Here is a 57,284-nt window from a genome sequence, read left to right as displayed (position 1 = left end):
TCGCGAGCGTCATCGATGAGGCACGCGAGTTACGGCGCGATCGCGACACGCTCGCGCAGCAGGTCGCTTCGCTGCAAGGGCAGCTCAAGGGCCGCCCCCAGTCGGCCGGCGCACGGCAAGGCAAGGCGAAACCCTGATCCTCCCGGCGCGCGTTCAGGAACAAAGAATCTCATGGCCGCCTCGCACCGCCTCTCGATCCTTACCCGCGCCGAAATCGATGAACTGTATGCGTTGCCGCGCTTTACCGACGAAGACCGGCATACCTACTTCGAACTCGGCAACGCCGAGCAGCAGCTCGTCCGGGCACGCACGCTCCCGGTCGCGCTCCATCTTGTCCTGCAACTCGGTTACTTCAAGGCCAGATTCCAGTTCTTTACCTGCGATCCACCGGCCATAGCCGATGATCTGCGCTACATCCCCGCGCGGCATTTCCCCGACGCGGACCGGACCACCGTGGCAATACCATCGGCACCCACGCGCCGCGCGTTACAGCAAAGCATCCTCGATCTGTTCGGTTTCAGGATGTGCGAGGGCACCGCGAAGGCCGATCTTGAAAAGCGGGCGCAGCGCCTCGCGAGGCTTTCGACGCAGCCCGGTTTCATCCTGCGCGAATGCCTGCAGTATCGGAAGCACGAACGCATCGTCGCACCGGCCTACTCGTATCTGCAGGACATGACCGGCCGGGTGGTCGCCGCGGAGCGCCAGCGCGTCTCGGCGCTACTTGAACGCACCCTCATAAAATCCATCGCGCAGCAGCTCGACGCCGACGACTCGATGTATCAGGTCACGCTTCTGAAGCACGAACCGAAGGACTTCAGCTACAGGGAACTAAACAGGAATCCGGACGTCGAATCTTCTTCGCACCGCTCTACGTCTTCGCGAGTCGATTTCTCGAGACGGCCGGGATCTCTGCAGACAGCATCCGCTACTACGCTTCGCTCGTCACGTTCTACACGGTCTACAAACTGCGCCGCATGAATTCCGGCGTCGCGCGTCTGTACCTGCTGTGCTTCGCTTTCCACCGTTTCCGTCAGGTCAACGACCGCCTGATCGAGGCCTTCATCCGTCTCGTCAACGACTACGAGCAGACTGCCAGGCAGGCGGCCAGCGAGGCAGCGCAAAACGCGCTCACCGAAGCAGGCACGCACGTGAAGGCCGCAGGCGAAGTCCTCCATCTGTTTGTCGACGGGACGATCCCGTACTACACGCCCTTCGCCAGTGTGCGCACGAGCGCTTTCGCGATGCTCGCTCCCGAACTCATCGAGACCGTTTCGCAGTACATGCGCAACATCACCTTCGACAGGGCAGGCTTCGAGTGGTCGCACTATACGGCGCTCTCACATGCGATCAAACGCAATCTGCGGCATCTGTTTGCCGGGCTGACCGTAGCCGGCCGCGTCGAAGACACACCACTGCTCGACGCGGTCGCCTTCCTGCAGGCGTGCCTGCGAAGGGGCACGCCGCTTCGGCAGCGCAACCCCTCGTCCTTTCCGACGGCGTTCATACCGAAAGCGCTGAAATCTCATCTCTATCGCCCCGGGCCCGGCAAGGCGAAGCAACTCGACATCGACCGCTACGAATTTCTCGTCTACCGCCTGGTACGCAACGCCCTTGAAGCAGGCGACGTCTTCTGCCACGATAGCAACGAATTTCGTCGCCTCGAAGACGACCTGATAAGCGATGCGCGCTAGCAGCACAAGGACGCCATTCTCGGGGAGCTCAACCTGCCGGTCCTGTTCGCGCCCGTCGAGCAGACGCTTGCCGGGCTGCACGATGAAATCGAATGTCTCCTCGAGCGCGTGAACCACCACATCGACGAAGGCGACGATCCCTGTATCAAGGTGCGGCACCGGGGCGGCAAGCCGCGCCTGAACCTGGTCTATCCGGAACCCGACGAAAACATCAATCACGCCTTCTACGGCCAGATTCCCTGCATCGACATCGCGCGGCTGCTCTGGTTTGTCGCCAGCCGCACTGGCTTTCTCAAGGCATTCACGCATGTGCTTGACCGGTATGTCAGGCATGAGGCCGATCGACGCGAGCTCCTCGCCTGCATCATCGCAATGGGCACCCACATGGGTCTGCGCAAGATGGCCGAAATCTCGGGGCTGAGCTACGCTTCGCTTGTGAGTTGCTCACGCAACTATCTTCGCGTTGAAACGGTGCACTCGGCCAATGACGCGATCAGCAATGCGACTGCGGGGCTGCCCGCCTTTTACCTCTTCAACATCGGCGACCAGATTCATTCAAGCAGTGATGGCCAGCGCTTCGAGACCCAGTTCGATACCTTCCAGGCTCGCCATTCACGCCGTAACGAGCGCGAAGTGCGGCCCTGAATGCCGCACGCCGCGGGCCACTGCCAATCGGTCTCGACGGCGCAACCGGTCAAGGAGGCGCAGCCGTTCTCGGTGAGTACGACTTGCTGCTCGAGCTTGACGCCACCGCCTTCTGTACCGACATAACTTTCGAGGCACCGAATCAATCGTCGTGCTCGAAATAAACCGTTCGATCCGAACGGTGGGTTCTCTCTTGCGATTCAGTCTGCAGCTTCGATTCGTACAGGCACCGCGCTCATTACTGGCATGGCGTTGATCGGATCAAGGCCAACCGCCGTGCTGAGCAACTGGTTTGGATTGGCGCCGGCGTAGGTTTCGGGCTCCTCGTCGGGCATCGGTCCCCAGCCGTGCGGAATGGACACGACGCCTCGACGCAGTGCGGGGTCGGCTTTGACGATAGCGCGAATGCGGCCGTGCGGCGAAACAATGGCCACGCACTGTCCTTCGGTCAGTCCGTGAGCAGCCAGCTCATCGGGATGCACAAAGGCCGGATTGAACTGCATGCGTCGGCGTATGGCGGGCAGGTGGTGGTACATGGTGTTCTGCACGTCGCGCACGCGCCGCACCGCCAGGCGATGCGTGAACCCCGGTGGCGCCCCCGCTTCGTTCAGTATGCCCCCCAGTTCGCGCTCGACGTCGTCCGGCATCACGTCAAAGCGCGCGGTATTAGCTGGCCCGCCGGGCTGCACGATCATCGGTTCGACCTCGTAGATTTTCCCATGTGGGTTTAGCTTCAGTTCGTCAAATGAAATCGAGCCGTGGCGAACCAGGGTCGCAAGCAGCTCGTCGGTGGTCGGAGCTGCGCGCATATCGAGCGGAACGTCGTCGAATATGACGGTCTTGCCCAGGCGCCGCGCCAGATCCCAGAACACGAACCAGTCGTCCACGACTTCGGATCCCTCCGGCGGCATCGCTACGGCGGCCGAGTATTGTGCGTAAGGCTGCAACATGATGTAGGACTCGTAGTCGCGCGAATGCAGGTCGGCGCGCTCGAACATCAGCTTCGGTGGAATCACATAATGCGCGAGCCGCGCAGTGTTAGTCATGAATGGCTCGATGCATACCAGTAGTTGCAATTGACGCAGCGCATCGGCGATGCGACGCTGGTCAGGCACGGCATCGACTGGATTGCCGCCGTCGACCAACAACGCACGGATCTGGCCGGCGCCAGGCGTAGTGATTTCCTGGGCCAGCGTGCCGCTCATCTTCTCGCCGAACAGGATGCCATGACCGCCGACACGGCTCTTCCAGCCGGATTCCCAGGAACGGCGTGGCGGAATCACTTCGGCGCGGCGCTGGTAGCGCGGGGCGACCACGCCGGGATTCGGTACAGGGTCGCCGGGGCGAGCGAAGCGGCCACACACGACGTTGAGGCATTCGACCAGATGTTCGGCCAGATTGGAGTGCGGCGCCATATTGGGCCCGGTTCCCGACGCGGCCGAGCCACGCTTGCGGCGCAGGCCGCCGGCCGCCCGGACGGGTTCCGCGAAGGCTGCAGCGGCGGCTTCTAGCCCTTCGACGCTTACGCCGGCGCGCTGGGCGACGTATTCGGGCGTAAACAGCTCGACCGCGCGCGCCAGTCGTCGCAGATCCTTGACGTAGCGCGCGCAGAATTCAGCATCGTGCCAGCCCCGACACAGAATGATGCGCAGCAGGCCAGCGAGGACGGTCGGGTCCTCGCCCGGCAACACCTGCAGGAAGACATCGGCATGGCGGGCGGTCTCTGTCTCTCGTGGATCGATCACCACCAGCTTCAGGCCGCGCTCCTTCGCTTCGTGGAGCTGCTTGACCGGATTCTGCAATGCAAAGTTGAATGTGGATAGCGACACCAGCGGATTGGTGCCGACGAACAATAGCGCGTCGGCGAGCGCGTACGGATCTTTGCCGGCAGCCCAGCCGCCCAGTCGCTCAAATGCCACCCATTTGGCCGACTGGTCGATGGTCATTGTAGAGAAAAACGAATTCGAACCGAGCGCCGCCAGGAAGGCGGGCAACATATGATTGGCGGCGAGGTTAGAGTAGTTCATGGTGCCGCGAAAGGCTGCGACCGCATCGGCGCCGTGGCGCTCGATCAGTGCCTCAAGTTGCGCCGCGATCTCGGCCAGCATCGCGTCAAGCGGCATCTGCACGAAGCTGCCATCGCGCTGCCGTTTCAGCGGGTGCAGGAGCCGCTCCGCGCTGTTATGCGCCTCATGCAGATACGCGCCCTTTATGCAGGCGTAGCCGCGCGTGAGCGGATTGTCGCGGTCGCCGCGCGCAGCAACGACGCGTCCGACGTCGTCGAGGGTCAAGCGCAGTGAACAGTTGCCGGCGCAGATGCGGCAGGCGGTGACAGCTTCCCGTGGCACGGCGAGCTCCTCCTGTACTGTGGCCCTACACCTTGTCACCACACAGCTTTTGGCGCAAAGGCTATAGCCGAGCCGGATACCTGTGAGATGACAGAGTACCTGCAAATGACTATGCGTTACATCGCCGCCAGACTGTCACCGCGCATTCGCGATGATAAACGACGTTCATATTTGTGGCAAATAGCTTGACGACTTGTTGCGAGCGCCGTTGCCCGCAAGTCCGGCACGCCGCGCCCCGGCGGGGACATCGGGCCTCGCGACGGCCCGTCCCACGACCCGACGGGTCTCTATTAGCGCTCATAACGCGCCCGCTCCCCCAGCCATGCAAATTTGATCGAATGCGCGTCGGTCAAATGACCGTTTGCGGCGCCTAACGCGACACCTGTCGATAAAGTGCGAGCAGCGCTTCATGGCCGACGGCTGCCCGACAGGGCCGCCGACGCTGCTCCAGGCGCAGTGCCAGCTAAATACGCCATGGATCCTTGCTGCCGTCGCCATGTGCATCGTGGAGGCTGCGCCATCATGCTGCAGCCGACGCCGCTATCCTCAACGAGCGGTGGCGCAAATACACGTTGTTCATGAATAGCGCGACGGCAGTCAATGTTGCCCCCCCGATCTGGATCGACATCGGTACTACTCCAGTCAGCGCGGACACGACGAATGCGGTGATCGGTACCACATCCATGAACAGCACGCCGTTCATCGGACCGAGGATCCGGTTTCCGGAGACCCGACAGGCGTCGCGTGATAGCCATGCTCCCAAAAGATGCGCGCAGCGGCGTCGATCGCCTGATCGACACTATGGCGGATGACAAGGCAATTTAGCGCTACCGCCTCCACCGCCTATCTGGCTCCCGCGGGAGGCGAGCCGACGCAGAAGGCGCTCCGCCAACAACCCCTGGCGATTCATGCGAGCGCTACGGCAGGTCGCAGCCCCGGATGTCCTTTTGCGCTGCGTCCGGGGCGGCGAGCTGTCGGTCATGTCTGAACGAACTCGCGAGCGAGTTTGACGACTGCGCAGACGACGTCCAATGAGAAACGCGAGAATATTTATTCCGCTTCTTACGTTCTGAGCGATTCTTGGTTCCCTATCTCGGTTGTGTTTCCTATGCTGGCAGGCTCGACGCGTCTGCTGCATCCTACAAACGCCCCCGCTGCCGCGAGGACCCCGCCGACTCGCCTGCGCCGTGTGCTGCTTGATCGCGCGGAAGGTGCCGTGAGCTGGCCGCGGGGAATCCGGCGAACGCAGTTGCTTTTGGAGGTAGATTTCCCCATGCCCGAGGAATATCGCTTCAACGTTTTTGGCCGGACTATCGCAGTCGCACGCAATGCCGAGGTATGGACCGTCTTTGATATTGGCGAGGAAGGCAAGCGCCGCCGAGCCGACATCCAGATCCCAGCCTTCGTCGCGGCGGATGAATTGTTGCAATACCTCGACGACATCTTTCACGAAAGCGCGAGCCCAGCGCGACCGTGTGTAAGGGTGCTCCTTGACGGCCGACGGGATCTGCCGCCCTCCGCGGAGTGAAGTCGTCGCCGCCGCCATAACTTCCATTCGTCCACGCGCCACGGAGCCTTACACCTGGTCAATCCAATTCGCAGTGAAATCGATCTCGAAGCGCAAGGCCGTCATGTCGGCTATCTGCGACTTCCGCATTCCGTTCATCGCTCGGCGTATGGCTGGATTCCGATACCCATCGGTTCCGTGCGCAACGGCACCGGCCCGGTCGTGCTGCTCATGGCCGGCAATCATGGCGACGAGTACGAAGGGCAAATCCTCGTTTCGCAATTGCTCCGTGAAATCGAGCCGCAATGGGTGCGCGGACAGATCATCTATTTGCCGATGGCAAACTTCCCCGCAGCCGAAGCGGGACTGCGCACGTCGCCCCTTGACGGGGGCAATCTGAACCGCAGCTTTCCTGGCAACCCGCAAGGCACACCGACCGAAATCATCGCTGACTACATCGAGCACATGAATTGATAACTCGGGACACTAGCCGAACGAACCGCGGCTTCGGTCGCGGGCGTCACGTCCGTAGACATCAGGTGGCTCGCCCATGGACGGTGAGATCAATTGCGACGGTCAGAAAAATAAACCATTGTTTGGCCTCTCACAGCCGGGATGGGATGACTCTTTGGTCTCTCGGCCCGGCCTCTCCCCGCCTCCTCATACGTTCTCTCGTCAAAGGCCGCCGCTGCACCTCGCGTGCGTCAGGTAAACCCCGCATGGCAACCTTGAAGTCCGGTGTTTAACATCCCACTACGTTACCGGTAACGTAGCATGGTACGCAAACATGCTTTCTGGCCAGGCACACCACTATAAGGAGACGGGAATGCGTCCATCTGGGATCGCCGTGCGTGCACTGTACGCAGGCGTCACATTGCTCATGATTGCGTCGATCTCAGGTTGCGCGCACAACCAAACGGCTGCCACCCGCGATGGATTGCCGCTCGCAGCCGCTCCCACGCAGGCAGTGCCGCAACTGAAAAGCGTGATGGCCGCGCATTTCAAGGTAGGCGCGGCAATTGAACCCGATTCCATCGACAGTCCCGCCGACGCCGCGCTGCTGGCCGTCCAGTTCTCGAGCCTTACCGCCGAGAACAAAATGAAACCGGGCACGATAGGCGCGGCCGCAGGTGAGTACAACTTCGCGCCGGCCGACCAGATCGTGGCGTTCGCGCAGGCGCATGGCCTAGCCGTGCGTGGGCACACGCTGGTGTGGCATTACAGGAGCGGCGAATGGACCGAGGCGCCGGACTGGTTCTTTACAGGCGACGCCAAAGATCCGCATTACCACGATATCGTCGCGGCACGGCTCCAACGCTATGTGACCGATGTCGTCACGCATTTTCGCGGCAAGGTTTATGCATGGGACGTCGTGAACGAAGTCATCAGCGACGACCCGCATCAGGTCTATCGCGAAGACAGCCCGTGGTATCGCGCGCTCGGCAAGGACTACATTGCAATTGCGTTCCGCGCCGCGCGTGCGGCCGACCCTGACGTCAAGCTCTATATCAACGAGTACAGCACGGACGACGCGGCCAAGCGCGCGAAGCTGCTCTCCGTGATACGCGATTTGCGTGCTCAGGGCGTGCCGATCGATGGCGTCGGGCATCAAATGCATATCAGCATCAACTGGCCGCCGCTGCAACATATGAAGCAGGCTTTCGACGACGTCGCCGCCCTCGGACTCGAAAACCAGGTGACGGAATTCGATGTCAGTCTCTACAGCGACCCGGGTACATGCTGGAGCCATCCGCCTGCATGTTTGCCCGATCTCGGCCAGCCGGTGCCGAACGACGTGATGCGTGCGCAGGCGCAGCGGTATCGCGCGGTGTTCGATCTGTTCGAGCACGAGCCAAGCATCAAGGCCGTCACCTTCTGGGGCTATTCGGACAAGCACACGTGGCTGAGCTCGATACCGGTGCCGCGTACCAATCTGCCGCTGCTATTCGACGCGAACCTGAAACCGAAAGCCGCGTTCTGGGCAATAGCCGATTCGTCGTGGCAGCCGTAAGGCTATTCATCACGCCTTGACGCGATCCGCTTGAGCCAGCCGCCGCGCCCGAAGTCGGTCTGCGGGGTGTGCCTTTGATTTTCGCGCATGTTTCCGGTTAGGCGCATCCAGGTCTAGCGCGGGCCCGTCTTGTGGCCCTGCATAAGTTGCCTTTCAAATCAAACACCTGCTGACATCGCTTTGCGAACCGACATTTGCGCGTCAGACCGTAAGAGGCCAATGGTTCAATCATTGACCTCTGCGCTGTACGATCGCGTCATGCATCATGCCAAGACCGTCGTGATCGAAGGCAGGAGCTATCGCATGAAAGACCAGTGCGACCCCGAACTCTCCGCTTGATGCTGCTTAGTGCCGTGAGTTTCAAACCGCCCGTTTCGCGTGAAATTGTGACCGCCGCTCACAACATCGAGTTTGGCGGGATTACTTCCCTAGAAGCAGGCGCAACCGCACGGACCTACCTGGCAGTGAGCACAGCGAGACAAGCGATAGGGGCACTCGTGGCGGTCAGGTGCCGACGGCATTGCGCAGGATCCCTTAATGCAGAGGATCTTCAGCGTGAAGTCGAGCGAATTCGCGAGTACCGAGACCCGCTATGTATTTTCACTTGCTTGCCCTGTATCTGAACCTTTTTTCAGCGCACCGCTTATCCATCGCTCCTCGGAAGCCTTGAGATGAGCACGCATCGCTGTCTGCGCCGCGATAGGATCGCCAGCCTGCAAGGCCCTCAGGACCTCTTCATGTTCACGTACCGCTTCGGTCCAGGTTTGAGGGCTTTCTGTGTGACCGCGCATGGCGGCCGCGATTGGATCGTGGCGGCTGTCGAACAACTCGCCCACAAAGCGACTGAGCACGGAGTTCCCCGCAGCCTCCGCGATCAGCATGTGGAATTGCCGGTCCGCTTCGACAGGAGATTTGCCCGCAGCCGAAAGTTTGCGCATCCGCTCGATTGAGCGGCGCAGGCGATCGAGTGTGGCCGCGGTCATGCGCGCTGCGGCGAGCACCGTTACGCTGCCTTCGATTGCAGCGCGCGCCTGCATGAGTTCGGACGGACTATCGCCAAGTGATCCCACCGCGCTCTCATCATCGATACCTGTCTCACGCACATAGACGCCGGATCCGACACGGATCTCGACCTTGCCACCGATCTCCAGTGCAATAAGCGCCTCACGTAACGAGGGCCGCGAGACGCCGAGCTTGATGGCTAGTTCCCGCTCTGGTGGTAGACGCCCCCCCGCCGGGAATTCACCCTGGCGAATCAATGTGAGGATCTGGGTAGCGATGGATTGGTAAAGCCGCTTGGGTTCTGTTGATTTCACGATGAGGTTCGGTGCCTGCCAGCTGCCGACAAGTTGAACGGCCTATAGAGTCTAGCATTTCGGCTGAAGTACCGTGGGGCAAGCGATTGCGCCCGTCCCAGGGTTTTCCTTATGGGTAAGACCAGTTAACGAAAATCATATTGGCTTGACCGATAACTGAGTTTACCGTCTAATCCGTCTCAATTGGACTGACCAGCGCGAAGCCAGGTCGGCCATTTCAAAGGAGACGAGATGAGCGTGCCCAACGGGCTGCCCAGCCTGGATGCAGAACTCCATAAGCCACCAAACGAGGAGATCCTTCGCCTCGAAGGTATCGGAAAGCGCTTCCCGGGCGTGATCGCACTCGATGGCATCAACCTCGATCTGCGCTGCGGAGAGGTCCACGCCATTTGCGGCGAAAACGGGGCGGGCAAGTCCACGCTGATGAAGATCATCAGCGGGCAATACGGTCCGGACGTCGGTGTGATCCGCTATCGCGGCGAGGCCGTGCAGTTCCTCTCGACTTCCGAAGCGCAGACCGCAGGCATCGCGATCATCCATCAGGAACTGAACCTGGTGCCGCATCTGAGCGTGGCGGAAAACCTCTATCTGGCACGCGAGCCCAAACGCGGACCCTTCGTCGATACGCGCAGGCTTAACGCGGATGCAACGCGTTGTCTTGCACGCATCGGGCTGGATGTGGCGCCCACGACGCTGGTCGGGACGCTCTCGATCGCGCAGCAGCAGATGGTCGAAATCGCGAAGGCGCTTTCGCTCGACGCTCAGGTACTGATCATGGACGAGCCGACGTCGTCCCTCACGGAATCGGAAACGGTCCAGCTATTCAGGATCATCAAGGAACTACGCGCTGCGGGCGTGGCGATTCTCTACATCTCGCACCGGCTCGACGAGATGGCGCACATTGTCGATCGCGTGACGATTCTGCGCGATGGCCGCCACATCTCGACCGATGACTTCGCTGCGCTGAGCGTCAACGATATCGTTGCGCGCATGGTCGGTCGCTCGCTTGAGGACGCCTATCCGGCCAGACAATCGTCTCCTTCTGAAGAGGTGCTGCTGAGCGTGAAGGATCTGCACCGCAACGGTGTCTTCGGCCCGGTCTCATTCGAGCTGCGCAGAGGCGAGATTCTCGGATTTGCCGGCCTCATGGGCGCTGGCCGCACCGAGGTTGCGCGCGCAATCTTCGGCGCTGACAGGCTGGATAGCGGAACGATCACGCTTCATGGGCAGCCGGTGAGCATCCGCTCACCGAGAGAGGCCATCCGGCACGGGCTCGCCTATCTGTCCGAAGACCGGAAGAGGGAGGGCCTCGCCCTGATGATGCCGGTTGCCGCGAACATCACGCTGGCAAATGTGCGCGCCATTGCATCACGCACGGGTTTCCTGCGCTTTCGGGAGGAGCAACAGATCGCCGAGCGATACGTCAAGGAGCTGGCGATCCGGACGCCATCGGTCAATCAGATCGTACGCAATCTTTCCGGCGGCAACCAGCAAAAGGTCGTGATCGGCAAGTGGCTCTATCGTGGCTCAAAGATCCTCTTTTTCGACGAGCCGACACGCGGTATCGACGTTGGGGCGAAGTTCGCCATTTACGGGTTGATGGACCGGCTCGCCGCCGAGGGCGTCGGGGTCGTGCTGATCAGTTCCGAGTTGCCCGAACTGCTCGGCATGACAGACCGCATCGCCGTCTTCCACGAGGGCCGCATGACTGCGGTTCTCGAAACCGCACATACCAGTCAGGAGGAAATCATGCACTACGCTTCGGGGCGCACCCATGCTTGAAATGACATCAGATTCGACCCAGGCCGCGAGGCAGACGGCCCAGCAACGGCGCCGCGACCTTATCCAGAAGTTTGCTGCATTGGGCAGCCTGGTCGTGCTCCTGGCGGCATTTTCTGTGACGAGTTCGGCCTTCTTCTCGGTCGGCAACCTGATGACCGTCTGCCTGCAGGTGACGTCCATCGCCTACCTGGGCGTAGCGGCTACGTGTGTCATCATAACCGGCGGCATCGACCTCTCGGTCGGCTCCGTTCTTGCACTCGCGGGAGTTTCCGCAGCACTACTGACAAAGGCTGGCGCGCCCGTGCCGGTCGCGATGCTGTGTGGGGTGCTGGTCGGCGCGCTGTGCGGGACCGTCAACGGAATCTGCGTGACGCGTATGGGGTTGCCGCCGTTCATTGCGACACTGGGCATGATGCTCGTCGCGCGGGGTCTGGCGCTGCAGATCACCGGCGCGCGTCCGGTTTCAGATCTGGGTGACGCGTTTGGAGCACTCGGAAACGGGGCGTTGCTTCGCGTCTCCCATATTGGCGCGGACGGATTTCCGGACACAACGTTTCCGGGTATCCCCTATCCGGTCGTCATCATGATCTTCCTGTTCGTCGCAGTCTCCGTGTTGCTGTCAAAGACCTCGCTTGGCCGCCACATCTACGCGGTGGGCTCGAACGCGGAAGCAGCGCGGCTTTCCGGCGTAAACGTTCAGGGAGTGACGCTTTTCACGTACGTCCTCTCCGGCGCCATGGCTGGAGTGACGGGCTGTGTGTTGATGTCCCGACTCGTCACCGGGCAGCCCAACGAGGGTGTCATGTACGAGCTCGACGCGATCGCCAGCTCGGTCATCGGCGGCACTTCGCTGATGGGCGGTGTGGGGACGATCTCGGGAACAGCAATCGGGTCGTTCGTCATCGGCGTCCTGCGCAACGGGCTCAACATGAACGGCGTATCGAGTTTCATCCAGCAGATCATCATCGGCGTCGTCATTCTCGGCACCGTCTGGATCGACCAGTTGCGAAATCGCAAGCGGTAATCACACGTAGTTCAACCACCACACGAAGTTCAACCACAAGAGAGGAGCGAGACATGCGAAAGCTATCCCTGCTGACGGTATCGGCGATGTTGTGTGCAGCGTTCAGTACCGGCGTCTATGCTGCAGGCGGCGAGATCGCCGTGATCGTCAAGACGGTAAATTCGAACTACTGGCAGAACGTCCAGAAGGGCGCGAACGCGGCGCTTGCAGAAACGAAGGGCTATACGATGACCTTCCAGGGGCCGGCCGCCGAGTCGGACATCGCCGACGAGGTGAACATGGTCGAGAACGCGGTCAATCGGCACGTGGCAGGTATCGTGCTGGCGCCTTCCGATCCTGACGCTCTCGTGCCTGCCATCAAGAAAGCCTGGGAAGCACATATCCCGGTGGTGCTGATCGACTCGGCAATCTCGGACTTGGGCAAACCGTATTACCAGTCGTTCCTCTCGACCGACAACGAGAAGGCGGGCGAACTGTGTGCCCAGGCACTGATCGCTCGCGTAGGACAGACGGGCAAAATTGCAGTCATGTCGTACGTGCCCGGCGCCGGGTCGGAAGTTGGCCGGGTAGGCGGCTTCCGTAAATACATCGCGGCCCATTCGAAGCTGCAGATTGTCGGACCTTACTACTCGCAGTCGCAGATGGCGACAGCGCTGAACCAGACAACCGATGTGCTGTCCGCGAATCCGGATCTGAAAGGCATCTTCGGCGCGAACGAACCGACCGCGGTTGGCATGGGACGCGCGCTCAAGCAGGCGGGCAAGGCTGGCAAGCTGGTGGCGGTCGGTTTCGATGGCAATGAGGATCTGCAAGGCTTCGTTCGCGACGGCACCATCCAGGCGATCGCCGTTCAGGGGTCGTGGAAGATGGGGAACAAGGGAATCCAGACGGTGGTCGGCGTCATCGAACACAAGCCCGTCGCGAAGCTGGTCGATACCGGTGTAGTCATGGTCGACAAACCGAACCTCGACTCCCAGGAAGCGAAGAACGTCCTCTACTGATGGTGGCCGATCTGCGACGAAGCCATCTGGCTCGTCGCAGGGAGCCTTCACGGTATTCCCCTGACACCTGCCTCCCCGGTTTATGAATGCTTCCGAAAAACGCGCCTTACCGCGCAGTGGCCTCGAGCTGACCAGGCTTGGCCTTGGCTGCTCCCAGCTCGGCGGCCTCTACCGTGCCATGTCGGCCACCGATGCCTGCGCATTGCTCGACGCAGCCTGGTCCGCAGGCGTGCGCTATTTCGATACCGCGCCGTATTACGGCTATACGCTCTCTGAGCGGCGCGTCGGGCAGGCACTCGCGGCGCGCCAGTGCAACGCTTTCACGCTGAGCACGAAAGTAGGTCGTTTGATGCGCCCCGATGTCGGCGTCCAGCCCGGTGAGGATGGATGGGCTGAACCGTTGCCGTTTCGCCCTGTGTTTGACTACAGCTACGAGGGCATCATGCGCTCGTACGAAGACAGCCGGCAGCGCCTCGGCCTCGCGCGCATCGATGTCCTGTATGTCCATGACATCGGCAGCCTGACCCACGGTGATCGACATACGCACTACTGGAGCCAGCTCACGGCCGGCGGTGGGTTTCGCGCGCTCGAAGAGCTACGCGCGGGCGGCGAAGTACGCGCCGTCGGTCTTGGCGTCAACGAGTGGGAAGTCGCCGTTGACGCATTGAACGAAGCGTCGCTCGACGTCATTCTGCTGGCCGGCCGGTACACCTTGCTCGAACAGGGTGCGCTGGAGCCGCTGCTCGATCGCTGCACCCGCTTTGGCACAGGCGTCGTCGTGGGCGGGGTATTCAATTCCGGCATACTCGCTGGCAACGGCAAGTTCAACTATTCGGAAGCGCCAGCCGAAGTCGTCGGTAAGGTGCGTCGCCTTTCTGCTCTATGTGAGCGCTTCAATGTTCCACTTCCTGCAGCGGCGCTGCAGTTTCCATTCGCGCATGACGCTGTCGTTTCCTGCGTGATCGGTGCGCGTAGCGTTTCCCAGCTGCAGCAGAACATCACGTGGCTCGAACAACCCGTGCCGGCGGACTTCTGGGGCGCGCTTGGCCAGGAAGGACTGATCGCCGCAGATGCGCCCGTCCCTGGGAGTCGTCAATGACCCCGCGCATCGACGCACACCAGCACTACTGGCGCATCGGAGCACGAGCCGGTCACTGGCCTCCACGCGAACTGGTCACGATCTATCGGGACTTCGGCCCCGAAGATCTTGCGCCGGAACTCGACGCAGGCCGTATCGACGGAACCGTGCTTGTGCAAGCATTGCCTGTCGAGGAAGACACGCAATATCTGCTTGACCTTGCCGGGCAGACTGAGTCTGTGCGGGCTGTCGTCGGCTGGGTCGACCTCAAGGCGGTGGATGCGGCGGGCCGTGTCGCGCGATTTGCGGCCCACCCAAAGGCTCGCGGCCTGCGCCCAATGCTTCAGGACCTGTCTGACGACGCGTGGATCGACGATCCCGCACTGGATGTCGCGGTTGAGGCGATGCTGGCGCACCAGCTTCGCTTCGATGCCCTGGTGATGCCGCGTCATCTCGATTCGCTGCATGCATTTGCGCTGCGTTATCCCGATCTGCCGATCGTCATAGACCATGGGGCAAAGCCGAATATTGCGATGGACGAACTGGAGTCATGGCTGCCAAAGATGGTTCGGCTCGCGAGCCTGCCAAATGTGCATTGCAAGCTATCCGGTCTGTGGACCGAGGCAGGCGCGTTGGTTGATGGTAACGCGTTCCGCGAGCGTAGCCGGCCTTATGTCCGTGTCCTCGCGGATTTGTTCGGTCAACAACGATTGATGTGGGGTAGCGACTGGCCCGTGCTTCGTCTTGCTACCGGTTGCACAAGCTACAGCGAGTGGCTGGCCGAATGCGAGGCAGACTGCGAGAGCTGGTTTGGATCTGCTGCGCTCGCCGACATTTTTGGTGGTAACGCGAGCCGTTTTTACCGGATTGGCACACCGAGTCACCATACCTGACCTGATCGAAAGGATATCAACATGCTTAGCGTGATCTGCGAATCACCCGGGGTACTGCGCGCTGAGGAGCGTGAATTACCCGCGCGGGGTGACGGCGAGGTACTGATGCGGGTCAGCCGTGTCGGGATTTGCGGTACCGATCTGCATATTTTTACCGGCAGTCAACCCTACCTCCAATACCCGCGCGTAATGGGTCATGAACTGTCCGCAGTGGTCGTCGAGGCGGATCCTGACTCGGGGTTCGCGGCTGGCGACGGCGTCTACGTCATGCCCTATCTGTCGTGTGGACACTGCGTCGCATGCCGTCAAGGCAAGACGAACTGCTGCGTCAACATCCAGGTGCTGGGTGTGCATCGCGATGGCGCACTGACCGAGTATCTCAGCGTGCCTGCGCAGTTCGTGCACAAGGCGCAAGGGGTGTCGCTCGATCAAGCGGCCATGCTCGAATTTCTTGCCATCGGCGCACATGCCGTGCGGCGTGCCGATGTGTCGCCCGGGCAACGGGTGCTGGTGGTTGGGGCTGGCCCGATTGGCATGGCTGCGATGATCTTTGCCAGGCTGCGCGGTGCCACGGTCGTTTGTCTGGACACGCGCGCGGACCGCCTTGAATTCTGCAAGTTGCATATTGGCGTCGATGCAACGGTCGCGGTGGGCCCGGACGACGTGGCGCAACTCGCATCGCTCACGCATTGCGAGTTTTTTGACGCGGTCTTTGACGCGACCGGCAACATCGACGCGATGAACCGCGGCTTTGCCTTCGTCGCGCATGGCGGCAAATACACCCTCATCTCGATCGTGCCGGGTCAGGTGACATTCTCCGATCCGGAATTTCATAAGCGCGAGACCACGTTGCTTGCAAGCCGCAACGCTACCGCCGCCGACTTCGAAACCGTGCTGGAGGCGATGCGTTCGGGCCGCATTCCTGACCAGGCGTTGAATACGCACCGCATGCGCCTTGACGAGGTGCCCGAAGCATTTCCGCGATTGCTGGAACCCGGGCAGACCGTTGTCAAGGCGTTGGTCGAATGTTGAATTACATGGCGAAGCAATCAGGACAGGCAGCATGAGCACACCCATTCTTCAGTTCGGCACCAGCCGGTTTCTCCTGGCCCATGTCGCCTTTTTCGTATCGCAGGCTCTCGAGCGCGGCGACGCGATTGGCGGAATCGGCGTTGTGCAGACCACGGGCAATCCGTCGAGCCGGGCGCGTATTGCCGCGCTCGCGAATGCGGGCAGTTATCCGGTCCGCATTCGGGGCAGGGAAGGCAGTATGGCGGTCGATCGCGTCGTCGATTGCCGCGCCGTCCAGAAGGCATGGGTCGCCGATCTCGACTGGGCGGACATTCGCCACGTGACGATCGAAGAGGTGCGGGTCATTGTCTCGAACACGGGCGATGCCGGTTACCGGCTTGACGACCGGGATTCGGCGGACATGCTTGTCGGAGACGAACAGGTGCCGCACAGCTTTCCGGTGAAGCTGCTGGTTCTCCTGCATGCACGTTGGCAGGTGCGTCCCGATGATGGTGTGTCGATCTTTCCCTGCGAACTTGTCGAAGACAATGGCAACACGCTTCGCGATATCGTGCTTGGTGTGGCACGGCGATGGGGAATGCCGGCGACGTTCATCGGGTATTTGCTGCACAGCTGCGTCTGGGTGAACTCACTCGTCGACCGGATCGTGTCCGAGCCGATCGACCCGGTCGGCGCGATCGCGGAACCGTATGCGCTATGGGCCATCGAGCGGCGTACGGGCATGGAGTTGCCATGTGTGCACGAGCAGATTGTCGTGACAGACGACCTGCGTACCCATGAGCGTCTGAAGCTCTTCTTTCTCAATCTCGGCCACAGCTGGCTCGCTGATCGGTGGATCAACGAGCGCCGCCCGTCGAACGAAACGGTGCTGGTGGCAATGAGCGATCCCCGGCTTCGGGACGGTATCGAGGGAATCTGGCACGAGGAGGTCTTGCCGGTGTTCGACGCATTGGGCCTGCGCAGCACCGCGGAGCGCTACATCGAAAATGTGCGCGACCGGCTGCTCAATCCCTGGCTGGCTCATCGTATCGCGGACATCGCAACCAATCACGGAGAAAAGGTCAGACGGCGAATACAGCCGCTGATCGAACTCGCGGACTCGATGTCGCTTGCCGCCACACAGCCGCGCTTGCGAAGCATGCTGGCCGCGCAGAACCGCCTGGACGCGGTAGAAGGGAGGCATGCATCATGATCGTGGAGACGGTTCTGGTGCTTCACCGTGAAGACAGCGTTGCAGTTGCGCTTCGCGCGCTGGATGCAGGCACGCAGATCGATACGAATGGGCAGCAGGTTCAGGTCCTGACGCCCGTGCCAGCCGGTCACAAGGTGGCGATACGGAACATCGCCCGCGGCGCGTCCGTGACAAAGTATCAGCAGACGATTGGCGTTGCGCTATGCGACATCGCTGCGGGCGAACACGTTCACGTACACAACGTCGACATGCCTGAACGTCACGGGAGTGGGCAGTCGGGCCACGAAACGGCGCTTCGGGCTGCAGAGATCGACCGTTCCGACACGTTTCAGGGATTCGTGCGGCCGGACGGTCAGGTCGGAACGCGCAATTACACCGGCGTTATCGCGAGCGTCAACTGCTCGGCCAGTGTTTGTCATGCGATAGCGGATGCGTTCCGGGGGGCAGCCATGGAGGCCTTCAGAAACGTGGACGGTGTTGTCGCGATCACGCACCAGAGCGGATGCGGGATGTCGGCCTCCGGTGACGGAATCGCGCTATTGCGCCGGACACTTGCCGGTTATGCGCGCAATCCCAATTTTGCGGCCGTGCTGTTTGTCGGACTGGGTTGCGAGGTCAATCAGGTCGAGGATCTCGCGGCATCGTTGCGAGCGCGCCATGACGGGTCGATCAGAACGCTCGTCATCCAGGACGCAGGCGGTTTCCGCGAGGCGGTGACGCGGGGAGCCGCGATCGTACACGAACTGCTCGAAGTGGCAGATCGGGCCGTGCGCACAACAGTACCTGTGGCGCGGCTGAAAATCGGGCTGCAGTGCGGCGGCTCGGACGGGTACTCGGGAATCACCGCCAATCCCGCGCTCGGCGTGGCGGTCGACCTGATCGCACGCAATGGCGGCACCGCAATCCTGTCGGAGACGCCGGAGATTTACGGGGCAGAACATCTGCTGACGGCTCGGGCAGCGTCGGATGACGTCGCCGAGCGTCTACTCGCGAAGTTGCGGTGGTGGGAACGCTACGCGGCGGAAAATGGCGGCGAAATGAACAACAATCCGTCGCCCGGTAATAAGGCAGGTGGCATCACAACGATTCTTGAAAAGTCACTGGGAGCAGTCTCGAAAGCAGGCGGCACCGTACTGAACGCGGTCTACGACTATGCTGAGCCGGTATCTGAAAGCGGCCTCGTATTCATGGACACGCCGGGCTACGACCCGGTGTCGGCAACGGGGCAGATAGCGGGAGGGGCCAACCTGATCTGCTTTACGACTGGACGCGGCTCAGTCTTCGGTTCCAGGCCGGCTCCCACTATCAAGATTGCAACCACCACGGACCTGTTCGAGCGAATGCGCCCGGACATGGACTTCAACAGCGGCGGCATCGTCGACGGTCGTCTGAGCGTCGAGGAAGCAGGGATGCAACTGTTCCAGTTCATTCTGGAGGTCGCATCGGGAAGGCGAACGTGCAGCGAGGAAAACGGAATCGGTGATCGCGAGTTCGTTCCCTGGCTGCGGGGGGCGATCATGTAACGGGCGATGCCCGGGTATGGTATGCGGGGAGCGGAGATGGATTGCGAGGAACAGATCGAAAGCAGCGTATCCGGATTGTCGGCTCAGGAGGCATGGCAGGAATTCCGGTTGTCGTCGCTCGAACAATCACTTGTGCAGGAAGCGTTGTTGCTGCTTGTTGACGCGCGGACACGGGCGATGGAACTCACCGCAGAGATGTGCCAGAAACGACGCCTTGCGGTACCTGGCGTTCACGATTTTCACCTGCCCGCAGTGCTTCATCTCTTACGGCGATTCGGCGCTAGCGTTTAGCGATGCGACTGTGAGGGATGAGGTTTGCGATTCATTTGACGGCATGCATGGAACGCCATGCGGCAGCGAGGCACGCAAGGCGTGATCCCAACTGGATGACTGCAGCATTTAAAACAGGAGTGATCGTGCGTTACTGCTTCGCCCTGGATCTGAAAGAAGATCCTGAGCTTATTACCCGTTATGAAGAACTTCACCGGCACGTTTGGCCTGAAGTGATCCGGCACATACGAGACCATGGCGTTCTGGACATGGAGATTTACCGTCTGGGAACCCGATTGCTCATGGTGATGGAAACAGACGACGCAACATATGACGCTGACATGATGGCGACTGCTGCTCAAAACAACCCCGTGATCCAGCGCTGGGAAACGTTGATGTGGCAGTTTCAGGCGCCCACACCGTGGACGCCGTCCGGACAGAAGTGGATGGCGATGAGCCGGATATTCGACCTGGCACGGCAATAGGATCGCTGGTGAGCGTGGCGCGGCGAAGGAATAAATCAGGCTCATCGAAGATAGTGAATATTCCTGGGACAAACGAGAGCGCGTTCATCGTTTCGACGTCGTTGCCGACGAGCGCTCGCTCGTAAGCTTCGAAAGCTGTCGCTACCTGCGCGACGATCTCGGGCCGGTTCACTTCCATCATCATCAGGCTGCCTCCAGCAGGACGTCGAGTGGAGCAGTCCAGCCGACGATGCCGCCCTGTGAATGAATCATCGCGATCGTGGCGTCGAGAAACGCGGGGATGTGGCTTGCCGTCGCGTCTTCGATCAGCAGGCACTCGTAGCCACGATCGTCGGCTTCGCGCATCGAAGTCTGTACGCAGACTTCGGTTGTCACGCCCGCGAATACGAGATGGGTGATGCCGCGCATTGAGAGTTCCTCGCCGAGGCGCGTTGCGTAGAATGCGCCTTTGCCAGGCTTGTCGATGACCAGTTCGTTCTCGATTGGCTTTAGCGTATCGATGATCGCGTTGCCGGGTCCGCCGCGCACAAGGATGCGTCGCATCGGTCCCGTGTCGCCGATGCGCGCATTCGGCATGCCGCGCAGGCGTTTGGCAGGCGGGCAGTCGGAGAGGTCGGGTGCGTGCGATTCGCGCGTATGCACGATCTGCCAGCCCGCAGAGCGCGCGTACTCAAGCAGCCGCGCGACCGTCGGCACGAGGCCTGAGAGCAGCGATACGTCACTACCAAGCGCTTCGCCAAAGCCGCCCGGCTCGATAAAGTCGCGCTGCATGTCGATGACGATGAGCGCGGTCTGGCGTGCTTCGAAAGCGAATGGAGCGAGCTTCGCGCGGGCAATGGTTGTCATCGCAATGTTTGTCCGTTTTCGTTGTGTTTCATTCAGGCATTCGCTTGCAACACGGCCGGCTCGAGCGCCTGCGGCCGGCCTTCATCGCCATGGCCCGCCATGTGACGTCCCAGTGTGACGCGATCGGCCCCTGTTGCGGCAGTCTCGTAGACAAGGCGTCCTTCGGCCATCACGACGATACGGTCCGCGAGTTCCAGCAACTCGTCGAGGTCTTCGCTCACGAGCAGTACAGGCACCGCGCGCCGCGAGAATGCGGGCGTGGATGTCCGCTACCGAAGCAAAGTCGAGTCCGAACACGGGATTCGCGACGATCAGCACGTTCACTGCCTGCCCAAGCTCGCGCGCCAGCACAGGGCGCTGTACGTTGCCCCCGGACAGCGTGCCGATGGCGCGTTCGGGCAGCGGCGGCCGCACGTTGAATTCAGCGATCAGCTGCCCGGCGCGCGTGCGCATGGCGCGGCGGTCGAGCCACCATCCGCTGCGTCGCAGCGGCCCACGGTCAAAGTCCCGCAGCGCCATGTTCTCGGCCACGCTCATGCCTGCCACGCACGCATTGCGCTGCGGCTCTTCGGGCAGGGCGAATGCGCGCAAGCGGGTCATCTCTTCGCGCGTCGCGGCGTAAGGCGCGCCTTTGACAGCCATCTCGCCCGACTGGACCTTGCGCTGGCCAACGAGCGCTTCGATCAGTTCCTTCTGGGCGTTGCCGGAGACGCCCGCAAGGCCTCGTCGGTGGCGTCAGCGGCGCCTTCACGCGTTGCCACGCTTGCGTCGTCGCCCATCATCCAGGCGGCGAGACGGTCGCGGTCGGTGTCGGCGACGGCGCAGGTGCCGACGAAGCGACCCTTGCGCAGTACCGTGACATTGTCCGCATAGGCCATCACCTCGCGGAACGTGTGGGTGATCATCAGCACCGAGAGGGCGCCGCGCAAGGCAAGCGTGCGCATCAGGCCGAGCACTTCATCGGCTTCCTGCGGCGTGAGCACCGAGGTGGGTTCGTCGAGAATCAGGAAGCGCTGCTCGAGATACAGTTGCTTGAGGATTTCGAGCTTCTGCTTTTCTCCTGCCGCGAGCGACGAGACCAGCGCATCGAGTTCGAGGCGAAACGGCATTCGGCGCATGAACGCGTGGAGGGCATCGCGCTCGGCCGCCCATTGGATTTTGCACGGCAGGTTGCCGCGCGCGAGGAGCAGGTTCTCGGCGACACTAAGCCCGGCCGCCAGTGTGAAATGCTGGTAGACCATGCCGAGCGCCTGGGCATCGCGCGGCGAGGCGATGTGCACCTCGTGGCCGTCGGCCAGAATCGCGCCATGATCGAGCAGACCATAGCCCTCGGTGCCGGCGCCGCTAATCGGCCCCGAAACGCCGCTGCGCGCGGCGCTCCGTCTGCGCCCTGGCGGCATGACCGTCACAAAAGAGGTGGAAGACGCCTTGCTCGACGCCGGCCGCCGACTCGCGGACGCGGGCGCGATGGCGATCCGGGAGCGCAGGCCGCGGTGGACGGCATGCGCGCCGAGGTCGCGGCGATGCCCGAGAACGCGGTGGTCAAGTCGCTCGTGCGGCGCACGACGCTCACGCGCGAATGGCGCTTGTTCCTGTCGCAATACCCCATGCTGCTGCTGCCGGTTTCCGGCGAACTGCCGTTTGCCGACGACCTGGACCGGCAAGGCGCGGCGGGTTTCCGGCGGGTATGGGATGCGCAGTTGACCATGCGTGCGTTGCCTGCCATGGGCTTGCCGGGGCTCGTCGTCTCGACGGGCATGGTGAGGGACGTGCCGGTGGGCGTGCAGATCGTGGCGGGGTACTTCCGCGAAGACTTGTGCCTGCTGGCAGGCGAGGCTATCGAGGCGCGCGGCGCGCCGCCGTCTCCCATCGACCCGGCCATGTGAGCCGGGTTGGGCGCAGTCCTGGGGCGGGCCGCGCTGTTTCTCCTCTTTCACAAGGCTTGGGCGCGCCTTTCAATCGAATAAAAGCAGAGCCCGGCCCTCGATATGCCACGACGCTTTCGCGTTTCGGGCAAAGCAAAATTCGTTGCGCGAGCAACGAATCGATGTATCCTGCATCCAATCATCCCATCTGCCTGCGTGGCCGGTCCCATCGACGGCCACTTCGACGGCCCCGCCGCCGCAATCGCATTGGCCCGCGGGCATTCGCACCCGACGCGACTCGTCCCGTGTCCAGCGGGCACATTGATTAGACGAGTTCCCCTAAGTGAAAACGATGATGACTTTGGCGCGAGTTATTCTTGCGCGCCCAAAAGTTATGCTAGAGAATCCATAAAAAATCCCACAGACGCTTTGTGGCATACAAATGGCGAGCGACCTGCTACCTGAAGCTCACCTCGGAGACACCACAAATGAAGGAACTGACCGCCCAGAACGTGGGAGCCAGGTCTGAAGCCGGCTGGTATCGCAGCTGGTTCCTGCTGCTTCTCGTTTTGATCTACGCATCGAGTTTCGTCGACCGCATCATCATCGCCGTCGTGGGTCAGGCGATGAAGATCGATCTGAACCTGAGCGATCTGCAGCTGGGTCTGCTCAACGGGCTTGCGTTCTCCATCTTCTATTCGCTGCTCGGCCTGCCGATCGCGCGCATAGCGGAGCGGTTCAATCGCGTCGCGCTGATCGCGCTTTCGATTGGCGCGTGGTCGATCATGACAGCGCTGTGCGGCACGGCCGGCACCTATTGGCAGTTGCTTCTGTACCGCCTTGGCGTCGGCATTGGCGAAGCGGGCAGCACGCCTACCGCGCACTCGCTGATTTCCGATCAGTTCGGCCCGCGCCGCCGCGCGAGCGCACTCTCCATCTATGCGCTCGGTCCGCCCATCGGCGTGCTCGCCGGTGCGCTCGGCGGTGGCGTGATGGTCCAGCACATGGGCTGGCGCCCGGTGTTCTTCGTGGTCGGCCTGCCGGGGCTCATCTTCGGCCTGCTCGCCTGGGTCACGCTGCGCGAACCGAAGCGCGGCGGGGCGGAGGAGGGCGGCATGCACGCCGCGGCTGCGGTACCGCCGCTGCGCGAGGTGCTCAAGGTCCTGTTCGGCAGCCGCGCGTTCGTGCAGATGTTGCTCGGCACCGTGATCGGCGGATTCGCGCAGTACGGCATCAACCTGTTCATCCCGGTTTACCTCAACCGCGTGTATGGCCTCAGCTTCGCGCAGGCCGGCCTGATCTTCGGCCTCATGATCGGCGTGGGCGGCATTGTCGGCAACATGCTCGGCGGCCTGCTCGCCGACGCGCTGGGCGCGGGCAACCGCCGCTGGTATGCCTGGGTGCCGGCGCTCGGCACGGCGATTGGCTTCCCGCTCGTCGCGTTCGCCTTCACGCTGGGGGAATGGCCCGCCGCCGTGACACTGATCTTCATCGCCACCGTCATGCTGAGCATGTGGAACGGCCCGACCTTCGCCGTCGTGCACGGCATCGTCGAACCGCGCATGCGCGCCACGGCATCCGCCTGCGTGTTTCTGCTCATGAATCTCGTGGGCCAGGGCCTCGGCCCCACAACCGTAGGATTCCTGAGCGATCGGCTTGCCTCGCGCTTCTTCACGCAGGGCCAGTTCAAGCTGGTTTGCGCGGCGGGCGGCCCGCACGGTCCGCATGGCGCGGCAGCGGCGGTGCAGGGGCCGTTCGCGGCGGCGTGCCACGACGCCTCGGCCTACGGCATTCGCTACGCCATGCTGGCCGTGAGCGTGGTGCTGCTGTGGTCGGCCGCGCATTACTTCCTCGCCTCACGTCATCTTTCTCGCAGCAAGTAGTTCAAAGCCGTCGGCAGCCGACGGAAATAGACCGGCAATAAAAAGCGGGCGCCAACGCCTGCAACACACGGAGATCGTCAAGTGAAGAAGAAGGTATTGGCGGGCGCGATAGCGGCCGCAATCGCGGGAGGCGCGCACGCGCAAAGCAGTGTGACGCTGTACGGGATCATCAGCGATGGCCTCACCTATGTGAACAACGCGGGCGGCCACTCGCTAGTCAAGCTCGATGACGGCATCAACCAGGCATCGCGCTGGGGCCTGCGCGGGGTCGAGGATCTCGGCGGCGGCCTGAAGACGATCTTCACCCTGGAGAACGGCTTTTCGCTGAACACGGGCACCGCGAGCCACGGCGGCGCGCTCTTCGGGCGCCGCGCTTTCGTGGGGCTGCAGAGCACGACGTTCGGTACGCTGATCGCCGGCTACGATTACGATTTCATCTACGACTACGTCTCTTACTACACCAACGTCTCCCAGTTCGCTCCGTCCTACGCGTTCCACGGGGCGTACGACATCGATCGTCTCGCGGGCGAGCCGGTGAGCAACATGGTGCGCTACGAAACGCCGACCTGGCACGGCGTCACGGCGGGCGTGATGTACGGCTTCAGCAACATTCCGGGCGCCTTCGCGGGCACGCCGACGGGCAACCCGCGCGTGATCAGCGCGGGCGTGAAGTTCAGCCCGACCGGCACGTTCAACGCGCCTTACTCGGGGTCGCTCACGTACACGAAGACGCAGGGCGGCAACGCGGCGCGCGGCGTGGGCACGATGGCGCAGGTCGCGCTCAATGCGCAATCGATCTATACGATCGCGGCGGGCGGCATGTATAGCCTGACCGATGCGTGGTCGATCAACGGCGTATACACCTACACCAATGCTTCGCATAGCCCGCGCGGCGTGGTGACCGTGAGCGCCTACGAACTGGGGACGAGCTACCGGTTCGGACCGGCGCTTACGGTGGGCGGCGGCTTCACGTACGTTGACCAGCACAAGCTCGGCAAGTACGACCTCTACACGGCGGGCGTGGACTATCGGCTCTCGAAGCGCACCGACGTCTATGTGTTCGGTGTCTTGCAGCACGCCTTCGCGGGCCAGAAGTTCGCGGACAACTTCCTTGTCTCGACCCCGTACTCGGTGCCGGGCCCGGGCGGCTCGCTGTTCGGCAACAACGCTTCGACCACGGCCAACCAGCTGGCTGTGCAGGTCGGTATCCGCCACCTCTTCTAACGTTTTCGCGGCGCGCCGGTGAAGGGAATGAGAGCCTGGAATCTGGCGCATTTTTTTAGGTATCCTATCTGATAAGCGAGATAGTTCAGGCTGGCTTGTCTGTGTGCCCGCCATTAACGCCTGGAGGCGACGCGTTCATGGAAAACGTCGGAAAAGGACTGCCCGCTGTTGGGGTCAAGAGCGGATCGAGGTATCGTGCATGGCTCTTGATGATGTTGAGCCTTATCTACGCATCGAGTTTCATCGATCGCATTTTCATCGCTGTGGTAGGGCAGTCGATCAAGGTCGACATGAACCTGAGCGACCTGCAGATTGGAGTTCTGGGCGGCCTCGCTTTCTCGCTGTTCTACGCGACGCTGGGCATCCCGATGGCCCGGCTCGCCGACCGGATGAGCCGGGTTACGCTGATATCCCTGTCGATTGCGGCATGGTCGGTGATGACCGTGCTGTGCGGCATGGCGGGCAATTTCGCGCAGTTGCTGCTGTACCGGCTTGGTGTCGGTATCGGTGAAGCTGGTAGCACGCCCACGGCGCATTCGCTGATCTCGGACGAGTTCCCCGAGGGACGCCGCGCCACCGCCATGGCGATCTATGCGCTCGGTCCTCCCCTTGGCGCGATCGGCGGCGCGATCGGCGGCGGCATGATTGCACAGCATTTCGGCTGGCGTCCGGCCTTCTGGGTCGTCGGCGTGCCGGGCCTGATCCTCGCCGTCATTGCGTACCTCAGCCTGCGCGAACCCGAACGCGGTGCCATGGACCGAATTTCCACCGTCGATGCGCAGCGCAATGCCTCGTTGGGCACCATCGCTGCGATCCTCTTGCGTAGCCCGTTGTTCGTGCAACTGCTGCTGGGAACGGTAATCGGTGCGTTTGCCCAGTACGGCATCAACCTGTTCATTCCGGCGTATCTGACGCGTGAATTCGGCCTGAATGCAGCGCAGGCCGGCATGATGTTTGGTCTCACAATTGGCGTTGGGGGCGCGATCGGCACGACGCTCGGCGGGTGGATTGCCGACAGGGCCGGAGCCAGCGACAAGCGCTGGTACGCCTGGGTGCCGGCCTGGGGCACGCTGCTTGGGCTCGTCCCAGTTTCCCTCGCGTTCATGCAGTCCGACTGGCATATCGCGGCGGCGTTGCTGTTTCTCGCCACGATCCTGCTGAGCTCCTGGAACGGTCCGACATTCGCAGCGATCCACGGTCTCGTCGCGCCGCGCATGCGCGCCACGACTTCGGCGTTCGTATTTCTGATGATGAACTTCATCGGCCAGGGCGGAGGTCCGACTTTCATTGGATTCCTTAGCGATCGCATTGCCACGCATCTGTTCACGGACGGTGATTATTCGAAGGTTTGCCGGATCCCGCATGGCGCTCATGGTGTGTTCGGGGCGGTGGCGAACTCGCCGCTCGCGCATGCCTGTGCGGATGCCTCGTCGAGAGGTCTGCGCTACGCGATGCTCGCTATGAGCTTGCTCCTCTTATGGGCGGCGTTCCACTACTTTCGCGCCGTGCGCCACGTCGACAAATCGCGTTGATACAGACGTCGTCCAGTCACAATTACGAGCGAAGTCATCATGCTTACCGAAGAACAGAATCGCCAGCTCACTCAGGTCGGGCCAGGCACGCCGATGGGAGAGTTGATGCGCCGCCACTGGCACCCGATCGCCGGCATTGACGAACTCGAGCGCGAGACGATCAAGCCCGTGCGCCTGCTTGGCGAGGAACTGGTTCTTTACAAGGACCTGGGCGGACACTACGGCCTGATGGAGCGCTACTGCGCGCATCGCGGCGCGGACCTGGCATACGGCTTTGTCGAGGAACGCGGTCTGCGCTGTAACTATCACGGCTGGCAATACGATCATGGCGGCCGGTGCGTCGCGCAGCCTTACCAGGACCTGGTGGCGCCCCAGGGCACCATGCGTGAGCGGATCAGGCTGAAGGCCTATGAAGTCCGTGCGTGCGCCGGCTTGCTGTGGGCCTATCTCGGTCCTCAACCGGCGCCGCAGCTTCCGGATTGGGAACCGTTCCACTGGCGCAATGGCTTCGTGCAGGTGGCATTCGCGAACGTGCCCTGCAACTGGCTTCAGACCCAGGAAAATTCCATCGATCCGCTGCATTTCGAGTGGATGCACGCCAACTGGGGACGTCGCCTGCGCGGTGAGCGCGACTATGCGCCGGCGCATCTCAAGGTGGCGTTCGAGGAATTCGAGCACGGCTTCATCTACCGCCGTGTGACCGAGGATACCGACGAATCGCATCCGCTCTGGACGGCTGGTCGTGTCTGTCTCTGGCCCAACGGATTCTTCCTCGGGGATCACTTCGAGTGGCGGGTGCCCATCGACGACGAAAATACGCTCAATGTGACCTGGTCGTATATACGTGTGCCCCGCGAATCCGAGCCCTATGTCCAGGAGAGCATTCCGACCTGGCACGCGCCGGTCACGGATCCCCAGACCGGAAAATGGATTAGTTCGCACGTGATCAACCAGGACATCATCGCCTGGTGCGGACAGGGGCGCATCGCAGACCGTACCCGTGAAAACCTGGCCGCCAGCGACGCGGGCATCTTGATGATTCGCCGACAGTACTTCCGGGACATGGAAGCCGTAGCGCAGGGGCGTGATCCGAAGGGCGTGCTGCGCGAGCCTGCCGCCGCGCAGGGCATTGCGTTGCCCTGCGGAGACTGGCGAGATTTCTTCGCGAACAGCCTGCCTCGCAACGAGTATGAGCGTCATCCCAAGTGGAGCAAGCTACTGCATCACTTCCTGTTCCATCCGGGGCAGCCCCAGGCAGTCCGCCGCGCGTGCGAAGCGGCCACTGGGGTGATGATGAAAGATGTCGAGAGCGCGGCCGTGGCGGTTTGAAGTTGTCCATGGGCTCGACGGAGGCGCCTAAGTAATCTATGGAAGAAACCCACATTCGCGCCGTAGCACGTGTGTTGAGCGTGCTTCGATTGATGAATACGGCACAACGTTGGACGCTGCATGAATTGCACCAAAAAATGGCGCTGCCCAAAACCACACTATTCCGGATTCTGTCGACTCTTCAGGCAGAGGGATATGTTCAAGTCGATGTTGCCAGGGGGCAATATGCGTTGACCAGGAAGGTCCGAGAGTTAAGCGATGGTTATACAGAGAAGGCTGAAATTATCGCTGTCGCTGCGCCTATCGCGATCAGAGTCACCCGGGAAATAAAATGGCCGCTCGCAATTGGCGTCAGGGAGCACGATGGACTTGTTGTCGGATTCAGCACAATGCCTTACAGTCCGGTCGCCGTACATACGACAACCGTTGGACACCGGTTGAGCCTGGACAATTCGGCAATGGGTTTGGCGTACCTTGCTTATTGCAGTCCGCAGGAGCGGGGCATTGTGATGGATCTATTGCACGCCAGCGCCGCCAATCCAGACGTAGCCCGAGCGTTACTCGAATCGAAAATCGCCAAAGTGGTCGCTCAGGGATGGGCAGTGCGCCAGCCGAGCATGGCAAGCGATTCTGCGACGCTGGCCGTACCCATCTGTCTGGGTAACGCGGTAATAGCCGTCGTAGGCATGACCACCTACGGCAAACTGATGACGCGCGGCACGATCGAACGCTTGCTTCCCGGCCTTCTTGAAACGGCCGACGAGATTTCCGCAAGCTACTATCACCGCGATGGCGACGCTATTTCCGGGTCGAAGTGAAGACGCCTCGTTGTGACTGGGCAATTTCCGGAATATGGCTATCGCGCACCATCCATCTCGGGTCGGCCGCACCAGCGCGTCTTGTTCAGGCAATATCCGGGATTGGCACTTGGTAGAAATCTAGCGAGAACGCGACCATCGTGTAAAGCCCGATAAGGCCAACGAGGTCGGAAACGCCGCCGTGCCCAAGCACGCGTATAGCCCGTTGGTATAGCGCGTAATCCACGTTCCGTTTCTCCAACAGCCCGATCGCAAGTTCATAGGCAGTCTGCTCGATTTCGTCATCGAAATACGTGTAGTTTCGCGCCCGCAAATTTTCCAATTGTTCGCGCGTCAGCCCCAACTTGCTTCCCAGCCGTTCGTGCCAGAACTGCTCGAACGCCGAACTCCAGTAGGCCGCAACCACGAGGATGGTTATTTCCTTGACGCGTCGTGTCATGGGTGCCAGATGGCCGACATATTCGGCAAACTGGTTGGCAACTTCAGCGAATTGGGGGTTGTGCAACCAGATTTCCATGTTGACGGGTAAGTCCTTACGTGGGCCTGAGCGTATGCGGCTCACCAGATCCGTCTGGGCCTGCGTCATGTCAGTGGGGGCCAGCCGGTAGGGCCGGCCGGGTGTTTCACCGATTTGGATCGACATTAGTTGCCTCACGAATGAACGAGTGAATCCGCAGTGTGAATGTGTCGGGACGCGCGGGGCAAGTGCTTTGCGCCAGGATTCTGTAGAGCGGAATGGGGGCGGAAGGAACTGAATTCCACGTGCCGGAAAGCGGACTCGTGCCAATTGATGTTCCTGTCCGCCTCCCGAAAAATACGCAAAGCCGGACTAAAACGGAGGAGAGAGGAAAATGGCCATTTCAAGGGAAGACAACGAATTCCTGACGCGTACCGATCATGGTGCGCCGCTCGGCGAGATGCTGCGCCAGCATTACTGGATCCCGGTCGTCCCATCGGCGGCACTGGAACCGGGCGGTGCGCCGATACTGACCAGGCTGACGGGAATTGAGTACGTCGTCTATCGCGCCGGCAATGGCAAAATCGGCATTGTCGACAAGATGTGCCCCCATCGTGGCGCATCCATGGCACTGGCGATGAACGAGCACGATGGGCTGCGATGCATTTTTCATGGTTGGAAGTTCAGCGTCAATGACGATAGCCGACTGATCGAAGCGCCAAATCATGGCGGCAACGAAGAGCAATTTTGCAAATCGATCAGATCGCCGCGCTACCGGGCGCATGAAGCAGGCGGCATAGTCTGGGCCTGGTTCGGGCAGGGTGAGCCGCCGGTCTTCCCAGATCTCCCCTTTACCTATCTGCCCGAGGCGCATCGCTTCGTGACATCCACGCTGGTGCAGTGCAACTGGCTGCAAGGAGTGGAAGCCACCATGGATACCACCCATGCCGGCGCACTGCATCAGAGTTTCACGGCCCTCGTGAGCGGAAACAATGAACGGGCCAATCTCAGCAAGAGTTCAAAGCCGAAATTCGAATTTGAAGAGACGGCCTATGGTTTTCGCTACGCGGCAGTGCGGACGTTGCCTGACGGCAACCAGTACGCCCGCGTCAACAACTTCGTGATGCCATGGTACGGAATCATCACCGCGCCAGAGCCGGATGGTCCTTCGACAGTGTTTTTTTCGGTTCCGGTGGACGACAACACCCATCGCGCGTGGTTCGTGCATTTCAACCTGCATGTGCCGCTGGGCGTCACGCAGTTCACGATTTCTCCCGATGTCATGAACTTCCCGCCGCTGCCGCCCGGTGATGAAAGTAACAACTGGGGCCAAAACCGCAGCCTCATGAAACGCGGTTATTTCTCGGGTTTCCCTCAGCATTTCGCCACCGAAGACTTTGCGATCTTCCTGAGTCAGGGGCCGCAACTGGATCGCAGCAAGGAAAACCTGTGTTCGTCCGATATGGCCGTGATACGAGTGCGCCAACTCATCCTCAAGTCGGTCAGGGAATTCATGGCGGGGGACGCGCCTACGATGGCGCGGGGGGCAACACTGCAATACAAAAACATCGTCTCTTTCGGCGGTCTGTTCCCAGCGGATAAGAGCTGGCAGTCGTTACTGGAACACCGCCATCTGCTAGGCATTCTCGCAACGCAAAAATGAGCGAATTCCGCGTGTCGCCAGCCAATCCGACGCGCGTCATCCACACGTTTTCGTCCGCCGCTACAGCGAAGGCGGGGGCGCTTCGAACGTCCCTTTCGGTTCAACCTGATTTCAATTATGTCCATGAACAGGCAAATTCCAAGTGCCAGTATTTGTACTCCTTATGACAGCCCAGCCTGCGTCACGAGTCCGGATGGTAGCGCGACCTGGCTGTCACGGGGACGCACGTTCGCAGTTGCCATATCGCGCGCCATGGCGCACTCGAGTCTGGAGCGCAGCGACAACCCGGATGAATACATGTTGCTCGTCCCCAAGGGAATCCGGGCTATCGTCCGGGCCGGTGCAGATCATGTGGCGATCGATGGTGAAGGGGATTCGCTGGTCATCGTACCGCCGGGAAGCAGCGGCGTAACGCTGCAGGATGACGGCTATGTCACGCGCATCTTCTCGCATCGAGCGGTGGATTTGATGGCAGCCGCGAGCAATGCGGCGGACCATCCTGCGCAGGAGGCCGACGAAGCGCCGGCCGCGCCGCCTGGTGGCTTCCGGCTGCGCCACTACCGGCTGGATGAACATAAGAAACCGGACAGCCCGGCACGTCCGTTCCGCTCGACGAACATGCTGATCAATGCCTTTGTGCCTCGCGATTTTCGGCGTGACACGCGCAAGATGACGCCGCATGCGCATGATGACTTCGACCAGGCATCATTGGCGCTGCAGGGGAATTTTGTTCATCACCTGCGCTATCCCTGGACGTCCGATATGTCGACATGGCGTGACGATGGTCACCATGGGGTGGGCAGCCCGTCACTGATCGTCATCCCGGCGCAGGCAGTGCATACAACCCAGGACGTCGGTGAGGGGTGGGCGCAGTTGATCGATATTTTCTCGCCGCCGCGCGCCGATTTTGTCGAGAAGCCTGGCTGGGTGTGCAACGAAGCCGATTACCCGATCTGAACAGGCGACAGGTAATGGAAATCCAACGCGATAACGAAATTCTCCAACTCGGTTATGTCCGGCTCGGTGTACACGACCTCGATTGGTGGCAGCGCTTCGCCAACCTGGTCGGTTTCGACACGGTTGTCGATGCCACCCCCGGCGAGTTGCAACTACGCACGGATGCGGAGCGCGAGTATCGATTCGCGCTGGTCGCAACGGGCGAGCCCGGGGTCCAGGTCATTGGGTGGGAGGTGGCTACGGCATCTGACATGGAGGCGGTCAGAAAGCGTCTCGTAGCTCATAACACACCCCTGATAGAGGTGTCTCGCGACGAGAAGGACGCACGCAAGGTCGAAGATATGTTCGCCGTACGCGATCCCGACGGCGTGCGCAACGAAGTTTATTGGGGGCCCAGTTCTGCGTTGCGCAAGCGGTTCCGTTCGCCGGTGGGCACGTGTTTTGAATCTGGGCCCTGCGGCAATGGTCATGTGACCATGAACGTGTCCGACGCATCGGACACACTGAAGTTTTACCTGGGTGACATGGGGCTTCGGCTGAGCGACGCCGCCTGGATGGACGGGCACTCGCGCGTGTATTTTCTCCGATGCAATCCGCGTCATCACAGTTTCGCCTTTGCGGAGATGCCGCGGCATCCCGTTGGCACGGTGCATGTGATGGCCGATCTCGCAGGACTCGATCATCTCGGTGTTGTGCGCGACCGCCTGCTCAATGCGGGCGTTGCGCTCAACCGGGATCTCGGTTCGCATCCGCTGGATGGCGTGGTGTCGATCTACGTTGCGACGCCGGAGGGCTTCGATTTCGAACTCGCCTGCGGCACGCGCTTCATCAATGAATCGACTTGGGAAACCGACAAGTTCAAGCGCGATGGCCTGGCCTGGGGCCATCGCAAGCCCACCCCGACGAAGGAGCGCTCATGAATCGAGAAAGTTTTGTGCGTCGTTTGCAGCGTGCCGGGCGCTGTCTGTTCGGCACGTGGGTCAAGTTGCCGACCCTGGAGACACTGGAACTGCTGGCGGCCGCCGGCTTCGACTTTGTCGCCATCGATACCGAGCATGCCCCGCTGAGTCTTGAATCCGTCTATCGGCTGATGGCCCACGCGCAGGGGCTAGGCATGTCGGCCCTGGTGCGCATTTCAGACCAGGATTCCAATGATTATCAGCGGCTTCTCGACAGCGGTGCGGATGGCATATTGGTTCCGCGGGTGCGCACTGCCGCGGAGGCTCGGACTGCGATGAGTCGCATGATATTCAATCCGGCAGGCCAGCGCGGCCTTGGCATTACGTCCCGTGCAGGCCGCTGGGGCATGATGCCGCTGAGCGAGTATTTGCGCACCGGCGGTGAGGAGCTGCTGCGCTGTGCCCAACTCGAAGACCGGCAGGTGCTCGAGGATGTCGAAGTCGTGCTGGATGTGCCCGGTCTCAATGCCGTTTTCCTGGGGATGGGAGATCTTCAGTTGTCCACGGGGCTGCCGGCCAGCGATCCGCAATTGCAGTCGCTGGTTGACCGTTTGCTGGCCGCATGTGCGGCGCGCAACCTGCCCTGTGGCGCGGCGGCCCAGGACGCCACAACTGCGCTCAAGGCGGCTGAACGCGGCTTCAGGTTCGTGATGGTCAGCAACGATGCGTTGATGTTCGGCAAAGCCGCCGCGGCGCTCGGTCAGCAGCTCAACGGAGGCGCTCCGGTATGAAACTGGTGACTTTCGACGGCGAGGCGGGGCGCCGCATTGGTGTAGTGAGCCTCGATGGCGGCCACGTCATTGATCTTGACAAAGCCTATGCTCTCTTGCATGGCACGTCGTACGCCGGGTTTGCCGACATGCTGGCGCTGATGCACGCGGGTGAGCGTGGTCTCGACCACGCGCGCAGGATGCTCGAGCACCCGGTGGACGAAGCGATTCATCCCGCTTCCGCGGTTCGTTTGCAGGCGCCCGTACCGGTGCCCACGCAATTGCGGGATTTCTCCGTTTTTGAAAAACATCTGCTGCAATGCGGGGAGGCGATATCCCGGCTCGGTCTGAGCAGCAATGGCGGCGGCCCCAAAGCCGGCCCTCTGCCCAGGGTATGGTACGAACAGCCCTTGTATTACAAGGGCAATCGCTTCTCGGTGATCGGTACGGATACTGACGTTCAGTGGCCTGCTTATTCGAGGCTGATAGATTACGAACTCGAATTCGGGGTGTTTATCGGCACCGCGGGTCGCGACATCCCTCGCAGTCGCGCGTCTCGACATATTTTCGGCTACTGCATTTACAACGACTTCAGCGCCCGCGATGCCCAGTTCCTGGAGATGCCGGGTCTGCTCGGGCCGGCAAAAGGAAAAGATTTCGATACGGGCAATGCCATGGGGCCATGGATTGTCACGCCCGATGAACTCACGGATCCGTATTCGTTGACGATGGTGGTGCGTGTCAATGGGGAAGAGCAGGGGCGTGGATATTCCGGCGAGATGCAACACCGCTTTGACGCAATGATCGCGCATGTGTCGGCATCGGAAACATTGCATGTTGGCGAATTCCTGGGCAGCGGCACGGTAGGCAATGGCTGCGGTTTGGAGTTCGGCCGATTTCTGCAGGAGGACGACGTCGTCGAACTCGAAGTGCAGGGACTTGGTGTGTTGCGCAATCGGGTGACGAGGAGAACGTGCTGATGCTGTAGGACAGCACCTTTCTCCTGTGCTAGCGGCCGGAAAACCCAATTTGCAGAACTTGGTACAACTACATAAATCGGAAGATTATTGGAGACGATGCAATGAACGAGATAGCAGCAAGTCGCACCGGATCGGGAGTAGGAGCCAATTTGTATCGCGGTTGGTTCCTGCTGCTTCTCACGCTAATTTATGCATCGAATTTCGTGGATCGGATCATCATCGCAGTGGTCGGGCAGGCGATGAAAATCGATCTGGGTCTGACTGACCTGCAGCTTGGCCTGCTCGGGGGGCTGGCATTCTCGCTTTTCTATGCCGTGCTCGGGCTGCCGATTGCGCGGTTGGCCGATCGCTTCAATCGTGTCACCTTGATTGCCGTTTGCGTTGCGATATGGTCGGCTATGACAGCGCTGTGCGGTACGGCCGGCGCGTATGGGCAGTTGCTGCTCTACCGCCTCGGCGTGGGGATCGGCGAGGGGGGCAGTTTGCCGACGGCGCACTCGCTGATTTCTGATCAGTTCGGGCCGCGTCGTCGCGCCATTGCGATGGCGATCTTCGGCCTTGGCGCGCCACTCGGGGTGCTGGCCGGCGCGCTCGGCGGCGGCTGGATGGTGGAGCACATGGGCTGGCGGCCGGTGTTCGTCGTTGTGGGTCTGCCCGGGTTGGTGTTCGGCCTGCTGGCCTGGATCACGCTGCGCGAACCGAAGCGTGGCGCGGCGGAGGACGATGGCGAACTAACGGGGGCTCAGGTGCCCCCGTTGCGCCGGGTGGTTTCCGTACTGATGAATAGCCGGCCTTTCGTACACATGCTGCTCGGCACGGTGATCGGCGGGTTCGCGCAATTTGGCATTAACATGTTTATTCCGATTTATCTGGTGCGCGTTTTTGGCATGAGCTTTGCCCAAGCCGGTCTGGCTTTCGGCCTCGTGATCGGTATCGGCGGCATCCTCGGTAATTTGCTCGGCGGCATATCGGCAGATTTGGCGGGTGCGACGGACCGGCGCTGGTATGCCTGGGTGCCGGCCCTTGGTACGGCGACCGGCTTTGTACTGATCGCTGCTGCGTTCACGATGAACGCGTGGCCGGCTGCCGTCGCACTGCTCTTCGTGGCCACGATCGCGCTCAGCACGTGGACGGGACCGACGTTCGCGATTGCACATAGCGTGGTCGAGCCGCGCATGCGTGCCACTGCCTCGGCTTTCGTGTTCCTCCTTATGAATCTGGTTGGACAGGGGCTGGGACCGACCGCGATTGGCTTTCTGAGCGACCGTTTTGCCGGTCGCCTGTTTGCGCAAGGTAACTACCATTTGATGTGTGCAGCGCACGATACGCATGGTGCACATGGTGCGGCCGAGATCCTGCAGGGGCCGCTCGGAGCGGTTTGCCGCAGTGCGTCGGCTTATGGCGTCCGCTACGCGATGCTTGCTGTGAGCCTCGTGCTGGCATGGTCGGCTGCGCACTATTTCATTGCCTCCCGTCACATGTCTCGGAACAAGTAATGCCCCATCGGGGGCAATTGGGACTGGCGTGCATTCCATCAGCGCCAGAGCGAGCATGCACTTCTGCCCAGGCCATCGAGCCAGTGTGATGCGAGGGTGCACACGCGTACGGACCCGGGAATCCGGCGCATTTTTTTAGGGTCGCTGATTGAATGTCGACACAGGAAGCCCGCCAGGAGCGGGCTTTTTGGCGTCTTGCGTCGCTTGTGCTGGCCCACACCGGACTCGCAGATGCGTTCGAAGACATTGGCCGCCTGTCCCCAATTGCCGCGTGCGAAGCGCGGGACTCGATGAGCGCCTCTAGCGCAGGCGCCGCATTGGGGTAGGACACAGTTGGGCGTTTGGTATACCTGCAAGGTATGATATGGATTTTAAACGCCGCTGGCCGCATAGAGCCGCCAGCGCGGCCCTTCGAACCCAACAGTCAGCCATTCAATGAGTCAGCCACCCAAACTGAGCCGTTCGGCCGAAATCAAGGCGCTCCTGGAATCGGAAATCGAGCGAGGCGAACTCGTGCCCGGCGCGGCGCTCGACGAGCGCGCGCTCGCGGCGCGTTTCAACGTCTCGCGTACGCCCATCCGCGAGGCGCTCCAGCAGCTCGCCGCGCAGCAGTACGTGCAGATCGTGCCGCGTCAGGGCGTGTTTGTGACCAAGATGACGGTCCCGCAGCTGCGCGACATGCTCGAACTCCTGCACGAGCTGGAAGCCGTTTCGGCGCGCCTTGCCGCTCGCCGCATGAACGACGCGCAGCGCGTGGAGCTGCAGCGCACGATCGACGAAGGCGTGGAAGCGCTGAATCAGAGCGACGCCCGCCGTTTCGCACGCAGCAACGCGGAATTTCACGAAGTGATTTGCCAGGCATGCCACAACGACTACCTGGCCGAGCAGATCCGCGCGATCCGGCGCCTGATCTCGCGCTACCGTCCGAAGCTCTTTCTCGCGCCGAGCCGGCGCGAGAAGGTGATCGCCGATCACCAGCGCCTCGCGCAGGCGCTGCTCTCGGGCGACGAGGCAACCGCCGAGGAAGTCATGGCCCAGCATTCGCCGGGCGGCGACGCGGGCTTTTCCGAATTCCTCGCCACACTGCCCGGGGAGTTTTTCAACGACGCGCCGATGGTTCATTCGCGCGAGGCCACCGCCCTGGAGACGGGTCCGGTCAACGGCGAGCACGACGAAGAATGATTGAGCGAGGCGGGTGTTACGCCTCGCTCCATGCACAGAAACGCGCCCTGCAAACGGGCGCGCCAGGGAAAGCGATCAAAGATCGGCGAAGCGGCCGTTCCGGGCCGCGAGCTTTTCGAGCAGCGGCGCTGGCTTCCACCAGTAGCCATACGCTTCGTAAAGTCGCTTGACGTCCTCGTAGACGTTCGCGATGCCGATCTGGTCCGCGTAGTACATGGGGCCGCCGCGATGCGCGGGAAACCCGTAGCCCGTCACGTACACCACGTCGATGTCGCTGGCGCGCAGGGCAATGCCCTGTTCCAGCAGCTTCGCGCCTTCGTTGATCATGCCGTACACGCAGCGCTTGACGATCTCTTCGGCGGAAATCGGACGGCGCGTGATGCCAAGGCGCGCCGACTCTTCCACGATGAAGCGCTCGAGTTCCTCGTCGCGCTGCGGCTCGCGGCTGCCCGGCTCGTAGCGATACCAGCCCTTGCCGCTCTTCTGGCCGAGGCGCCCCATCTCCACGAGCTTCATGATGAGATCGTTCCAGCGGCGGTCGGTGGGGCGCGTCGCCATTTGTGCCTTGCGCGTCTGGTAGCCCACATCGTTGCCGGCCATGTCGTGCACCGCGAAAATGCCCATCGCGTAGCCGAAGTCCTTGAGCGCCGCATCGACCTCGTGCGGCAGCGCGCCGTCTTCGACAAGAAAGTGCGCTTCGCGGTTGTAATTGCGAAAGAGCGCATTGCCGATGAAGCCCGGATAAATGCGCGCGAGCACCGATACCTTGCCCATGCGGCGGCCGAGATCCATGAGCGTGGCGATCACGTCGTCGGCGGTTTGCGCGGCGCGCACGACTTCGATCAGGCGCATGACATGGGCGGGGCTGAAAAAGTGCGCGCCGACCACATCGGCGGGGCGCCTCGTCACCGCGGCGATTTCGTCGATGTCGAGACCCGACGTGTTGGTGGCGAGCACCGCGCCCGGTTTTGCGTGGACGTCCAGCTCGCGGAAGATGCCTTGCTTGAGCGCGAGGTCTTCGAACACCGCTTCGATCACGATGTCGGCGTCTTTCACGTCGGCAATCGCAAGGGAGCCCGTGATGCGCGCGAGGCGCTCGTCGCGCAAGGCGGGTTCGAGCTTGCCGCGCTTCACGCTGCTCTCGTAGTTGTCGCGGATGCGGGCGAGGCCGCGCGCGAGGCCATCCGCGGCCGCGTCGATGAGCGTGACGGGAATGCCCGCGGCGGCCAGCGCCATGGCAATGCCGCCGCCCATGGTGCCCGCGCCGATCACGGCGGCTTGCGCGATGGGTCGCGGCGTGGCATTGCCGACGGGAATCTGCGCGGCCGTTTTCTCGGCCGCCTTCACATGCGCGAGCGCCGCTTCACGCGCCGTCGCCTCCTGCGGATCCAGTTCGTTCGCTGCATTCATGGTTTCTTGCACCTCATGCGTTGGTCTTGTGAGCGTCAGGACGTTCGAGCGGCTTCGCCTTGCCGTCCACGAATTCCCGCAAGCGCTTTGCGGTTTCGGGCGAGCGCGCCATGTTCGAGCTCATGTATTCGAGGAAGAGGCCATCTTCGTGCGAGAGGTCGTTCACGCGCGGCAGCAGGTTGGTGATGCGCCAGTTCGTGTCCGGTGCGTTTTGCGCGATCTTCGCGGCGAGTTCCTTCGCCTTGGCGAGTGCTTCGCCCGCGGGCGTGACATAGGTGACGATATGCTCGCGCAAGCCCTCTTCGGCCGAGAGCAGGCGGCCCGTGAGCATCAGATCCGCCATGACGGTGTAGCCGATCACGCGCTGGATGCGCACCGTGCCCCCGCCGCCCACGAAAATGCCGCGCTGGCCTTCGGGCAGGCCGAAGAACGCGGTCGTGTCGCCCACGCGCACGTGTGCGGCGGTGGCGAGTTCGAGGCCGCCGCCCACCACGGCGCCGTGCAGGGCCGCGACGAATGGAATGGGCCCCCGCGCGATGATGTCGAACACTTCGTGCCACGAGTGACGCCGGCGCTTGCGCGGCGGCGCGCTCTGGCCGCTCGCGCGCGCGAGCGCTTCGCGCAGATCGAGGCCCGCGCTGAAGTTGCCACCGTGCCCGAACAGCACGCCAACGTCGGCCTCTTCGCCCGCGCGCAGCACGGCGGCGCGCAACTGCGCGATCACGTCTTCGTTGATGGCGTTGCGCTTGTCGGGGCGGTTCAGCCCGATCAGCGCGACCGGGCCATCGAGTTCGTAGGTAACCAGCATTTCGCTCATTCTGGATTCCGCTTCAATTTCATTAGAGGTGTTAAAGGTCGAGCACGAGGTGCCCGCTCTTGCAGCGCGACACGCAGACCTGCATGACCTTGCCCCCCGCCTTCTCCGCTTCGGATAGGTAGGTGTCGCGGTGCTCGATCTCGCCGCTGCATACGTTGGTCGTGCACAGGCCGCAGTAGCCCGAACGGCAGTCGTACATCACGTCCGTGCCGTTTTCGATGAGCATGTCGAGCAGCGATTTGTCGGCGGGCACGGTGAGCCGCTTGCCTGACGACTTGAGTTCGACTTCGAAGGCGGTGTCGCCTTCCTGAGGCGCGGCCTCGGTGAACAGTTCGTAGTGCAGATCGCACTCGTGCCAGCCGCGCTTGCGCGCCGCCGCGAGCACGGCGTCGATCATGCCCGCCGGACCGCAAACATAGATCGGCTGGTTCACCTGCGCGCCGTCGAGCAACGCGTCGATCGAGAGGCGCGTGGCGGGATCGTCGTCGGCGTGCAGCGTGAGCTTGTTGCCCGCGAGCGCGCGTAGTTCATCCACGAAGGGCAGCGCCTCGCGCGTGCGGCCGCTGAAATGGAGCGCGTAGTCGCGCTGCTGCGCGGCCAGCGCGCTCGCCATCGAGATGATCGGCGTAATGCCAATGCCGCCTGCCACGAGCAGCACGCGCGGCGGCGCGGCAAGCGGGAAGTGGTTGACGGGCGCGCGCACGCAGAGCGTCTCGCCGACCGCCAGCGCGTGCATGCAGCGGGAGCCGCCGCGGCCTTCGTCCTCGCGACGAATGCCGAGCCGGTACGCACGCACGCCGTTGCGCGGATCGACGGCGGGGTCTATATGGATCAGCGAATACGAGCGCCACTGCGGCGCGCCGCCCGCCGTCGCGGAAGGAATCTCGACCTGGAGGTGCGCGCCCGGCTCGAAGCCGGGCAGCAGCGCGCCGTCGTGGGCTTCGAGCGTGATCGACTTGATGAGCGAAGTCGGGGCATCGATCGCGGCGACGCGCAGCGTGAGAAGCAGGGGAGCAAGCATCGAAGTCATTCCGGCAACATGGGGTCAGGCAGTCTCGACAAGCGAGCGCCAGTCGGTGCCCGCGGGCAGCACGCCGCCAATGGAGATTGCACGCGAGTAGTCCAGCTCGGGGCTGTCCGCGAGCGTGGGCGTTTTGCCGGCCATGAACTCGCGCGCCGATTTGAGCAGTTGCGCGCGCACGCGCAGCACGGCGCCGTCGGCGGAGCAGAGCTGCTCGGTGGTGCGGTCGGCGATCGGGCCTTGACCGAGGAACATCGCAAAGTCTTCGGTGCCCAGATGCTGGTGGAAGCCCGTGGCATGGCCGCGCATCATTAGATCGCGGTTCTGGCCGAAGCCGGTTTCGCGCGTGCCCGGCGGCAGCGGCGGAAAATTCCAGACATCGGGCGTGGCCGACATCACCGTCATGCCGAGCTTGCGCGTGGGGTTGAAATGCACGAACCAGGCACGGTGGGTGACGTCGTCCACGGGCGTGGAGAAGAACACCGTGCTCGGGCTGTTCGCATCCGGTGCGCAAATGATGCCGTACCACGGCATCACGAAGTTGTTCACGCGCGCGTAGACCTTATCGCCGGGCAGGTCGCGCAGCGCCGCGTAGCGATAGCCGTACGGGCGCTCCTCGAATTCGAGGCGTGGCGCGAGCGCCTTCGTCATGTGCATGCGTTCGTTGCCGCCGCCCGCCGTGATCTGCGTGGTCGATTCGTGCAGCACGCCCACGTGCGACGAGTCCATCGAAGCTTCCACGCCCTGCGCCCAGTTGGTCGGCACTTCGACGCTCGTGACCGAGCGCTGGTCGGCGGGCAGTTGGGTGAACGGGAGGTCGGGAAAGCGCGGCGGCGTGTCGCCCTTGCCGAGCCACACCCACACGATGCCGCCGCGATCTTCCACGCCGTACTGGCTCGTCTTCACGCGCTTGCAGAACTGCGCCTGGTCGCCCACCTGGTTCGGCGCCTCGATCACCTCGCCCTGCACGTTCACTTTCCAGCCGTGGTAGATGCAGCGTAGGCCGTTGTTCTCGTTGCGCGCCATCATCATCGATGTCTTGCGGTGCGGGCAAAGCTCGTCGATCAGGCCCGCTTTGCCGTCGGTCGTGCGAAACGCCACGTAGTTCCTGCCCAGCAGGCGCACCAGCACGGGCGCACCGTCTGCCTCCAGCTTCGCCGAGGGCACGGCCGGGATCCAGTAGTGCTGGCGGATCATTTCGCCCATCGGCGCGCCGTTTTCGACGCGCGTGAGCAATTCGTTTTCTTCGGCGGTCATGGCCATGTTCAGGCCTCCTGATAGTGACGGAACGCGCGCGGATAGACGCGCTGGCAGTTGCATTCGAACACGTTGCGGCGCTGTTCTTCGGTGAGCCATTCGATGCTTTCGATCACCGGCTTCATGTCGTCGTAATCGCGGCCCGAGATCGGGTCGCGCGAGCTGCCGGTGCCAGGCTTTTCGGTGCCGAACAGCACGTTGTTGGTGCCGGCCACCTTGAGCAGCAGTTCGATCGATTCCTTCGAGTAGTTGCAGGTGTCGAAGTAGAGCCTGCGCAGTTGCTCGTCGAAGCTCTGCGGATGGTTGCGGCGCACGGCCCACGAACGAAAGCGGCCCATCTGGTAGGGAATCGCGCCGCCGCCGTGGCCCACGACGATCTTCAGGTTCGGGAATTTCTGGAAAACATCCGATTCGAGCAGCGAGATGACCGCGATGTTTTCTTCGTTGATGAATTTCAGCGTGTACGACTCGCGCGGGCTGCAGCTGCCGGCCGAGTGGATCAGCGCGGGCACGTCGAGCGCCGTCATCGCCTCATAGAGCGGATACCAGAACGGATCGCCGAGACCGGCCGGCGTCGGGCCTTCGCCTTCGGTCGGGTCCGGGTTCAGCAGGCAGCCCACGAAGCCCAGTTCGTTCACGCAGCGCTCGAGTTCGGCCACGACGCGTACTTCCGGCGACTCGTTCATGAATTGCGGCAGGCCCGCCACGCCGCGGAAGCGGTCGGGGAACATCGCGACGAAGCGCGCGATCAGGTCGTTGCAGTGGCGCGACCATAGCTCGGCCACACGCGCGGGCTTGACCGAATGCATCTGCAGATACGGGCGCGGCGAGATGAACTGCACGTCGGTGCCGACCGAGTCCATGCTGCGCACGAGTTCTTCGGCGACCTTGCGCACCGAGGCGTCGGGAATATTGGGCCGGGTGGAAGGGTTGGCGCGCCCGCCGATCAGCTCCGCCATGTAGCGGAAGCTCTCGGGCGGCATGACGACGTGGGCGTGGGAGTCGATGATCACGTTGGAACCTTTTTCAATGAGGGAATGCGTTGCGTTGCGTTGCGTTGGAGAAATTGGCGGCCCGCTCAGGACGACGCCACGGCCATGACTTCGAGTTGCAGGACCATGCCGTGCTGGAGGTCGTGCACGACGACATGGCGCGCGGGGCGCTGGGCCGGGTCGGGCCAGCGCGCCAGCCAGTGCGTGTTGAGGTGCTCGCGCACGCTGTCGTCTTTCACGGACACGGCGAGCTTGACTACATCCGCGAGCGTGGCGCCGCCCGCGTCGAGAAAGCGTTCGAGGTTGTCGAACGCGAGGCGTGCCTGGTCGGCGGCCGAGGCGGCGAGCTTGCCGGTCGCCGGGTCCTTGCCGGCGATCGCCGACGAGCACAGCACGTTGCCGACGCGTGCGCCCACGGGTATCGGGGCGTTGTGCGCGAGGCCTGGGACGTCGATGGAGCGGGGCATGTTGTCTCCGTGGTAATTGTTCAGGACGACCTGGCTTCTCAGTCGGTGCCGAAGTCGAAAAAGTGACGCGGCACGGCCGCGAGGAACTCGGAAAAGCCGGTGGTGCCCGCGGGAACGTGGCGCCGCATCACGTCTGCGGCTTTCGCTTCGTCGCCGGCCTGGATCGCGCGGGCAATCTCGAAGTGCTCCTGCAGGGAGCGGCTGATCTGGCTGCGGTTGCGCAAATCGGCCACGCGGTAGCGCGCCGACTGGCGGCGCGCCGCGCGGATCTGGTCGGCGAGGCACTCGTTGCGGCTGCCGTCGTAAATGGCGTCGTGAAAGGCCTCGTTGGCGCGGGCGTACTCGCTCGCGTCGCCTTCCACCGCGGCCTGCTGGCACGCCATCAGCGCGCGGTCGAGCGCTTTGTGCAGGGTGTCGCTCGCGCGCCGTGCACAAAAGCGCGCGCACAATGCCTCCAGTTCCCCGATGTATTCGAGCATCGAGCGCACTTTCGCGATGGACAGGCGCGCCACGGTGATGCCCTGGCGCGGCGAAATCAGCACGAGGTCGCGCGCCGCCAGATGCTGAAGCGCCTCGCGCACCGGCGTGCGCGATACGTTGAAACGCGCCGCGAGCGCGCGTTCGTCGATCGGCATGCCCGGCGCGAGCCGGCCGGTCTCGATCTCGGCCTGCAGGGTCTCGCGAATGTCGTTCGCGAGACTGGCTCGCATGCGCGGCGCGGCAGCGTGCGGGTCGGGCGCGGCGCCCTGGTGCTCGACGGGCAGATCGACTACAGGTTTCATTGGAGGGCGGGGTTGATCGGTGGTCGGATGGATGAAATATACCAATACGCGTTCGTGGTATTCAATATGGTAATTTTCTTATACATCCTATCGTGCTGCGGGACAGCCGCTTTGTTCGGGTAAAAAACAACGCAAAATCAATAACATAGGCGGAGCGCGCCGGGCCGCGGCAAGTGCGCTAGGGGAAAACACTACCCATCAAAACCTACCTCTGGTGTATTGAGAATGCGGTTCTGGTATGCCAGAATGGCTGCCAATCGAACTGATCCTGGTAAGCCAGCGCCGGGATCGCCAATCAAGAAGAGGCATGACCTGATGAGTAAGTCACTCTCCGAAGCCGATGGCGTGTTGTCCGTCGACCGCGTGCTGAAGCCGCGCTCGATTGCGATCGTCGGCGCTTCCGCCGACCCGCGCTCGTTCGGCAATTTCGTGCTGCAAAATCTGGAGCGCTTCGGCTACGCGGGCGAGGTCCATCTCGTCTCGCGCAGCAGCCAGGAAATCAACGGCCGCCCCTGCGTGAGCAGCGTGGATACGCTGCCCGAAGGCGTCGATCTCGCCGTGCTCTGCATTCCCGAGGCCGGTGTGCTAGACGCCGTGCGCACGCTGGGCGCGCGGGGCACGGGCGCGGCGGTGATCTTCGCGTCGGGCTATGCGGAAGCCGGAGAACAAGGCCGTGCGAAGCAGCAGGCGCTGACGGAGGCCGCGAACGCGGCGGGCATCGCGCTCATCGGCCCCAACTGCATGGGCTTCACCAACTTCGAAGCCGGCGTGCCGGTCACTTTCGAGGCGCTCTCGCCGTATCCGTGCGCGGGCCGCAAGGGCGTGGGCGTGGTTGCGCAAAGCGGCGCCATGGCCGCGAATCTACGCGACGCCTTCATGGGACGCGGCGTGCCGATCACGGTGGCGGCTTCCACGGGCAACGAAGCCGTGCTGGGCATCGAGGACTATCTCGCCTGGTTCATCGCCGATGCGCAGACCAGCGCGATTGCCGTCTACGCCGAGCAGGTGCGCCGCCCGCAGACCTTCCTCACGCTGGCGCGCGAAGCGCGCGCGGCGGGCAAGCCGATCGTCATGCTGATGCCGGGCAAGAGCGCGCGGGCGCGCGAAGCGGCACAGTCGCATACGGGCGCGCTGGCGGGCGACCACGCCACGGCGAGCGTGCTGCTCGCCCGCGAAGGCGTGGTGGTGGTCGATTCGCTCGACGAACTGTTCGACACCACGACCATCCTCGCGCGCTTTCCGGTGCCGCCCGCGGCGGGCACGGCCGTGATGACGGCATCGGGCGCGGTGAAGAACATCACGCTCGACTTCGCCGACGACATCGGCCTCACCCTGCCGCCGCTCACCGAGCCGACCCTGAAGAAGCTCACCGGACTGCTGCCCGACTTCGCCGTGGCGGACAACCCGCTCGACTACACGACCATCGGCGTGCGCAATCCGGGGCTGATCCGCGAGCTGATCGACACGGTGCTCGCTGACCCGAACATCGGCAGCCTCGTGCTCTCGATCATGGGCGGCCCGCCCATCGCCCAGCGCGACAAGGCGGACCACCTCGTGCCGGCGCTTGCGCGCGCAACCAAGCCCGCCGTGCTCGCGGTGATGGGCGACAACAACGCGCTGGAGCCGTTCTTTGTCGAGGCGATTGCCCAAAGCGGCGTGCCGTTGTTCCGCTCGCCCGACCGCGCGCTGCGCGCGTGCGCTCGCGTAGCGGCCTATGGCGAATCGCTGCAGCGCGCACAACGTGCGCAAACCGCGCCGTCCGCCGCAATCCCTCTGCCAGAAGGCGTGCCGGCCAACGGCATTTACGCCGAGTATCAGGGCAAGCAATGGCTCGCCGCCGCGGGCCTGCCGGTGCCGCCGGGACGTCTCGCGAAGACGCTCGACGAAGCGCTGAGGATTGCAGATGGAATCGGCTATCCGGTGGTCCTGAAGGCGCAGGCGAGCGAGCTGCCGCACAAGAGCGACGTGGGCGGCGTGGTGGTCGGCCTCGTGGATGCGGCCGCGCTGCGCACCGGGTGGGACAAGCTCCACGCGAGCGTGGCCGCGCATCGTCCTGAACTGGAACTCGACGGCGCGCTCGTCGAGGCAATGGGCCCGCGCGGTCTCGAACTCGTGGTGGGCGCGAAGCGCGACGCCGAGTGGGGCCCGGTCGTGCTGGTAGGCCTTGGCGGCATCTGGATCGAGGCGCTCAAGGACGTGCGCCTGATTCCCGCCGACATGGCCGAAGAAGACATCGCGGTGGAACTGCGCCGCCTGAAGGCCGCGGCGCTGCTCGACGGCGGGCGCGGCGCGCAAGGCGTGGACGTGGCCGCCATCGCCAGGGCCGTGGCCGCGATCGGCGCGCAGATGCGCGCGAACGAAGCGATCACCGAAATCGACGTGAACCCGCTCGTCGCGTACCCCGACCGCGTGCTCGCACTCGATGCGCTCGTCGTTTGCGGCTCGCAAGGCGGCCACGGCGGCACGCACCACTGATAAGGACAATGAATCAATGAGACTGGAATTCTCCGCAGAAGACGAAGCGTTCCGCGCCGAGGTGCGCGAGTTCGTCAGGACGCACCTGTCGCCGCGACTCAAGCGCAAGGCCGAACTGGGCCTGCGGCTGGAGCGCGCCGACTATGTCGAGTGGTACACGCACCTTTACGAGCGCGGCTGGATCACGCCGTCGTGGCCGAAGGAAGCGGGCGGCCCGGGCTGGACGCCGCTGCAGCGTTACATCTTCGATGAGGAAACGCTAACAGGCGGCGCGCCGCGCATCATCGCGAGCGGCATCAACATGCTCGGCCCCGTGCTCAACGCGTTCGGCACGCCTGAGCAGAAGGCACGTTACCTGCCCGGTATCCGCCGCAGCGAAACGTGGTGGGCGCAGGGTTTCACGGAACCAGGCGCGGGCTCGGACCTCGCGAGCGTACGCACGACGGCCGTTCTCGACGGCGACCACTTCGTCGTGAACGGGCACAAGGTGTGGACCTCGTACGCGCATTGGTGCGAGATGATGTTCGCGCTCGTTCGCACGGACCCGCATGCGAAGCCGCAGGAAGGCATCTCGTTCCTGCTCATCGACATGAAATCGCCGGGCGTGGAGCTGCGCCCGATCCGCATGCTCGAAGGCGGCACCGATCTCAACGAGGTCTATCTCGACAACGTGCGCGTGCCCGTCGAAAACCTCGTGGGCGAGCTGAACAAGGGCTGGTCGTACGGCAAGTATCTGCTGGGTCACGAGCGCACCGGCATTGCCGGCATCGGCTCGTGCAAGCAGCAGCTCGCCCGCGCGAAGGCGCTCGGCAAGCAGCAAGGGCTCGCGAGCGAGCCGCTCTTCGAGGCGCGAGTGAGCCGCTTCGAGATCGAACTGATGGCGCTCGAATTCACGGGCCTGCGCATGCTCAGCGCGAACCAGCAGAGCCGCGTGCCCGCCGTGGAGGCATCGATGCTCAAGGTGCGCGGCACCGAGCTGCGCCAGGCGATCTACGCGCTGCTGGCGGACATCGCCGGTCCCGAAGGCATTGCGTTCGACGAAGCCGCGCTGCTCGACCAGGCGGGCCACGAGCCGCCGAGCCCCGAGGAACTCATTGCCGTCGCGGCCAATTACTTCGACGCGCGAAAGCTGTCGATTTACGGCGGCACGAACGAAGTGCAGCGCAACCTGATCAGCCGCGCGTTCTTCAACGCCTGAAGCGGGACACGATAAAACATGGACTTTTCTTTGACTGAAGATCACGTCGCGCTGCAAGACGCGGTACGCCGCTTCTGCGACGGCGAATATCCCGCGCATCAGCGCGGCAACGCCGAAGATGCGGCGCTCGCGGCGCGCCGCCGCGCGGGTCTCGCGGAACTCGGCATCACCGGCCTCATCATCGACCCCGAGCAGGGCGGCAGCGGCTATGGCGCGGTGGAGACGATGCTGGTCGCGCAGCAATTGGGCCGTGCGCTGGGCGGCGCGGGCTGGCTTTCGAGCGGCATGCCTGCCGCTGCGCTGATTGGCGCGGCGGGCAGCGCGCAGCAGCGCTCGCAATGGCTCGAAGCGGCCCCCTGCGGCGAAAAGGTGCTCGCGCTCGCCGTGGGCGAAGCCGATGCGCGCTACGACCTCGCACGCATCGCGGTGCGCGCGAAGGAGACCGGCGACGGCTGGCGCATCGAGGGCACCAAGACGCTCGTGTTCGACGGCCCGATCGCCGATGCCTTCGTGGCGGCCGTGCGGACCTCGGGCGAGCGAGGGGACACGCAGGGTTTGTCGCTCTTCCTCGTCGATGCCAAAGCGCAAGGAGTCTCGCTGCGCCGCTTCGAAACGATCGACGGGCGCGAGGCGGCGCATGTGAGCTTCGCCAATGTGGCGGTGAGCAAGGCCGATGCGATCGGCGAGGTGGGCGAGGCATACCCGCTCATCGAAGCGGCGCTCGACCGCGCCAATGCCGCGCTGTGCGCGGAATCGGTCGGCGCGCTCGAAGCGCTGCTCGAACTGACCGCCGAGCACCTGAAAACGCGCACGCAGTTCGGCGCGCCGCTCGCGAAGTTCCAGGCGCTGCAACACCGCGTCGCCGACATGTTGATCGCGCTGGAGCAGGGCAAATCGATGGCGTGCGCCGCGGCCATGGCCGTGGACGAGAACGACCCCGCCCGCCGCAGCCGCTTCGTTTCGGCAGTGAAGGCATTCATCGGCGACGCCTGCAAGAACGCCGGCGAATGGGCGATCCAGCTGCACGGCGCGATGGGCATGACCGAAGAGTGCCGCGCGGGCCACTACGCTAAGCGCATGTTCGCGATCAACCTGACCTACGGCGACGCGACATGGCATCTCAACCGCTTCACGGCGCAGCGTCTCGCGCAGGAGGCCGCATGAGCCTGAACGGACAAGCGTATATCGTCGGCGCCTACGAGCATCCCACGCGCAAGGCCGACGACCTCTCCGTCGCGCGCCTGCACGCCGATGTCGCGAAGGGCGCGCTGGAAGACGCGGGCCTCACGAAGAACGATATCGACGGCTACTTCTGCGCGGGCGACGCGCCGGGCCTCGGCACGACCACGATTGCGGAGTACCTCGGCCTGAAGCTGCGCCACGTTGATTCGACCGAATGCGGCGGGTCCGCGCCGATCCTCCACGTGGCGCATGCGGCGGAAGCGATCGCGGCGGGGCGCTGCAACGTGGCGCTGATTACGCTAGCAGGCCGGCCGCGTGCGGCAGGCGCGGCGCTCGCGCTCAAGTCGCCGGACCCTGATGCACCGGACGTGCAGTTCGAGCTCCCGTTCGGCCCGGCCACGCAAAACCTGTACGGCATGGTCGCGAAACGCCACATGTACGAGTTCGGCACGACGAGCGAGCAGCTCGCCTGGATCAAGGTCGCGGCCTCGCATCATGCGCAGCACAACCCGCACGCCATGCTGCGCAATGTGGTGACCGTCGAAGACGTCGTGAATTCGCCGATGGTGTCCGACCCGCTGCATCGTCTGGACTGCTGCGTAATGAGCGATGGCGGCGGCGCGCTCATCGTGGCGCGGCCCGAGATCGCGAAACAGCTCAAGCGACCGCTCGTGAAGGTGCGCGGCACGGGCGAAGCGCCGAAACATGCGGCAGGCGGCAAGATCGATCTCACGTGGTCGGCGGCGAAGTGGTCGGGCGCGGCGGCTTTCGCGGAGGCCGGCGTGACTCCCGCCGATATCAAATACGCGTCGCTCTACGACAGCTTCACGATCACGGTGCTCATGCAGCTCGAAGACCTCGGCTTCTGCAAGAAAGGCGAAGGCGGCCGATTCGTGCAGGACGGCGGCCTGATTTCGGGCGTGGGCAAGCTCCCCTTCAATACCGATGGCGGCGGCCTGTGCAACAACCATCCCGCGAACCGCGGCGGCGTGACGAAGGTGATCGAGGCCGTGCGCCAGCTGCGCGGCGAAGCCCACCCCGCCGTGCAGGTGCCGAACTGCGACATCGCGCTCGCCAACGGCATTGGCGGCGCGCTGGCGTCACGTCATACGGCCGCAACGCTCATTTTGGAACGGGTTTAACGATGAGTACAACTATTCAGAATCCCGCAGTGGAGAAGGCCGCGGAGAAGGGGGCTAAGCCCGCTGGCCCGCGCCGTATTGCGCCGCCGCGTGTGTTGCCCGAGGCGCTGCCGTTCTGGGAGGCGGCGAAGGAAGGACGCCTGCTCCTGAAGCGATGTGCCGCGTGCGGCGAGACGCACTACTACCCGCGCGATATCTGCCCGCACTGTCTGAGCGCCGACACCGAGTGGGTCGAGTCTGCCGGGCAGGGCACGATTTACTCGCATAGCACGATGGGCAAGGAGGACGCGCGCTACACGCTCGCCTACGTGACGCTCGACGAAGGCGTGACGATGCTCACCAATCTCGTGGACTGCGACCCGGCCGCGCTCGCCATCGAACAACGCGTGCGGGTGACGTTCAAGCCGAGCGACGGCGGCTACCCCGTTGCGATGTTCACGCCGGCCTGAGGGAGAACGTCCATGACCGAAGCATCCAACAATTACCAGGCAAGCGGCCAGGCAAGCGTGGCTGCCCGCAAAGGCGCGCTCTCGCGCTTCACGATCATCGACGCTTCGCGCGTGCGCGCAGGCCCGACGGCCATGCGCCTCTTCGCCGACATGGGCGCGCGCGTGATCAAGCTCGAAATTCCGCCCGGCGCGCCCGGCGGCGACGACATGATCGGCGGACGTGACCATAACCGCGCAGACTATGAGAACCTGCACCGCAACAAGGAAAGCCTCACGCTGAACATGAAGGACCCCGCTGGCCGCGAGATTCTTCACGAACTGGTCAAGCGCGCGGACGTGTTCATCGAGAACTTCCGGCCCGACGTGAAAGACCGCCTCGGCATCGGCCCCGACGCGCTGCGCGCGATCAATCCGCGCCTCGTCTACGCGAGCATCTCGGGCTTCGGCCAGGACGGTCCGTATGCGAACTGGCCGGGCTTCGACTCCATCGCGCAGGGCATGGGCGGCCTCATGAGCGTGACCGGCAAGCCGGGGGAAGGCCCGATGCGCGTGGGCATTCCCATCGCCGATCTCTGCGCGGGCCACTTCTGCGCAATGGCGATTCTCACGGCGCTGCTCGAACGCGAAGCGTCGGGCGAGGGCCAGTGGGTGCAGACCTCGCTGCTCGAAGCGCAACTGGCGATGCTCGACTTCCAGGCGGCACAATGGCTCGTGGACAAGAAGGTGCCGCAGCAGGTGGGCAACGAGCACCCGCTGACCGTGCCGACCGGCGTGTTCCAGACGAAGGACGGCTACCTGAACCTCGCGGCCATCGGGCAGACGATGTGGACGCGCCTGTGCGAGGCGCTCGGCCTCGAGCATCTCGCGCGCGCCCCGGGCTACGACTCGGATCCGGCACGCGTGGCGAACCGCGACGCCGTAAACCGTGCCGTGGGCGAAGTGTTCAAGACCCGTACCACGAAGGAATGGACGGCAGTCCTCATCAAAGCGGGCGTGCCGTGCGGGCCGATTCACCGCATCGACGAAGTGTTCGAGGACCCTCAGGTCAAGCATCTCGGCATGGCGTGGCCGGTGGAGCTGCCCGGCAAGGGCGCGGTGGCCTTCGTGGGCCAGCCGTTCCGCCTCTCGCGTTATCCGCGTGAAGCGTCGCCCAGGCTCGCGCCCGAGCAGGGCGAGCATACGCAGGCCATCCTGCGCGAACTCGGCTACGCGGACGAGCAGATCGAACAATGGCGCGCGGCGTTCGTGGTTTGAACACGTTCGCGCAGGGCAACAACGTACAGGAGAAGGAGACGAAATGGCACGCCTCGTAGCCGCATTCGGCTCGTCGCACAGCATCATGCTGGTGTCGCAGCGCGAAGACTGGCAACACGGTTTTCGCGCAGTGGACCCCAAGAACCCGCATTACTTCGACAGGGCGGGCAACCACGTCAGCTACGGCGATCTGCTGGAACGCGCACCGCGCGAAGCGGAAGCGATGGTCACGCCGGAGAAGATGGGCGAACGCTACGACCAGGCCGAAGCGGCCATGGACGAGCTGCGCGATCGCATTCGCGCCGCGAAGCTCGACGTATTGTTCGTGGTGGGCGACGACCAGACTGAGTTGTTTCGCACCACGAACAACCCCGCGTTCGCTATCTATTACGGTGAGACGATCCGCAACGCGAAGCGCGAGACGAGCCCCAACGACAGCTGGTACGCCCGCGCCCGCACCATGCGCCAGGAACCGGACGCCGACGTGCACTACCCCGTGAAAGCGGAGATGGCGCGCTGGATGATCCGCGAGCTTTGCGAGCGCGATTTCGACATCGCGGCAATGGACGGCCTGGAGCGCGGCCAGTACGAGGGCCACGCGTTCTCGTTCATTCACCGCCGCTATCTGCAGGGCACCGATTTGCCGGTGATTCCGGTGATCGTCAACACATTCGATCCGCCCAACCAGCCCACGCCGCGCCGCTGCATCCAGCTTGGCGCCGCGCTGCGCGAACTGATCGAGGCCTACCCCGAAGACCTGCGCGTGGGCGTGCTCGCCTCGGGCGGCCTCTCGCACTTCGTGGTGGACGAGGAACTCGACAACGGCATTATCGAAGCGATCCGCCGCAAGGACAGCGCGTGGCTCGCCGCCCTCGACCCCAAGCAACTGCAGGCGGGCAGTTCGGAAATCCGCAACTGGATCATCGCGGTCGAGGCGGTGAAGTCGCTCGACCTCGACTGGGTCTCGTACATACCGGGCTACCGCAGTCCCGCGCTGACCGGCACGGGCTTGTGTTTCGCGGCGTGGCGCACGCAGGATTGACCATCACGCATTCGAACAGGACTTTCACGGAAAGACAACGACATGGCTGACCAAAACGTACAGCGTCTGCGGCGGCTCGACTGCTGCGCCGTCTCCGACGCGCTCGACAAACTCAAACTCCCCGGCGTGGTGAGCGGTCTGCCGCAGCGCTCGGGCGAGGGCCGCATTGCGGGCCGCGCGATCACCGTCAAGCTCGACACGGGCGAAGCGCCGCCGGGGCCGCCCGTGCATCTGGGCTGCACGGCCGTCGAGCAGGCCGGCTCGGACAACGTCATCGTGGTCGAGCAGCGCAGCGGCGTGGAAGCCGGTTGCTGGGGCGGCCTGCTCTCGCTCGCCGCGAAAGTGCGCCAGGTGGCGGGCGTGGTGGCGGACGGCCACGTGCGCGATATCGACGAAGCCATCGGCTATGAGCTGCCCGTGTTCAGCCGCTCGACCACGGCGCGCACGGCGCGTGGCCGCGTGGTGGAGAAGGGCACCAACGTGCCGGTGCAGATAGGGGAAGTGCAGGTGGAGGCCGGCGACTATGTCGTGGCCGACAGCAGCGCCGTGATCTTCATCCGCGCGGCCGACATCGATGCCGTGCTGGATACCGCCGAGACGATCGTCACGAAGGAGGCCGCGATGGCGAAGGCGATTCTCGCGGGCACGCCGGTTGGCAAGGTGATGGGCGGCAACTACGAACACATGCTCGCCTGAGCGCATCTCCCATATCCAGTTCACTGTAGAGATTCCGCAACCATGACGACAAACGATAATCCCGCCACGCGCAGCGACGGCAACGTGGAACGCGCAGGCAAGCTCGACACGGCCACGCTTTCCGACGCGCTCGACAAACTCGGCATCAACGGCCAGTGCTACAAGGTCAAGGCGCGCAGCACCGACTTCCGCCTCGCGGGGCGCGCATGGACCCTCAAGTACGGTCCCGCGGCCAATCCGCCCGGCACGGTGGGCGACTATATCGACGACGTGCCCGAAGGCGCGGTCATCGTCCTCGATAACGGCGGCCGCGAAGACGCGACCGTGTGGGGCGACATTCTCACCGAGATCGCGCACCGCCGCGGCATTGCGGGCACGGTCATCAACGGCATCTGCCGCGACGTCGCGCTGTGCCTGAAGCTCGGCTATCCGATCTTCAGCCGCGATCACTGGATGCGCACGGGCAAAGACCGCGTACAGGTGGAAGCGACCAACATTCCTGTGAATATCGGCGAGGCGCGCGTGCAGCCCGGCGACATTCTGCGCGGCGACGCCGATGGCGTGATCGTGATTCCGCACGAACACGAAGACGCCGTGCTCGAAGCAGCGGAGACGATCCATCACGCGGAAGAAGCGATTCGCGAAGCGTGCCGTGGGGGCATGCGCCTTGACGAAGCGCGCGAGCAGTTCAAGTATCACCAGTTGCAGACGCGGGGGAAATAAACATGAAAGAGCACGATTCGAGCACGACGATTCGCACTGCGATAGAACGCGTCGACAAGAGCGTGGTGGAGGACGCGCGCCGCGTGCCCGCGGCCACGCTGCATGAAGCCGGCGGCAAGATCGGCGCATTGCCCGCCGCCATCAAGCCGGTGGCGCCGGGCTTCCGGATTTGCGGCACGGCCGTCACCGTGCACTCGCCCGGCGGCGACAATCTCTGGCTGCACCGCGCGATTCTGCTCGCGCAGCCGGGCGACGTGCTGGTGGTCTACACGAACGGCGTGTACGAGCACGGTTACTGGGGCGAGGTGATGACGACGGCGGCGAAAGTGCGCGGGCTCGCGGGCCTCGTGATCGACGGCGCGGTGCGCGACGCCGACCTGCTGGAGTCGATCGGTTTTCCGGTCTTTTCACGCGGGCTTGCCATTCGTGGCACCGGCAAGGACTATGGCGCGATCGGCTGGATCAACGAGCCGGTGATGATCGGCAACGTGTCGGTGAGCGCGGGCGATCTGATCGTCGGCGATCGCGATGGCGTGGTGGTGGTTCCGCGAGCGCGCGCGGCCGAGGTCGTGGCGAAGGGTGCGCAACGCGAGGCCGACGAAGCGGCGATCTGCAAGCGCATCGAGGCCGGGGAGACGACAATGCAAATCTACAACTTCCATTGAGCACGGACATGACCTCGAAACCCGCCCACTCGCCGGGCCTAGCGCCCGAACTCACCATCGCGGGCGCGATTGCGACGATTACACTGCGCCGCCCGGATAGGGCGAACCGTCTCGAACCGGAGGACCTCGCCACGCTGCGCAGTTTCATCCGCGACGTGAACGCGAAGCGCGACGTGCTGGTGCTGCGCCTGTGCGCCGAGGGCCGCCACTTTTGCGCGGGCTTCAATATCGGCAGCCTGGCGGACGACAATGCGGCGGCGAGTTTCGAGGCGCTTGCCGATGAGCTCGAGCAGGCGCGCCCCGTGACGATAGCCGCGATCAACGGGGGTGTTTATGGTGGTGCGACCGATCTTGCGCTTGCGTGCGATTTTCGCATCGGCGTGGAGAGCAGCGAGATGTTCGTGCCGGCTGCGCGGCTCGGGCTGCTGTTCTACCGCGGCGGTTTGCAGCGTTACGTCTCGCGCCTTGGCTTGAACGTGGCGAAGCGACTGCTGCTGTGCGCGGCCACGCTCGACGCCGCGCAAATGCTGGCCTGCGGCTTTCTCGACATGGTCGTTGAGCATGCAACGTTATCCGATGAAGTTGAACGGCTGAGCGGCGAACTCGCTGACATGGCGCCGCTTGCCCTGCTCGGTATGAAGAAGCATCTGAACCGCATTGCGAACGGCACGCTCGACGCGGCTGAATTCGAGCGCGACGTAGCTCGGGCGGATGCTTCCCACGACCTTCGCGAAGGATCCCACGCGTGGAAGGAAAAGCGCAGGCCGGTCTTTCGTGGCGAATGATCCGTGAAGCGCCAATAGGGAAACCATCCATGGAAATCGACGAAAAGCGGGTGGTTGCCCGTGTCTACGGCGAGCACGGCTCACTGCCGCCCATTACCACGACGCTAGGCGGCACCTTTGTTTCGTTCACCGACGATGCGCTCGAAGCGGAGTACATCGGTGCGCCCGCATTCCTGAACCCGGCGGGACAGGTACAAGGCGGCATGCTGTGCGCCATGCTCGACGACGTAACGGCGACGCTCGTCGTCTCCACGCTGGCCGAGGGCGAGCACTGCGCGACGCTGAACCTGAACACCTCATTTCTGCGGCCCGCGAAGCCAGGCAAGCTGATCGGTCGCGCGACGCTCGTGCGCAGGGGGCGCGGCGTGTCTAACGTGAACGGGGAACTCTGGCAGGACGATAAGCTCGTCGCCACGGCGACGGCGGTGTGCATGGTCGTCGCGCGCTGAGGCCCGGCCGAGCGACAGTCCGGGCTCTGGTGCAAATGGCTGGTCAGGCCGAGTTTTTTCAATCGATATGGATACCTTATCGATTGAATGGAACAGTATTCCAGACAGCGAGCGCAGCGGTATCTTTAAGCCCGAGCATGGCGAAGTTGAACTGCCCCTTGCGAATGCGATGCATCAATTCGATGCCTGAAATCGTGGTCATGGCGTTCCTGAATCGTTTGAAGCCGAGCATCACATTCGTTCTGGACTTGATGATTCGATGGTCCTGCTCGATCAAATTGTTCAGGTACTTCGAGGACCGGATATTCGTGTTTTCAGGCAGCAAGCCGTCGGCCTTCATCTCGCGCACAGCGCGGTGCGAGGCGGCATACCCATCGAGCGTGATCGTCTCCGGCGGCTGGCCCTGATGTTTGATTGCCTTGCTGAAAAAGGCTTTGGCCGCGGCCACATCGCGCTTCGCGCTGAGCATGAAGTCTACCGTCTGGCCGGCTCGATCTACCGCACGGTACAGATAAACCCATTTTTCACGAGCCTTAACAGGTTGCTGAAGTACCGCTGAAACATGTCATCGCGCAGAGTTCGTGAAGCGTTGATAGATGAACCACCACTTACCCACTGGAGATCATGCGCGGCGCCGACACTTTCACCGAGAGTTTGTTTTCCGTGCGCAAGCTGGACGACTTCGTCCCCAAGTCGCATCCGTTGCGTTCGATCCGCGTAATGGCGAACGAAGCGCTGGCGAAGATGGATCGACTGTTCGCCGAGATGTACGAAGCGGA

The 57,284-nt window shown here is 63.1% G+C and carries 50 protein-coding genes and 7 pseudogenes (1 of these 57 running past the window's edge); 42 read left to right on the top strand and 15 right to left on the bottom strand.

The features are described from left to right. Both M3I54_RS21080 and M3I54_RS45370 read left to right on the top strand, forming a co-directional pair. Positions 1-137 carry the end of a DNA-binding protein gene (locus M3I54_RS21080; protein WP_254339449.1) on the top strand. 808 nt of this gene lie to the left of the window's left edge, so 137 of the gene's 945 nt are visible here — the last part of the coding sequence; its start codon lies beyond the left edge, outside the window; its stop codon occupies positions 135-137. 34 nt (positions 138-171) lie between these two features. Next, positions 172-2,306 (top strand): annotated as a pseudogene (locus M3I54_RS45370) (Tn3 family transposase); the annotation flags it as partial. Between the two features lie 230 nt (positions 2,307-2,536). On the opposite strand, the gene M3I54_RS21060 reads toward M3I54_RS45370, so the two are convergent. Together M3I54_RS21060 and M3I54_RS21055 are read right to left on the bottom strand one after the other, a co-directional pair. Further along, on the bottom strand, positions 2,537-4,684 hold the full coding sequence (locus M3I54_RS21060; protein WP_254339445.1) for a molybdopterin-dependent oxidoreductase: 2,148 nt from the start codon (positions 4,682-4,684) through the stop codon (positions 2,537-2,539). Between the two features lie 520 nt (positions 4,685-5,204). Then, positions 5,205-5,387 (bottom strand): hypothetical protein, encoded by a 183-nt coding sequence (locus M3I54_RS21055; RefSeq protein ID WP_254339444.1) that lies wholly within the window; start codon positions 5,385-5,387, stop codon positions 5,205-5,207. Positions 5,388-5,957: 570 nt separating this feature from the next. Between M3I54_RS21055 and M3I54_RS21050 the strand changes: the two genes are divergently transcribed. The 4 genes and pseudogenes from M3I54_RS21050 (at position 5,958) to M3I54_RS45365 (ending at position 8,541) form a co-directional block, all read left to right on the top strand. Further along, the gene (locus M3I54_RS21050) at positions 5,958-6,212 is read left to right on the top strand and encodes a hypothetical protein (protein ID WP_254339443.1); all 255 of its coding nucleotides are present in this window, start codon (positions 5,958-5,960) and stop codon (positions 6,210-6,212) included. A 54-nt stretch (positions 6,213-6,266) separates the two neighbouring features. Further along, positions 6,267-6,656, top strand: a pseudogene (locus tag M3I54_RS21045) (succinylglutamate desuccinylase/aspartoacylase family protein); the annotation flags it as partial. Positions 6,657-7,017: 361 nt separating this feature from the next. After that, positions 7,018-8,202, top strand: a complete 1,185-nt coding sequence (locus tag M3I54_RS21040) for an endo-1,4-beta-xylanase (RefSeq protein WP_254339442.1) — start codon at positions 7,018-7,020, stop codon at positions 8,200-8,202. Between the two features lie 219 nt (positions 8,203-8,421). After that, entirely contained in the window at positions 8,422-8,541 is a 120-nt protein-coding gene (locus M3I54_RS45365) for an ATP-binding protein (protein WP_375542177.1), read from the top strand. 251 nt (positions 8,542-8,792) lie between these two features. Here the strand turns inward: M3I54_RS45365 and M3I54_RS21035 are convergent, their stop codons facing one another. After that, positions 8,793-9,518 (bottom strand): FadR/GntR family transcriptional regulator, encoded by a 726-nt coding sequence (locus tag M3I54_RS21035; protein ID WP_254339441.1) that lies wholly within the window; start codon positions 9,516-9,518, stop codon positions 8,793-8,795. Positions 9,519-9,749: 231 nt separating this feature from the next. On the opposite strand from M3I54_RS21035, the gene M3I54_RS21030 reads away from it, so the two are divergent. The 10 genes from M3I54_RS21030 to M3I54_RS20985 all read left to right on the top strand — a co-directional run bounded on the left by M3I54_RS21030 (position 9,750) and on the right by M3I54_RS20985 (position 19,798). Further along, positions 9,750-11,300: a sugar ABC transporter ATP-binding protein gene (locus M3I54_RS21030; RefSeq protein ID WP_254339440.1), complete on the top strand. Its 1,551-nt coding sequence runs from the start codon at positions 9,750-9,752 to the stop codon at positions 11,298-11,300. Beyond that, positions 11,293-12,324: an ABC transporter permease gene (locus tag M3I54_RS21025; RefSeq protein ID WP_254339439.1), complete on the top strand. Its 1,032-nt coding sequence runs from the start codon at positions 11,293-11,295 to the stop codon at positions 12,322-12,324. Before M3I54_RS21030 ends, M3I54_RS21025 begins: the two co-directional genes overlap by 8 nt. Before the next feature lie 53 nt (positions 12,325-12,377). Then, the gene (locus M3I54_RS21020; RefSeq protein ID WP_254339437.1) at positions 12,378-13,325 is read left to right on the top strand and encodes an ABC transporter substrate-binding protein; all 948 of its coding nucleotides are present in this window, start codon (positions 12,378-12,380) and stop codon (positions 13,323-13,325) included. Positions 13,326-13,407: 82 nt separating this feature from the next. Then, positions 13,408-14,424: an aldo/keto reductase gene (locus tag M3I54_RS21015; RefSeq protein WP_254339435.1), complete on the top strand. Its 1,017-nt coding sequence runs from the start codon at positions 13,408-13,410 to the stop codon at positions 14,422-14,424. Further along, a complete protein-coding gene (locus M3I54_RS21010; RefSeq protein ID WP_254339427.1) occupies positions 14,421-15,296 on the top strand; it encodes an amidohydrolase in 876 nt (291 codons plus the stop codon). Before M3I54_RS21015 ends, M3I54_RS21010 begins: the two co-directional genes overlap by 4 nt. A 21-nt stretch (positions 15,297-15,317) precedes the next feature. Next, positions 15,318-16,328, top strand: coding sequence for a zinc-binding alcohol dehydrogenase family protein (locus tag M3I54_RS21005; protein ID WP_254339425.1), 1,011 nt, complete (start codon positions 15,318-15,320; stop codon positions 16,326-16,328). Positions 16,329-16,359: 31 nt separating this feature from the next. Beyond that, positions 16,360-17,520, top strand: a complete 1,161-nt coding sequence (locus tag M3I54_RS21000; protein ID WP_254339422.1) for a mannitol dehydrogenase family protein — start codon at positions 16,360-16,362, stop codon at positions 17,518-17,520. Next, positions 17,517-19,043 carry a UxaA family hydrolase gene (locus tag M3I54_RS20995; RefSeq protein ID WP_254339420.1) on the top strand — a complete coding sequence of 509 codons (1,527 nt, stop codon included), beginning with the start codon at positions 17,517-17,519 and terminating at the stop codon, positions 19,041-19,043. The genes M3I54_RS21000 and M3I54_RS20995 overlap by 4 nt, the downstream gene beginning before the upstream one ends. Positions 19,044-19,079: 36 nt before the next feature. Beyond that, on the top strand, positions 19,080-19,334 hold the full coding sequence (locus M3I54_RS20990) for a hypothetical protein (RefSeq protein ID WP_254339418.1): 255 nt from the start codon (positions 19,080-19,082) through the stop codon (positions 19,332-19,334). A gap of 125 nt (positions 19,335-19,459) precedes the next feature. Next, the gene (locus M3I54_RS20985; RefSeq protein WP_254339571.1) at positions 19,460-19,798 is read left to right on the top strand and encodes an L-rhamnose mutarotase; all 339 of its coding nucleotides are present in this window, start codon (positions 19,460-19,462) and stop codon (positions 19,796-19,798) included. A gap of 88 nt (positions 19,799-19,886) precedes the next feature. Here M3I54_RS20985 and M3I54_RS20980 read toward each other — a convergent pair. The 3 genes and pseudogenes from M3I54_RS20980 to M3I54_RS20970 all read right to left on the bottom strand — a co-directional run. Then, a pseudogene (locus M3I54_RS20980) lies at positions 19,887-19,976 on the bottom strand (AtzH-like domain-containing protein); the annotation flags it as partial. 5 nt (positions 19,977-19,981) lie between these two features. Next, entirely contained in the window at positions 19,982-20,644 is a 663-nt protein-coding gene (locus tag M3I54_RS20975; protein ID WP_254339416.1) for a cysteine hydrolase family protein, read from the bottom strand. A gap of 32 nt (positions 20,645-20,676) precedes the next feature. Beyond that, positions 20,677-21,981, bottom strand: a pseudogene (locus M3I54_RS20970) (ABC transporter ATP-binding protein); the annotation flags it as partial. Here M3I54_RS20970 and M3I54_RS20965 point away from each other — a divergent pair. The 6 genes and pseudogenes from M3I54_RS20965 to M3I54_RS20940 form a co-directional block, all read left to right on the top strand. Further along, positions 21,977-22,530 (top strand): annotated as a pseudogene (locus tag M3I54_RS20965) (amidase family protein); the annotation flags it as partial. The pseudogenes M3I54_RS20970 and M3I54_RS20965 sit on opposite strands and share 5 nt — an antisense overlap. A 467-nt stretch (positions 22,531-22,997) precedes the next feature. After that, positions 22,998-24,392, top strand: coding sequence for an MFS transporter (locus tag M3I54_RS20960; protein WP_254339414.1), 1,395 nt, complete (start codon positions 22,998-23,000; stop codon positions 24,390-24,392). A gap of 81 nt (positions 24,393-24,473) precedes the next feature. Further along, positions 24,474-25,616: a porin gene (locus tag M3I54_RS20955; RefSeq protein WP_028212429.1), complete on the top strand. Its 1,143-nt coding sequence runs from the start codon at positions 24,474-24,476 to the stop codon at positions 25,614-25,616. Between the two features lie 137 nt (positions 25,617-25,753). Then, positions 25,754-27,148, top strand: a complete 1,395-nt coding sequence (locus M3I54_RS20950; RefSeq protein WP_254339411.1) for an MFS transporter — start codon at positions 25,754-25,756, stop codon at positions 27,146-27,148. A 39-nt stretch (positions 27,149-27,187) separates the two neighbouring features. Then, complete coding sequence (locus M3I54_RS20945) at positions 27,188-28,477, top strand: aromatic ring-hydroxylating dioxygenase subunit alpha (RefSeq protein WP_254339409.1); 1,290 nt, start codon at positions 27,188-27,190, stop codon at positions 28,475-28,477. A 38-nt stretch (positions 28,478-28,515) separates the two neighbouring features. Beyond that, a complete protein-coding gene (locus M3I54_RS20940) occupies positions 28,516-29,295 on the top strand; it encodes a helix-turn-helix domain-containing protein (RefSeq protein ID WP_254339407.1) in 780 nt (259 codons plus the stop codon). Positions 29,296-29,380: 85 nt separating this feature from the next. Here M3I54_RS20940 and M3I54_RS20935 read toward each other — a convergent pair whose 3' ends face one another. Beyond that, a complete protein-coding gene (locus M3I54_RS20935) occupies positions 29,381-29,938 on the bottom strand; it encodes a carboxymuconolactone decarboxylase family protein (protein ID WP_254339399.1) in 558 nt (185 codons plus the stop codon). A 208-nt stretch (positions 29,939-30,146) separates the two neighbouring features. Between M3I54_RS20935 and M3I54_RS20930 the strand changes: the two genes are divergently transcribed. The 7 genes from M3I54_RS20930 (at position 30,147) to M3I54_RS20900 (ending at position 37,699) form a co-directional block, all read left to right on the top strand. Then, positions 30,147-31,415 carry an aromatic ring-hydroxylating dioxygenase subunit alpha gene (locus M3I54_RS20930; RefSeq protein WP_254339397.1) on the top strand — a complete coding sequence of 423 codons (1,269 nt, stop codon included), beginning with the start codon at positions 30,147-30,149 and terminating at the stop codon, positions 31,413-31,415. A 297-nt stretch (positions 31,416-31,712) separates the two neighbouring features. After that, the gene (locus tag M3I54_RS20925) at positions 31,713-32,372 is read left to right on the top strand and encodes a hypothetical protein (RefSeq protein ID WP_254339395.1); all 660 of its coding nucleotides are present in this window, start codon (positions 31,713-31,715) and stop codon (positions 32,370-32,372) included. A gap of 14 nt (positions 32,373-32,386) precedes the next feature. Then, positions 32,387-33,292 carry a VOC family protein gene (locus M3I54_RS20920; RefSeq protein WP_254339385.1) on the top strand — a complete coding sequence of 302 codons (906 nt, stop codon included), beginning with the start codon at positions 32,387-32,389 and terminating at the stop codon, positions 33,290-33,292. Next, a complete protein-coding gene (locus tag M3I54_RS20915) occupies positions 33,289-34,062 on the top strand; it encodes an HpcH/HpaI aldolase/citrate lyase family protein (protein WP_254339383.1) in 774 nt (257 codons plus the stop codon). The genes M3I54_RS20920 and M3I54_RS20915 overlap by 4 nt, the downstream gene beginning before the upstream one ends. Further along, a complete protein-coding gene (locus M3I54_RS20910) occupies positions 34,059-35,021 on the top strand; it encodes a fumarylacetoacetate hydrolase family protein (RefSeq protein WP_254339381.1) in 963 nt (320 codons plus the stop codon). The genes M3I54_RS20915 and M3I54_RS20910 overlap by 4 nt, the downstream gene beginning before the upstream one ends. 101 nt (positions 35,022-35,122) lie before the next feature. Continuing rightward, positions 35,123-36,517: an MFS transporter gene (locus tag M3I54_RS20905; protein ID WP_254339379.1), complete on the top strand. Its 1,395-nt coding sequence runs from the start codon at positions 35,123-35,125 to the stop codon at positions 36,515-36,517. 435 nt (positions 36,518-36,952) lie between these two features. Then, complete coding sequence (locus tag M3I54_RS20900; RefSeq protein ID WP_254339377.1) at positions 36,953-37,699, top strand: GntR family transcriptional regulator; 747 nt, start codon at positions 36,953-36,955, stop codon at positions 37,697-37,699. 75 nt (positions 37,700-37,774) lie between these two features. On the opposite strand, the gene M3I54_RS20895 is transcribed toward M3I54_RS20900, so the two are convergent. From M3I54_RS20895 to M3I54_RS20865, 7 genes are all read right to left on the bottom strand, one after another. After that, positions 37,775-39,109, bottom strand: a complete 1,335-nt coding sequence (locus M3I54_RS20895; RefSeq protein WP_254339375.1) for a 3-hydroxyacyl-CoA dehydrogenase — start codon at positions 39,107-39,109, stop codon at positions 37,775-37,777. Positions 39,110-39,122: 13 nt separating this feature from the next. Beyond that, the gene (locus M3I54_RS20890; protein ID WP_254339373.1) at positions 39,123-39,926 is read right to left on the bottom strand and encodes a crotonase/enoyl-CoA hydratase family protein; all 804 of its coding nucleotides are present in this window, start codon (positions 39,924-39,926) and stop codon (positions 39,123-39,125) included. Positions 39,927-39,957: 31 nt separating this feature from the next. Continuing rightward, complete coding sequence (locus M3I54_RS20885) at positions 39,958-40,947, bottom strand: PDR/VanB family oxidoreductase (protein WP_254339364.1); 990 nt, start codon at positions 40,945-40,947, stop codon at positions 39,958-39,960. 24 nt (positions 40,948-40,971) lie between these two features. Continuing rightward, entirely contained in the window at positions 40,972-42,210 is a 1,239-nt protein-coding gene (locus M3I54_RS20880; RefSeq protein ID WP_254339361.1) for a Rieske 2Fe-2S domain-containing protein, read from the bottom strand. Positions 42,211-42,212: 2 nt separating this feature from the next. Then, positions 42,213-43,217 carry an amidohydrolase family protein gene (locus M3I54_RS20875; RefSeq protein ID WP_254339359.1) on the bottom strand — a complete coding sequence of 335 codons (1,005 nt, stop codon included), beginning with the start codon at positions 43,215-43,217 and terminating at the stop codon, positions 42,213-42,215. A gap of 65 nt (positions 43,218-43,282) precedes the next feature. After that, positions 43,283-43,663 (bottom strand): RidA family protein, encoded by a 381-nt coding sequence (locus M3I54_RS20870; protein ID WP_254339357.1) that lies wholly within the window; start codon positions 43,661-43,663, stop codon positions 43,283-43,285. A 38-nt stretch (positions 43,664-43,701) separates the two neighbouring features. After that, positions 43,702-44,445, bottom strand: coding sequence for a GntR family transcriptional regulator (locus M3I54_RS20865; protein ID WP_254339355.1), 744 nt, complete (start codon positions 44,443-44,445; stop codon positions 43,702-43,704). Between the two features lie 315 nt (positions 44,446-44,760). Here M3I54_RS20865 and M3I54_RS20860 point away from each other — a divergent pair, with 315 nt between their 5' ends. The 12 genes from M3I54_RS20860 to M3I54_RS20805 are packed head-to-tail and all read left to right on the top strand — an operon-like array spanning position 44,761 to position 56,505. Further along, the gene (locus M3I54_RS20860; protein ID WP_254339352.1) at positions 44,761-46,920 is read left to right on the top strand and encodes an acetate--CoA ligase family protein; all 2,160 of its coding nucleotides are present in this window, start codon (positions 44,761-44,763) and stop codon (positions 46,918-46,920) included. Between the two features lie 16 nt (positions 46,921-46,936). Beyond that, on the top strand, positions 46,937-48,118 hold the full coding sequence (locus M3I54_RS20855; protein ID WP_254339350.1) for an acyl-CoA dehydrogenase family protein: 1,182 nt from the start codon (positions 46,937-46,939) through the stop codon (positions 48,116-48,118). An 18-nt stretch (positions 48,119-48,136) separates the two neighbouring features. Beyond that, the gene (locus tag M3I54_RS20850; RefSeq protein ID WP_254339341.1) at positions 48,137-49,282 is read left to right on the top strand and encodes an acyl-CoA dehydrogenase family protein; all 1,146 of its coding nucleotides are present in this window, start codon (positions 48,137-48,139) and stop codon (positions 49,280-49,282) included. Then, positions 49,279-50,442, top strand: coding sequence for a thiolase domain-containing protein (locus M3I54_RS20845; RefSeq protein ID WP_254339339.1), 1,164 nt, complete (start codon positions 49,279-49,281; stop codon positions 50,440-50,442). The genes M3I54_RS20850 and M3I54_RS20845 overlap by 4 nt, the downstream gene beginning before the upstream one ends. A gap of 2 nt (positions 50,443-50,444) precedes the next feature. Continuing rightward, on the top strand, positions 50,445-50,891 hold the full coding sequence (locus tag M3I54_RS20840) for a Zn-ribbon domain-containing OB-fold protein (protein ID WP_254339336.1): 447 nt from the start codon (positions 50,445-50,447) through the stop codon (positions 50,889-50,891). A 12-nt stretch (positions 50,892-50,903) separates the two neighbouring features. Next, positions 50,904-52,145, top strand: coding sequence for a CaiB/BaiF CoA-transferase family protein (locus M3I54_RS20835; protein ID WP_254339334.1), 1,242 nt, complete (start codon positions 50,904-50,906; stop codon positions 52,143-52,145). Between the two features lie 43 nt (positions 52,146-52,188). Beyond that, complete coding sequence (locus M3I54_RS20830; protein WP_254339332.1) at positions 52,189-53,187, top strand: protocatechuate 3,4-dioxygenase; 999 nt, start codon at positions 52,189-52,191, stop codon at positions 53,185-53,187. A 42-nt stretch (positions 53,188-53,229) separates the two neighbouring features. Next, a complete protein-coding gene (locus M3I54_RS20825) occupies positions 53,230-53,883 on the top strand; it encodes an RraA family protein (protein WP_254339330.1) in 654 nt (217 codons plus the stop codon). A gap of 42 nt (positions 53,884-53,925) precedes the next feature. After that, entirely contained in the window at positions 53,926-54,606 is a 681-nt protein-coding gene (locus M3I54_RS20820) for an RraA family protein (RefSeq protein WP_254339328.1), read from the top strand. A gap of 2 nt (positions 54,607-54,608) precedes the next feature. Further along, positions 54,609-55,271 carry a 4-carboxy-4-hydroxy-2-oxoadipate aldolase/oxaloacetate decarboxylase gene (locus M3I54_RS20815; RefSeq protein WP_254339326.1) on the top strand — a complete coding sequence of 221 codons (663 nt, stop codon included), beginning with the start codon at positions 54,609-54,611 and terminating at the stop codon, positions 55,269-55,271. An 8-nt stretch (positions 55,272-55,279) separates the two neighbouring features. Further along, on the top strand, positions 55,280-56,056 hold the full coding sequence (locus M3I54_RS20810; RefSeq protein WP_254339324.1) for an enoyl-CoA hydratase/isomerase family protein: 777 nt from the start codon (positions 55,280-55,282) through the stop codon (positions 56,054-56,056). A 29-nt stretch (positions 56,057-56,085) separates the two neighbouring features. Further along, positions 56,086-56,505, top strand: coding sequence for a PaaI family thioesterase (locus M3I54_RS20805; RefSeq protein ID WP_254339322.1), 420 nt, complete (start codon positions 56,086-56,088; stop codon positions 56,503-56,505). 76 nt (positions 56,506-56,581) lie between these two features. Here the strand turns inward: M3I54_RS20805 and M3I54_RS20800 are convergent. After that, positions 56,582-57,025: pseudogene (locus M3I54_RS20800) on the bottom strand (IS6 family transposase); the annotation flags it as partial. 104 nt (positions 57,026-57,129) lie between these two features. Here M3I54_RS20800 and M3I54_RS20795 point away from each other — a divergent pair. Continuing rightward, positions 57,130-57,284, top strand: a pseudogene (locus M3I54_RS20795) (IS5/IS1182 family transposase); the annotation flags it as partial.

The sequence above is a fragment of the Paraburkholderia sp. CNPSo 3274 genome (assembly GCF_024206475.1).
GTDB lineage: Bacteria > Pseudomonadota > Gammaproteobacteria > Burkholderiales > Burkholderiaceae > Paraburkholderia.
The sequence above is the reverse complement of the archived record's forward strand: the minus strand, read 5'-3'. Positions and strand labels throughout refer to the sequence as shown.

Coding starts and splice junctions, on each gene's coding strand:
- M3I54_RS21055 (WP_254339444.1), bottom strand. CDS start 5,387: ATGAACGGCGTGCTGTTCATGGATGTGGTACCGATCACCGCATTCGTC.
- M3I54_RS21050 (WP_254339443.1), top strand. CDS start 5,958: ATGCCCGAGGAATATCGCTTCAACGTTTTTGGCCGGACTATCGCAGTC.
- M3I54_RS21040 (WP_254339442.1), top strand. CDS start 7,018: ATGCGTCCATCTGGGATCGCCGTGCGTGCACTGTACGCAGGCGTCACA.
- M3I54_RS45365 (WP_375542177.1), top strand. CDS start 8,422: ATGGTTCAATCATTGACCTCTGCGCTGTACGATCGCGTCATGCATCAT.
- M3I54_RS21030 (WP_254339440.1), top strand. CDS start 9,750: ATGAGCGTGCCCAACGGGCTGCCCAGCCTGGATGCAGAACTCCATAAG.
- M3I54_RS21025 (WP_254339439.1), top strand. CDS start 11,293: ATGCTTGAAATGACATCAGATTCGACCCAGGCCGCGAGGCAGACGGCC.
- M3I54_RS21020 (WP_254339437.1), top strand. CDS start 12,378: ATGCGAAAGCTATCCCTGCTGACGGTATCGGCGATGTTGTGTGCAGCG.
- M3I54_RS21015 (WP_254339435.1), top strand. CDS start 13,408: ATGAATGCTTCCGAAAAACGCGCCTTACCGCGCAGTGGCCTCGAGCTG.
- M3I54_RS21010 (WP_254339427.1), top strand. CDS start 14,421: ATGACCCCGCGCATCGACGCACACCAGCACTACTGGCGCATCGGAGCA.
- M3I54_RS21005 (WP_254339425.1), top strand. CDS start 15,318: ATGCTTAGCGTGATCTGCGAATCACCCGGGGTACTGCGCGCTGAGGAG.
- M3I54_RS21000 (WP_254339422.1), top strand. CDS start 16,360: ATGAGCACACCCATTCTTCAGTTCGGCACCAGCCGGTTTCTCCTGGCC.
- M3I54_RS20995 (WP_254339420.1), top strand. CDS start 17,517: ATGATCGTGGAGACGGTTCTGGTGCTTCACCGTGAAGACAGCGTTGCA.
- M3I54_RS20990 (WP_254339418.1), top strand. CDS start 19,080: ATGGATTGCGAGGAACAGATCGAAAGCAGCGTATCCGGATTGTCGGCT.
- M3I54_RS20975 (WP_254339416.1), bottom strand. CDS start 20,644: ATGACAACCATTGCCCGCGCGAAGCTCGCTCCATTCGCTTTCGAAGCA.
- M3I54_RS20960 (WP_254339414.1), top strand. CDS start 22,998: ATGAAGGAACTGACCGCCCAGAACGTGGGAGCCAGGTCTGAAGCCGGC.
- M3I54_RS20950 (WP_254339411.1), top strand. CDS start 25,754: ATGGAAAACGTCGGAAAAGGACTGCCCGCTGTTGGGGTCAAGAGCGGA.
- M3I54_RS20945 (WP_254339409.1), top strand. CDS start 27,188: ATGCTTACCGAAGAACAGAATCGCCAGCTCACTCAGGTCGGGCCAGGC.
- M3I54_RS20940 (WP_254339407.1), top strand. CDS start 28,516: ATGGAAGAAACCCACATTCGCGCCGTAGCACGTGTGTTGAGCGTGCTT.
- M3I54_RS20935 (WP_254339399.1), bottom strand. CDS start 29,938: ATGTCGATCCAAATCGGTGAAACACCCGGCCGGCCCTACCGGCTGGCC.
- M3I54_RS20930 (WP_254339397.1), top strand. CDS start 30,147: ATGGCCATTTCAAGGGAAGACAACGAATTCCTGACGCGTACCGATCAT.
- M3I54_RS20925 (WP_254339395.1), top strand. CDS start 31,713: ATGTTGCTCGTCCCCAAGGGAATCCGGGCTATCGTCCGGGCCGGTGCA.
- M3I54_RS20920 (WP_254339385.1), top strand. CDS start 32,387: ATGGAAATCCAACGCGATAACGAAATTCTCCAACTCGGTTATGTCCGG.
- M3I54_RS20915 (WP_254339383.1), top strand. CDS start 33,289: ATGAATCGAGAAAGTTTTGTGCGTCGTTTGCAGCGTGCCGGGCGCTGT.
- M3I54_RS20910 (WP_254339381.1), top strand. CDS start 34,059: ATGAAACTGGTGACTTTCGACGGCGAGGCGGGGCGCCGCATTGGTGTA.
- M3I54_RS20905 (WP_254339379.1), top strand. CDS start 35,123: ATGAACGAGATAGCAGCAAGTCGCACCGGATCGGGAGTAGGAGCCAAT.
- M3I54_RS20900 (WP_254339377.1), top strand. CDS start 36,953: ATGAGTCAGCCACCCAAACTGAGCCGTTCGGCCGAAATCAAGGCGCTC.
- M3I54_RS20895 (WP_254339375.1), bottom strand. CDS start 39,109: ATGAATGCAGCGAACGAACTGGATCCGCAGGAGGCGACGGCGCGTGAA.
- M3I54_RS20890 (WP_254339373.1), bottom strand. CDS start 39,926: ATGAGCGAAATGCTGGTTACCTACGAACTCGATGGCCCGGTCGCGCTG.
- M3I54_RS20885 (WP_254339364.1), bottom strand. CDS start 40,947: ATGCTTGCTCCCCTGCTTCTCACGCTGCGCGTCGCCGCGATCGATGCC.
- M3I54_RS20880 (WP_254339361.1), bottom strand. CDS start 42,210: ATGGCCATGACCGCCGAAGAAAACGAATTGCTCACGCGCGTCGAAAAC.
- M3I54_RS20870 (WP_254339357.1), bottom strand. CDS start 43,663: ATGCCCCGCTCCATCGACGTCCCAGGCCTCGCGCACAACGCCCCGATA.
- M3I54_RS20865 (WP_254339355.1), bottom strand. CDS start 44,445: ATGAAACCTGTAGTCGATCTGCCCGTCGAGCACCAGGGCGCCGCGCCC.
- M3I54_RS20860 (WP_254339352.1), top strand. CDS start 44,761: ATGAGTAAGTCACTCTCCGAAGCCGATGGCGTGTTGTCCGTCGACCGC.
- M3I54_RS20855 (WP_254339350.1), top strand. CDS start 46,937: ATGAGACTGGAATTCTCCGCAGAAGACGAAGCGTTCCGCGCCGAGGTG.
- M3I54_RS20850 (WP_254339341.1), top strand. CDS start 48,137: ATGGACTTTTCTTTGACTGAAGATCACGTCGCGCTGCAAGACGCGGTA.
- M3I54_RS20845 (WP_254339339.1), top strand. CDS start 49,279: ATGAGCCTGAACGGACAAGCGTATATCGTCGGCGCCTACGAGCATCCC.
- M3I54_RS20840 (WP_254339336.1), top strand. CDS start 50,445: ATGAGTACAACTATTCAGAATCCCGCAGTGGAGAAGGCCGCGGAGAAG.
- M3I54_RS20835 (WP_254339334.1), top strand. CDS start 50,904: ATGACCGAAGCATCCAACAATTACCAGGCAAGCGGCCAGGCAAGCGTG.
- M3I54_RS20830 (WP_254339332.1), top strand. CDS start 52,189: ATGGCACGCCTCGTAGCCGCATTCGGCTCGTCGCACAGCATCATGCTG.
- M3I54_RS20825 (WP_254339330.1), top strand. CDS start 53,230: ATGGCTGACCAAAACGTACAGCGTCTGCGGCGGCTCGACTGCTGCGCC.
- M3I54_RS20820 (WP_254339328.1), top strand. CDS start 53,926: ATGACGACAAACGATAATCCCGCCACGCGCAGCGACGGCAACGTGGAA.
- M3I54_RS20815 (WP_254339326.1), top strand. CDS start 54,609: ATGAAAGAGCACGATTCGAGCACGACGATTCGCACTGCGATAGAACGC.
- M3I54_RS20810 (WP_254339324.1), top strand. CDS start 55,280: ATGACCTCGAAACCCGCCCACTCGCCGGGCCTAGCGCCCGAACTCACC.
- M3I54_RS20805 (WP_254339322.1), top strand. CDS start 56,086: ATGGAAATCGACGAAAAGCGGGTGGTTGCCCGTGTCTACGGCGAGCAC.